Consider the following 57,671-nt stretch of genomic DNA (forward strand, 5'->3'; position numbering starts at 1 on the left):
CCGGTGTCCACGTCCGGCTGGGTACCGTCCGCGTAGACCTGCTGGAAGTCGAAGCAGTCCTCTCCCGTGCCGGCCGTATCGCAGGTCTGCGGCAGGTTGAAGTGCGCGGCGAAGTGGTTCAGGTCCGCCTTCGCCGTCGGGTAGTGGTACGCGTCGACGATCGCGATCGTCTGGCCCGTGCCGTCACCCTTGAGGCCCAGCCGTGCCTGGATCTGCTGCGGGGTGTAGCCGGGGGCGACCTCCTGGGCGTTGTCCTGGCCCGCGCTCAGCCTCTTGGCTGCCGGAGTCTTCGACTGGATCTCGATGGGGACCGAGGCGGTGCCGATCGGCATGCCGAGGTCCTTCAGCGGGCTCGCGCTGTGCATCCGGTCGCCGTTGAACTGACCCGCCTTGGCGGCGGTCTGCGGGGCCGCGGCCGACGTGTCGCCGTTCGGAGGAGTCGGAATCCGGGTGGGCTCGTCCTCGGAGAGCTTGTAGGTGGTCAGGCCGTGCGGGAAGTAGTCGATGTCGTTGACGGCGTCACCGATCGACTGCGCCGCGATGTTCAGAGCCCGCCAGTCGAGCGCGAGACCGATCAGGTCGTCGCCGGGGCCGTCGCCCAGCGCCGCTGTTTTCACCTGGCTCGCCCCCAGGGCGAAGTCCGTCGCGCTCTCGCGGAGGAAGCCGTCGTTGTCCGCGAAGGGAGTGTCGTAGGACCACAGGTTCTGGTAGGCACCGACGAACGCCTCGGTTCCGCCGACGGATCTGGCGAACACTGCGGAGTGGAAGCCGAGGAAGGTGGGTACGTCGTAGGGCTCACCGCCGTTCGCCGGGTACACGAAGTCGTTGAACTCGCGCATCTCGACCAGGCCGGTCTTCTTGGACGCGACGAAGCCCTGCGACGTTCCGGGGCTGTCGTAGTTCTTGATCACCGCGCCGGAGCGCGCATCGAGGATCTGGACCAGGTGGCGGTAGTTCCTGAAATCGCCGGTGTAGGCGAAGGCGACACCGTGCCCGTTGGCGCCCGGGACGTTCGGGTCGGCCAGGGCGGGGTTGGTCGGCACGATCGCGACGGCATCAGAGCCGGTCGGGGTCTCGGTCCAGTTCGGGATGCCGGTGGCGGCGTCCAGGCTGACCGCCGTCGGCGCCGGGTCGGTGGCCTGCGTGGGCAGGCCGATGCCGTGGTGTGTGCCGCCGTACTCGAAGAACAGGTGTCCGGCGCCGTCCGTGGTGACGCTGGAGAAGACCAGGCTCTTGCCCGCCGTACCCTTCGGCCGGTACGTCCACAGCCTCTTGCCCTGCTCGCTGTACGCGGTCAGGCTGCTGCCCGGGACGACGATCTCGGATCCGCCGCGGCCGTCGCCCACGACCGTGAGCGAAGCGGCATAGCCGCCGGTGTGCACGTTCCGGCGTACCTCACCGCTGTGCGTGTCCAGTAGAGCGAAGCCGTGGTCGGTCGCGGCCACCACGGAGTCGCCGGTCGCGTCCTTGCCGGGGTTCGGCAGGAGGCGCAGGGCGTGCACCGAGCTGTCGACGGTGGCCCGCCACAGAACGGTCGGCGTCGCCTTCTTCAGGGTTCTGCCGTCGACGGCGAAGACACCACGGCTCTGGCCGGCGACGACCAGGTCCTTGCTCCCGTCCCGGTTCACGTCCGTGGCGACGGCCGTGTACGGGTCGCCGGCCAGGGGAATGGCGTGCGACGCACCGCTGTGGGGGTTGACCGTGTAGGCGGTGTCGTCATAGCCGACGGTGAGGAGTCCGCCCTGGTATTGGGTGAGCGTGTCGCCGGAGACGGCGCCGTCCTTTCGCCAGTCGAGTTGACCGCTCGCGGCGTTCAGTCCGATGAGCTGGGTGTGCTCGGGACCCGCGGGGGTGGCGGCGGTGGCGGTCGTCGGGTCGGACAGCGAGGCGAACACCTCGCTGCCCTTCGCGTCGGAGGCCAGCTCCATGGTCGGGGCGTTCGGTCCGCCGATCGTGGATGCCGTGGAGTACGACCAGAGGGTGTGGCCCTGAGCGTCCCAGCCGGATATGGTGCTCTGGCCGTCGGACATGTCGGCGTCGATGCCGAGCTCCGCGACAGCGAACCGTGGCCGGCCGTCTTTGGCGTTCAGCAGGACGTGGAAGGCCTCCGGCACGGTGCCCTCACGAGAGGCGAGCACCGCACGCTCACCGCTGTGCGCGTCGATCGCGGTCAGGTCCCAGCGCACCTTGTCGAACGGGTCGTTCTGCTCGACCACCAGAACACGGTCCGCGCCCGGATCCTTCACCAGCATGCGCGGGTAGCCGGGAGTCTTGGTGTGCGCCATGACGCTGCCGTCGGAGGTCTCGAGCACCAGCACGTTGCCGTCCGCCGGGCGCGGGCTTCCCAGGTCCATCGGGGTGTCGGACCACGACGCGGCGATCCGGCCGCTTCCCATCGACGTCAGATCGCCCCAGTACGCCCAGGGCGCGTGCGTCGAGTAGGTCCAGTCGGCGGTTCCGGTGAGCTTGCCGTCACCGGCGTGGCCGAAGCTGTAGGCGGTCAGATTGCTGCGGCTGTCGCCCTGTTCGGGTACCGGATCGCCGCCCCAGTCCGGGCCGACCGTGTTGGCGACGATCAGCTTGCCGTCCTGGACCAGCATGTTGCCGACATAGCCGGGAATCAGCTTGCTCCACGCGGTCTTCCCGGTACGGCCGTCCAGGATGGTGATGAAGGTGCCGTAGTCCACCTTCGAATCGGGCGAAGAGAACGGCCGGAACGGCCAGTCGCCCACCGCGTAGGCGACGGCGACGTCCTGGACGCCGTCGCCGTTGAAGTCACCCGTCACGTACGGCTGCTTGCCGTTGGCCGACATCTGGTACGGGTTGTAGCCGGCATAGAGGTTCGGCAGATACGGGTACGGCTGGAACCAGTTGTCCGGGGTGACCTGCCAGTCCTTGTACAAGGAGGTGGCTCCGCGGCTCCACACCTGCTTGCCCTGGGCGTCGTACCGGGCGACGGTGCCGCCGCTGAAGACGCCCACCCAGTCCTTGGTGCCGCCGAGCGCCAGGCTCTCGGCGAAGCCACGGGCTGTCTCCCACCGACCGGTCCGCTGAAAACCCGGGGCGACGGACGAGGACGGGGTGTCCGTGTGCTCGCCCGGGCCGGCCATCACGCTGGGCTTCGTGCCCGGCAGCACCGGGGCGGCAGCCGCGGGCCCCTCCTGGGCGGCGACCTGCCCGGGCGTGCCGTCGATCCGGGGTTCGTACCGCCTGCTGAGCCTCTCGATCGCGGCGGCGGTCAGCCGGACGCTCTTCGCGCCCTGCTGAGGGACCGCCTGAGCCGACGGTGTGACCAGCAGGCCGGCGGCGAGCCCCAGCACGGTGGCGACCATGCCGGAGCGTATGCCCTTTCCACGCATTCTCAAGTGACCACGCGCCTCTCGGGTGGGAGCAGGGCGGTTGTGTCGAAGAAGCACTGGTGAACCGCCCTGCAGGGGATGCCGGTACTGTTCCAGCGCACCCGGCTCACCGGGAGACGAACGGCTGGCCGATACCGGTCAGCAGCCGGTAGCGGCCAGGCGCCGCCTCGGCCGGGACATACATGAGGAGGCGAACCTGTGCTGGAGTCCCTGGGTCTGGACGATGCGACCGAGCGCACCTACCGCCATCTGCTGGCTTCGCCGCCACTGACCGCGACCGAAATGGCCAGGCATCAGTCCTGCGGCACGGCACAGGCCCGCCGCATGCTCGACGACCTGGTCGCGGCGGGCCTCGCGGTCCCCTCGGCGGGACGACCCACCCGCTACGCCCCGCTGGATCCGCGCATCGGCCTGGCCGCTCTGATCCGCGCCCGCCGTCTGGAGCTGGAGCGCGCGGAGGCCGCGCTGGACGCCTACGGCGCCGAGTTCAACGAGCGCAAACTGAGCTCCGACCCGAGTCGGCTGGTGGAGATCATCGAGGGGCCGACAGCGATCAACGACTGGCTGACCGAGCTGATGGCGGGCGCCGAGCACGAGGTACTGTGCTTCGACACCCCGCCCTATCTGTCGGCTGACGCGAGTGCGTTGCAGTTCGAGGAGGACCTGCTGGCCCGAGGCGTGCGGGCGCGGGCTGTCTATTCGAGCCAGGTGCTGGCCGTCCCCGAGCGCGCGGAACTGCTCCAGCACCTCGTGTCGCTCGGAGAGCAGGCCCGGGTGTTGCCCCATGTGCCGTTGAAGCTGCTGGTCTTCGACCGCCGCGATGCCCTGGTTCCGCTCACCGCGGGCGCGGACGGCCTGCGCACCACGGCCGCCCTGGTCCACCGGTCACCGCTGTGCGACGCACTGGTCGACCTCTTCGAGGCGAGTTGGCAGCAGGCCACGCCCGTCTTCGGCAGCGAGGCCCGGGAGACGGACGACCATCCCGACCTCAGCGAGGCGGAGCGTGCTCTGCTCCACTTGCTCCACGCCGGACTGAAGGACGAGACCATAGCCCGCCAACTCGGCCTCAGCGAACGCACCTTGCGCCGCCGGATCACCGACCTGACCGTCCGCCTCGGGGCGACGAGCCGGTTCCAGGCGGGCGCGCAGGCAGTTCGCCGCGGGTGGCTCTGATCCCCGTCCGGGATGGTTGACAGCGCCGGGAGCGCCCGGTAGAGGGCGGCCAGGGCCTCGCACACGGCGGGTGCCGTGCTGCGGCCACCGCCGCAGACCTACGCGTGCACGGCGAGGTGCATGTCGCCGCCGTGATCTCCCCGCTCGGGAAGATCTTGGGAACCGAGCCCTTTCCGGCAACGACAGTCGGCTATCGGCAGCTTCTTGTCTGGGCCCGCAAGCGGGGTACGGTGCGCCGGGCCGGTGTGGAGGGCACCGGCACCTTCGGCGCGGGCCTGTCCCGCTACCTGCTGGCCCGGCAGATTCAGGTCTTCGAAGTGAACCGGCCCGACCGCTCGGCCCGCCGACTGCTCGGGAAGTCGGACCCGCTCGATGCTCAGGCCGCCGCGCGGGCCGTGCTCAGTGGCCGCGCCCGGGCCCGGGCCAAGTCCGGCGACGGTCCGGTGCACAGCGCCCGGATCTTCAAGCTCGCCAAGGACTCCGCGGTCAAGGCCCGTACCCAGGCGATCAACCAGCTCAAAGCCGTCCTGGTCATCGCCGATCCCGCACTGCGGGAACGACTGTCCAGCCTGGGCAACCGCGAGCTGTTCCGCACCTGCGCACGCCTCGGGCCAGGCGACGGCGAGGACGGCGAGAACGCGGTGGCCCAGGCCACCCACATGACCCTGAGAATGCTCGCCGAGCGCATCGAACAGCTCACCGGGCAGATCGATGAGCTGAACCAACGCCTGACCCAGCTCGTCGAACACCACGCCCCACAGCTGCTCGTACCGGTGGGCATCGGCCCGGACAGCGCAGTCACCCTGCTGATCACCATGGGGGACAACCCCGAGCGGCTGAACACCGAAGCATCCTTTGCTGCCCTTTGCGGAGTCAGCCCAGTCGAGTATTCGTCGGGCCGGCGGAGCACGCACCGGCTCAACCACGGCGGCGACCGCCAGGCAAACGCCGCCCTGCACCGCATCGTGTTCACCCGCCTGCGCCACGACCCGCGCACCCAGGCGTACTACGAACGCCGCACCCAGGAGGGCAAGACCCGGCGTGAGACCATCCGATACCTCAAGCGATATGCCGCCCGAGAGGTCTTCAACCTGGTCAGACCGGTTTCCCGCACCCCCGCGTTATAGGGGCGTCGGTGATACGGCGAGGCCCTGCCGGGGTCCTTCCTGCCGGGACTCTACTCGGAGCCCTGAGACGATCTGGGAGTGCCTGATTTGCGATCGCACCCGCCTACTCGTCCGTAACGATCCGCGTAGCACATGGCGCGCCCCGGCCACGCGCGGATAGGGGCGTGAGTGACGAGGCGGTGGCCGCGCTGTCCCCCCCACACGGCGATCTCGCCGGTCCGGGCGCTGACCTGACCAACCCGGTGGCTGTCGACCGCCTGCGGGACATCCTCTATAGGCGTCGAGGGACGCAGCGTCGCAACAGCGAGTGCGATGTCCTGGGGGAGCCTGTGCGCGAAAAAGGAGTAAAAAGAATATATGCGTCTGCGGGGTGTCTGGCGGGACCGGCTCCCGGAACAGCGGCGCGGTCTGTTGATGACGGCGCTGGCGCTGATCGTGGCCATCGCTGCGGTGGACATCGGTATCGGGACCAGTGTTCATCTGGGCCCGCTGCTGGTCATCGCGCCGACGTTGACCGCCGCCTTCGCCGGTCCGCGGCTTACCGCTCTGGTCGGGGCTCTGGCGGAGGTCGCCTTGGTGATCATCGCGATTTTCCACGGCGGGCTGACCACGACCAACCACGTGGCGCAGCTGATCGCCCTGGCTGTGCTGTCAGCTCTGGTGGTCTTCGTCTGTTATGTGCGGGAGCGGCATGCCCGGGAGCTGAGCCGGTTGCGGTCGGTGGCTGAGACGGCGCAGCGGGTTCTGCTGCGGCCTCCACCTCGCCGGATCGGGCCGTTGCGGGTGGCCTGGCTGTATCTGGCGGCCGAGGACGAGGCCCAGATCGGGGGCGACCTGTTGGCGGTCGCCCGCGCTGATCACCCCTGCACCCGGGTACTCATCGGCGACGTACGAGGCCATGGTCTTGCCTCCGTCGGCGAAGCATCGGTGGCGATGAGTGCGTTCCGTGAGGGCGCTCACCGGTACCCCTCCTTGCCCGAGCTCGCCACCGCCGTCGAAGAGAGCATCTGCCGGAACCTGGAGGAGGTCGCCGACACCGCGCACGATGCCGGCGAGCACTTCATCACCGCCATCATGATCGACATCCCCGATCAGGGCCCACCGGCTGAGATGCTCAACTGCGGCCATCCGCCGCCCCTGCTGATCCGCGGCGGCCAGGTGACTGCCCTGAACTCCCGCCGCCCCGCACCCCCATGGGGCCTGCATGCCCTGTGCGTACTCAACGACCGGACCGACCGGTTCGCCTTGGAACCGGGCGACATGCTGCTGCTCTACACCGACGGTGTGATCGAAGCCCGCTCACCGACCGGAGCCTTCTACCCGCTCGCCGAACGCGTCGCTTCCTTCCCCGCCTCAAGCCCCGACGCCTTGCTGCACCACATTCACCGCGACCTGCTCGCGCACTCCGGCGAGCAGCTCACCGACGACGCCGCTTTCCTGATCATCGAACGTATCCCCTCGCGTCATCTGCACCGGCCGCTCGTCGCGTCCCATGCCGACGGTCGCACTCGTCCACAGCCAGCTGGCCGTCACGGTCTGGCCCGCTGAACACGTTCCGCGCATTCCCTCATCCCGATGCGAGCGGGCGACCGCCATGCTCTTCCGCTGCACAGTCTGCGGCGCCCACCTCGCCTACGCCGGCGGAGGCGGTGCCCCCGGCGCCGAGGAGGGCTGCCGCGGCGATGGCGGCCGAGGTGGTCGCGAGAGCGGCCCGCTGCACGATCTTGTGCATGGTCGTCTCCCTGTCACAAGGGCTGGTCGTGGTGGGGCGGCCAGGGCCTGAAACCCCTTTCTATGCGCTGTATGGGGCCGCCCCCCGACCCCACCACGCGGTCCGCACCGCACTTCCTGCCAGCAACGCCCCGCCATGCGGGGAGCCGTCGAGAGAAGGGCGGACGCCACGGACGCCGTGCTCCTGGAGCTGTTGGAGGAGCATGGGAAGGCGCCTCCGTCAAGGGCGAGACCAAGCGGCTGAACGCATCGAAGGGCGAGGGCAGCACCGGCATGAACCTCTGATCGTGCTTGCGGCGCGAAGAGAGAGCGTCGCACGACACCAATGGCGCGCGAGCTACTCCGTTTCGTTTCGAAGCGCGGGTTGCGGACGGGCGCTGCTCACATGGGTGCGGTGAGCCCAAAGCAAGCGGAATTTTGAGTTCCGGAGACCAAGATCCCGTGCCGTGGTCGCGGGTTGACTGCTCTGTGTGGGTGGCAGGAGCCGGCCACTCGGCCTGGCCGCCGGGCCGTCACCGTGGTGCTGTGACGGTGTCTGCGCGGCCGGGCCGACGGAACTGAAGCACGGTGCGAGGCACACATGGACAGTTTGCTCGGAGCTTGGATCCTTGAGGACTTCTCGCTGACACGACAGGGGACGGTCGTCCGTCCGCTCGGGGAGCGTCCCAGGGGGGTGCTGCACTACGCCGCCGACGGCTGGATGAGCGCACTGCTGACAGTCCATCCCGATGACGCCCCGTTCGTATCCCTGTTCGATGAGGCAGCCGCCGGGACCGTGGCGTACGCCGGGCGCTGGGAGCGCGAGGCGGACGGGTCGGTCGTGCACCACGTTCAGGCCAGTCACTACGCACCCTGGACGGGGACGGACCTGGTACGCGAGGTCCGGTTCGGCCCGGGACGGCTGGAGCTGACGGCTGCCGGGGCCGACGACTCCCAGGTGCGCATTGTCTGGCGACGGGCCGACGCCTGACGACGTAGGGCGGGTCGGTCTCCCGCCACACAGCCGGAGCAGTGACAACGACCGTCCGACTGATCACCCGATCGTCCCGTTCCCCCTTTCCCTTTTCGCTTTCTGAACATGGAGGTGTTGTGCCGTGCGGACAGCCACGCTCAACAGCCGTCTCGTGCTCGTCTTCCCCGACGGCGCCGTAGATGTGGAGAAGGCCAGCGACGGCCTGTTCTCCTCGGACCCGCAGGCGGTCTTCGACCGCTGGGCCGAGTTCCGCGACTGGGCCCAGTCGGCGGCCGCGACCGGCCACGAGCGGATCGCCGTGGTGGAGCAGCAGCTGGGCGCGCCGGTGCCGCGCCCGCGGCAGGTCTTCGCGGTCGGGCTGAACTACGCCGACCACGTGGCGGAGTCGGGGGTCGCCGTACCGGAGCGTCCCGCTGTCTTCACCAAGTACGTCACGTCCCTGACCGGGCCCTACGCCACGGTCGAGCTGCCGAGTGCCCTGGTCGACTGGGAGGTCGAGCTGGTAGCGGTGATCGGTCGTGAGGCGCACCAGGTCGCCGCCTCGGACGCGTGGCAGTACGTCGCCGGCCTCACGCTCGGCCAGGACCTGTCCGAGCGCGGCATCCAGTTGTCGGGACCGGCACCCCAGTTCTCCCTCGGCAAGTCGTTCCCCGGCTTCAGCCCGACCGGGCCGGTGCTGGTCACCCCGGACGAGTTCGACAACCCCGACGACCTCGCGCTCGGCTGCGCGATCGACGGCGAGACCATGCAGGACTCCCGTACCTCCCAGATGATCTTCTCGGTGTCCGAGCAGATCGCCTGGATGTCGTCGATCTGCACACTGCTGCCCGGCGACCTGATCTTCACCGGCACCCCGGCCGGCGTGGGCGGCGCCCGGAACCCGCGCCGGTTCCTGGCCCCCGGCGAGGAACTGTGCAGCTGGATCGACGGCATCGGTGAGCTGCGCAACCCCCTGGTCGCCGGCCCCACCTACCCCGAAGGCACCCAGCCCGTCTGACGCGCGGCCTCACACCTGTCCGCGTACACCACCCGCACACTGAAGCTCTTTGAGGAGACTGCCATGGCCCTGCACCGCGTGGCGCACATCACGATCGGGGTGCCCAATGTGGCCGACACCTCGGCCTACTACGCCGATTTCGGACTGACCGACCTCGGCGACGGCCGGTTCGCCACTGCCGACGGTGGCGAACAGCTCAAGATCATTCACGCGGCGCGGCGCCGCCTGGAGGAACTCACCCTGAGCGCCGACGACCAGGACGACCTCGGGCGGATCGGCTCGGCCCTCGACCGGCTCGAGGTGCCGTTCGTCCGGGACACCCACCGCCTGCGCGCGGTCGACCCGGGCACCGAGGTGACGGTGACCGTCGAGGTGCAGCCGCGCATCGTGCAGCCCGCCGCCGCGCGGATGCCGTACAACGCTCCCGGGCGGATCGAGCGGACCGGCGAGCGTGCCCCCGGCGTGCTGCGTGAGGGTCCGGTGCGCGTCCGCCGCCTCGGACACGTCGTCCTGGGCTCCACCGACCAGGAAGCCTCCCAGCGCTTCTTCACCGAAGGGCTCGGCTTCAAGGTCAGCGACCTGGTACCGGGCGCGGCGTTCCTGCGGTGCTCCACCGACCACCACAACGTCCTCGTCCAGAAGGCCCCCATCTCCTTCCTGCACCACACCTCCTGGCAGGTGGACGACGTGGACGAGGTGGGACGCGGCGCCACCCGGATGCTGGAGGACCACCCCGAGCGCCACGTCTGGGGTCTGGGCCGCCACCAGCTGGGGTCGAACTTCTTCTGGTACCTCCGGGACCCGGCCGGCAACTTCTCCGAGTACTACTCCGACATGGACTGCATCGTCGACGACCAACTGTGGACCCCCGGGACGTGGGAGGACGCCCGCCTCGCCCTGTACAACTGGGGCCCGCCCGTACCGCCGTCCTTCCTCCGCCCCGAGGACCTCGCCGCGATGATGACCGGCGCGCACGACGCCGGCTGAACAGACGAAAAGGAACGCACATCATGAGCACCTCGACCGAGGGTCTCGCCGCGGAGACCTACGACGTGCTGGTCGTCGGCGCTGGTCCGGTCGGGCTGGCCACGGCCGTCCAGCTGGCCACCCGAGGCCGCCGCGTCGGCATCGTCGAACGCTGGCCGCAGCCCTACCCGCTGCCACGCGCGGTCGTCTTCGACCACGAGGCCGGCCGCATCCTGGCATCGCTGGGGTTGGACATGGCCGCTGTCAGCGAACCCGCTGTCGACTACGAGTGGCGCAACGGAGAGGGTCAGCTACTCCTCCGTTTCGACTTCTCGGACGACAACTACTCCGGCTGGCCCAACATGAGCGCGTTCAACCAGCCCACCGTGGAGAAGGCCCTGAACGAGCGCGTCCAGTCGCTGCCGGGGATCGACGTCCTGCGCGGCTGGGAAGCCGTGGCCGTCCAGGCGGGCCCCACGGCGGTGGAAGTCACCGTGGCGGAGAGCGCGGGAGACGAGCCCCTGCTCCGTGACGGGGTGCGCGCGCAGCGTACCCTCCGGGCCGCGTACGTCGTCGGCTGCGACGGCGCCAACAGCTTCATCCGCTCGTGCATGCGCACCTCGGTCACCGACCTCGGCTTCAAGTACGACTGGCTGGTCCTCGACGTCGTGCCCCATGACCGGGACCGCGCATGGACGCCACGGAACCTGCAGCTCTGCGATCCGGCCCGGCCGACCACAGCGGTGGTCGGCGGCCCCGGCCGCCGTCGGTGGGAATTCATGCGCCTGCCCGGCGAGTCCATCGCCGAGCTCCTCCAGGCCGAGACCGCCTGGAAGCTGCTCGAGCCGTGGGACCTGCACCCGGACAACGCCACCCTGGAGCGGCAGACCGTCTACACCTTCCGGGCACGCTGGGCGGACTCCTGGCGCGACGGCCGGCTGCTGCTCGCCGGGGACGCGGCCCACCAGATGCCGCCGTTCGCCGGGCAGGGCCTGTGCTCGGGCCTCCGTGACGCCATCAACCTGAGCTGGAAGCTCGACCTGGTGCTGTCCGGGAAAGCCGACGACAGTCTGCTGGACACATACACCACCGAGCGATGCCAGCATCTGCAGAACGCGATCGAGAAGTCCGTGATGCTGGGGAGGGTCATCTGCGAGCCGGACCCGGTCGCGGCCGCCGAGCGCGACGCCCGCATGATCGCCGATCAGCAGGCAGGCCGCGTACCACAAGGAGATCAGTTCCTGGGGACCTTCACCGGCGGACTGCTGGACCGCGACTGCACCGGCGCCACCGCGGAGCCGACCGGGCAGCTCAGCCGGCAGGGACGGGTGCGGTTCAGGGGCCGTACCGGCATGTTCGACGAAACCGTCGGCATCGGGCTCACCCTGCTCACCACCGGTGATCCGCGTGACGGGCTCGACGAGGACACCCTGGCCTGGTGCGAGCAGGTCGGGCTCCGCCTGCTGAGGATCACCGACGACCCGGCGGCGAACGGCCCCGACGACGTCGTCGATCTCGACCGCACCTACCTGTCCGACCTGGCCCGTTCGGGCATCGAGGCCATGCTGGTGCGCCCCGACTTCTACGTCTTCGGCGGCGCCAAGAGTACGGCCGACCTCCCGCGTCTGGTCACTGCGCTGCGCGGCGGGCTCACGGCGGCCCCCGCCCCGGAGGTCACCGCTTGAGCCACCGGCGCCACAGCCGGTGCCCATGGCCGGACGCGCCGAGCACAGCGACGCGCGGCACGGGGCGGCGCTTCACGCACCGCGCCGCGCCGCCGCGCGGGGTGAGCAACCCCTGCCGGTGAACGGTGCGACCGTGCAGGCCGGCGGCAGGACGCATCCTGCCGCCGGCCTGCACGGCGGCGCTCGTCGTCCTCAGCGGCGGGGTCCGCGGCTGCTCGACTCAGCAGGGAAGATATGGTTCCCTGACCTGGGTTGCAGCTGCGAGCGGCCCGCTCGCCCACCTTCCCCGCGACGGAGGGACGAGAAGCGTGAGGGGACAGTGGCTCCAGTGGTTGCGGCCGGACCCCGGCCGCCTGACCGAGCCCGTCCTGTCACCGGCGGAACTGGCCGTGGCACGCACGGAACTCGGCGCGGGCCCGGTCGAGTGGGCGCTCCAGAGCGCCGACGCCATCGCGGAGGAGGTCCTCAGGAAGGTGCCCGAGCACGGCGGCGGTCCCGCTGCCGCGACCACCCTGCGGCGTGTGACCCAGTCCGCGGTGCTGACGGGCCTGCACCTGATGGCCTCCGACATCGGCCGGCCCCTGCCCACCCTCACCGAGGATGCGCTGGAAGGATGCCGGGAGTTCGCGCGCCGCGGCATCCCGCTGGAGCTCGTCCTGCGGGGGGTGCGGCTCGGGCACGCGCAGCTGGCGCGCGGCCTGGCAGCAGCAGTCGAGGAGCACGTCCCGGCCGACCAGCGCCTGGCCGAGCTGCGCCAGATCGACGACCTGATGTTCACCTACGTCGACGCCCATTCGAGCGTGATGGCCGAGGAGTACATCGCCGAACGGGACCGCTGGCGCGGCAGTGACGAAGCCGCCCGCCGCGCCGTCATCGACGAACTGCTGGCCGCCCGCCCGGTCGACCGGGAAGCCGCCGCCCTGCGTCTGCGCTACGACCTGTCAGGCACGCACGTGGCCGCGGTGCTGTGGGGCGACGACACCGCCACCGCCGCGCCCGCCGCCCAACGGCTGCACCACGCGGCCTCGACCATGGCCCGCGCCCTGGGAGCGGCCAGGACGCTCGTCATCCCGGCTCACGACAACCATGTGTGGGCATGGTTCGCCGTCAGCGGCAAGACCGGCGAAGACCACGTCCGGCACCTGCGCAGCTCCCTGCCCGAGCCGGCAGGAGTGCGTGCGGCTCTCGGCCCGCCCGCACCAGGGCCCCACGGCATGCGCCGCAGCCATCTGGGGGCGTTGCAGGCACAACGGATGGCCTCGCACGCGTCGGGCTCCTGGCTCTGCGACTACCAGGACATCCGCCTGGCGGCCCTCGTCACGGCCGACCCCGAACACGCACGCTGGTTCGTGCAGGAGGTCCTCGGGCCGCTGGCCTCCGAGGGGGCCCGCCTGCGTGAGCTGCGCGAAACTCTGCGCGTCTACCTCGCCGAGGAACGCAGTCCCCGCGCCGCGGCCGAACGCCTGCACGTAGCCCGCAACACCGTCACGTACCGCGTCAAACGCGCGGAGGAACTGCTGCCCGTCACCACCACGGCAATCAGCTCGCTGGAAGTGCGCGTGGCGCTCGAAATCGCGGCCGCCTCGCCCCTCGGCCCATCGGTCAGGAGCTGAGCTCGAGTACAAGGTGCCGTGACGGACGGTCCGCCAGACGGAGTCGAGGGCCGGAGCGGCTGCTTCCGCCGCAAACCTTCACCCCCGTGGTGTGACCGGACCCATTGGCGAACCACGCCGCTTGCCGCACGGACGGCGCAGGCCCGCGCCGAGACCCGTCAGGCATTGATCCGTGCGGCCCGACAGATCCTCGCGGAGACCGGGGACACCAGCGCCAGCATCCAGGCCATCGCCGAGCGCGCGGATGTCGGTTTCGGCTCCTTCACAACCACTTCGAGTCCAAGACGGGGCTCTTCGACGCGGCGGTGACGGACGCGCTGGAGGAGTTCGGCCAGGTCATCGACGAGCGTGTGGAAGGGATCGAGGACCCCGCCGAGCTGGTTGCGGCGGGTTTCCGGCTCTCCGCCCGGATGGCGGACTCCCACCCCGAGCTCATGCGGATCCTGCGCGACCGCGGCCTGGCCCACATCCACTCCGAGAGTGGCCTGTCGCCACGAGCACGTCGCGATCTGGAACGCGGCATCGCCTCGGGCCGCTTCACCGCTGCCGACCCGACCACAGCCCTGTCCGCCCTGGGCGGCACCCTGCTGTCGCTGGTGGCGTTGAGGCCGGGACGCCCCGACCCCGACGGCGACGAGGCCGCCTCCGACCTGGCGGAGATGGTCCTGCGTATGCTCGGGCTCCCGCCGGAGGACGCGCACGAGGTCACTCGGCGCCCGCTGCCCGATCTCGTCTGAGGGTCCGGATTGGCGCGCCGCCGCTGGCCAAGTCGGCTGGGCCCGTGCTACGGCAGCGTTGCCCTGCAGGCCGGGGCGTAGGAGATCCACGAGGTCGTGGACACCGATGACACGTGGCGGCCCAGGCGTGCGACCCGTTGCGGTGTCATTGGCCAAGCTCCACGGCGTGATCGCCAGTCCGACGGGACATAGCGTCGCCACAGCGAGGCTCCGGCCGCCTTGGAATGAGCGCCCGCCCCGCTCGGCGGGATGCACGGCGGTGCGGGAGCCCTCCCATGGGTGCCGGGCGGCATGGGGCCAGCGCCGCCCGAGATGCACCCACGGGCGCTGTTGCTGGACGCGCCAGTCACCCCCGGGAGCTGCTCCAGTGCTCCTCGAGGGCGGCGGCGACCTCGGCCGGCTTCTGGATCGGCGTCCAGTGGCTGCTGTCCAGCCTCAGAAAACGGGTGGCGCGCACGGAAGCGGCCATCTTCTCGCCGAAGTCGACGGGGCAGACTGGGTCGAACGCCCCCCAGAACACCAGGGACGGTCCGGCCAGGTCCGCCAGATCCGGTTCCCACTCCGCACCGACCGTCAATGCGGAGCGGTACAGCTTGAGAATGCTGTCGCGCATGGTCTCGTCCACGCGGCCGGCCGTCTGTTCAGCCAGCTCAGCCGGGACCTGGAGGTTGTCGGTCAGGTCCTTGGCGAACGCGCCGGGGTCGTACTCCTTGGCCCAGCGGTCGCCCGCGACCGGGTCCTGCCACAGCTTGGCCAGCGGATGCCAGACGTACTCGGCGCTGACCGGACCATTGCTGCCGGCCCACGTGCGGATCAGATCCGGCCGTACGGAAGCCACGCGCGCGGTGAGGAGGCAGCCCCAGTCATGGCCGACCAGGTCGACCGGCTCGCCGATTGCCTCCAACCGCTCGATGAGCCAGGAGACGTACTCCTCCTTGGTGCAGTGGAAGCCCTCGGGGCGCGGCGAACCGAAACCGGGCAGGTCCCAAGCCTCCACGTCGCTGCGGGTCAGGTGCTCGCGCACGCCGTCCCACACGTGGTGGGTGTCGGGTACGCCGTGGATCAGAACGGCAGGCATGAATGAACTCCTACAAGGATGGATATTCCTATTGAGAAGCGAAATAACGGCACAGGGCGGGTAAAGAGGTCGAAGCCTCGTGCCGCGGGTCAGGGTCTTCGCTCCCACGTGGACGGGACCGAGTGGCGCGGCACTTCGTGCCTGAGGCGTTTCGATCCACACTGGTCAACGAGTCGGTACAGCTGCTCCGACCGGGGTGACCACCAGTACCGCGCAGCCAGGCGGCGTTCCGGTCATGTCATGGCTGCATCCGGCTGCAGCACAGACACCACTTGGTCATGCAACACGCCGCGAACCCGGCGTGATGCGGTCTGCGGTGCTACGCCGGCGGCAACGAGGCACGCGGTCGCCGCGGCCTCACCCGTGGGGTCCGCCCAGGTGGACGTGGTGTTCTCCGCGGCGAGGGCCAGCATCAGTGCTTCCAGCGCTTGTGCGAGGACGGGCGCGGGGACGTGGTTCGCGAACACGCCTTCGTGCTGGCCACATCGTATGGCCGCGATGGCCTCTTGGCGGGCAGGTGCCAGGGTGGCGCGGATGGCCTCCTCTCCGAGCTGGCGGCGACCGAGGGAGATGAGCATGCGGTACTGGTCGCCCACCGCCCATGCCGCCAGGGCCATCCGCGCCATCGCCTCCAGCGGATCAGCGCCCGGGATGCGTGTCATGGCGAACGCTTGGCGAAGCGCCTGGGCTGCTTCCTGCGCCAACTCGGTGATGAGCGCGTGCCGGTTGGAGAAGTGTCCGTAGAGGGTGCGCCGCGCGAGGCCGGCCGCCACAGCGATGCTGTCGAGACTTGCGTCGGGGTCGTCCCGCAGTTTCCGCCGAGCGGTGGCGAGGATGCGTTGACGGTTCGCGCGAGCGTCGCTGCGCTGCGGTGCGCGGCCAGGGGTGTCGGTCGTCTGCATGGTTCTGTCTCTCCACGGTGGCCGGAAAGCCGTGGGCGCCGGTGTTCCCTCACGCACCGGCGCCCACTCACCCCTGCCCAGGGTGGCTTGTTGTCCCGCTGACGGCGTCAGGGGACGAGGATGAGGCGGATCGGGTCGCCGATCTTGTTCTCCAGTCGGTGGACGGCGTCGGCGGCTTCGATGAGCGGGATGTGGTCGGTGATGGAGGGGGCCAGGTCGAGGCGGCCGGCCGCGGTCAGCTGCACCAGCTCGGAGACGGACTCGGGGAAGCCGCCGTAGTGGCCGCGCACCTGCTTTTGCAGGTAGTTGAAGGTCAGGCCCTCGGTGATGGTCAGTGGCCGGGGTGTGATGCCCACCAGGATCAGGGAGCCGCCCAGGCCGAGGACCGAGGCGGCCTGGTCGCGGACGGCGGGGACGCCGGCGCAGTCGAAGGCGAAGTCGAGGCCGCGTCCGCCGGTGGCTGCGCGGACCTGGTCGGCGAAGTCGGGGGCTGCCGGGTCGAGCGCGAGGTCCGCGCCGAAGGCCAGGGCGCGCGCGCGGGCGCTGGGCAGCGGGTCGACGGCGATGATCGGGGCGGCGCCGACCAGGCGGGCGAGGCGTACGTTGTGCGCGCCGACTCCGCCCACGCCCCAGACGCCGACGGACTGGGCGGCACGGACGCCGGCGGTGGCGACGACGGCGGCGTAGGGGGTGGAGACCGCGTCGGGGATGATCGCGGCCTGGTCGAAGGGGAGGCTGTCGGGGATGGGGATGAGGGTGTCCTCGCGGGCGATCACGTACTCGGCCCAGCCGCCGTCGTAGTCGATGCCGGCGGTGAGCATCTGGGTGCAGGGGCGGTGGCGCACGCATCCTGCGCACGTGCCGCAGGTCTTGCCGGCCTCCAGGGTGACGCGGGTGCCGACGGGCAGGCCGCGCTTGAGGTCGGGGCCGAGGGTGTGGATCACGCCGGAGACCTCGTGGCCGACGGTGACCGTGTCGGAGTCCAGGAAGAGCGGGGACAGGGAGCCGTCGAGGAGGTGGACGTCGGAGAGGCAGACGCCGGCGGCCTTGACCTCGATGAGGACCTCGCCCGGGCCCGGCACGGGGATCGGGACCTCTTCCACGGCGAACTTCTTGCTGTCCAGGTGGAAGCGTCCGGCGAGCATGGTGTCCATGAGTCTGCTTTCTATGAGCGGCACCGCCCGATGATCCGGGACGCTGGGTGCCATGGGGTGCGTGAGGGGCTGGTGGTGGCCGGGAGGCGTACGGCCGGCAGCGGGGGATGCCGCACGCCTCCCGGCGGCTGGGGGAGTGCGCCTTGCGGCGGTCAGGCGAAGACGTCCTGCTGGTAGCGCTCGTCGGCCTCGAGCTGGGCGAGCCACTGCTGGGCGGTGTCGTCGTCGCTGCCGGTCTTTTGGCGGTGGATGGCGGCGAGTGCCTCGCGGACGGCGGGGGCCATGCGGCGGCCGTCACCGCAGACGTAGATGTACGCGCCGTCCTGGATGGCCTGCCACACCGTGTCGGCGGCGTTGGCGATGGCGTTCTGCACGAACCGGGCCGGGTGGCCGGTCACCGCCGAGTAGGCGGTGTGCACCTGGGCGATGCCGGCCTGCTCCCAGTCCTGCATCTCCTGGCGGTAGAAGTAGTCGTGCTCCGGGTGGCGGCAGCCGACGAACACCTGGGACGCGCCCACCTGGGTGCCGTTGGCGTGCTGTGTCGCCCGCTCCTCCAGGAAGCCGCGCAGCGGTGCGATGCCGGTGCCGGGGCCGATGAGGATCAGCGGCGTGGCGGGGTCGGCGGGCGGGGCGAAGGTGGGGGAGGGGACGCGGACGTAGCCGTAGACGACGTCCCCGGGTTCGAGGCCGGCGATGTAGGCGGAGCAGGTGCCGCGGTACTGGCCGTCGCCGGACAGGGCCGGGCCTTCCAGCAGGCCGACGGTCAGGCGTACGTGGCGCGGGTTGGCGGACGGGGCGGAGGAGATGGAGTAGAACCGCGGGCGGATGGGGCCCGTCATCTCCAGGAACACCGCCAGCGGCAGCTCGACGGCCGGGAAGCGCTCCAGCAGGCCCAGGACGGAGATGCGCTTGCCGAGGATCTCCTTGCTGTAGCGCTCCTCGGCCTCCTGGGTGTCGGCGGTGTACGCCAGCAGCTGCGGCCGGGTCCACGGGCACTCGGTGTACTCGGCGAGCGTCTGGATCTGGGAGCGGGTGGCCACGTCCTGCAGTTCCAGGAACTCGGTGAGCAGGATGCCGGCGGTGACCGGGGTGCCGACCGGCAGGTGGGTGCGGCCACCGGCCGGCTGGTCGAGCCGGAGCACCTGGTCGTAGTCGACGCCGAGCCGCCTCAGTGCGCGTTCCACCAGGGCGAGTTCGTTCTTGGCGAAGACGGCCAGGTGGTTGCCGGTGTCGTAGGTGACACCCTCGGGCAGCTCGACGGTGATGGACTTCGCGGACGGGCGCGGCGGCTCGATGGCGAAGTCCCACAGGCCGGTCGCGTCGGCCACGAGCTCCTCGTTGGCGACCACGGTGAGCGGGTAGGCCTGCTCGGAGACGATGGCGGGGCGCACGTCGGACTCGGTGAGCAGCTGGACCTGGTAACGGGGGCCGCTCGCCTGGGAGGTGTCGGCGGCGTACTCCTCGGCCAGAGTGGCCCACAGGGTGTTCATCCACCGCGTGGCCATGCCGTCGAAGTCACCGGCGGCGTCCGCGATGCCGCGCTCGACGATGGGGGTGGCGCCGGCGGCCAGCAGACCTTCCTCGATCCGCTTGGGGAACGCCTGGTAGGTGGCCACCCACTGGGTGTTGCCCGCGCCCAGCAGCGCGTACCGCACATTCGCCAGCGAGCCCTCGGGCAGCCCGGCGGCGAGCAGGTCGTCGAAGCGCTGGGCGTTGTCGGGAGCCTTGCCGTTGTAGCTGGCGGCGACAACGGCGAGCAGGCCCTCGGTGGGCAGGTTGTCACCCAGCTCGTCCAGGCTCACCAGCGTGGTGCCGAACCCGGAGCGCTCGCCGCGGTCGGCGATGGTGCGGGCCAGGTCCTCGCAGGATCCGAGGCTGGAGCCGTAGGCGACGGTCAGGTTCACCCCGACACCGCTGACCGCTGCCGGCGCCTGCGTGTCCCCGGTCTGCACGTCCGCAGCGCCGAAGACGTTCCGCTCGTGCTCCTTGCGGCGGCGCACGACCAGTTCGAAGTCGCCGGGCTTGCGCGTCAGCGCCTCCTTGACGTCCATCTTGTAGTCGGCCGTGTCGGAGAACTTGAACTTCTGCAGCACCAGCGCAAGGACCAGGCGAGCCTCGGTCAGCGCGAACTGCCGGCCGATGCAGGCACGCACACCGTTGCCGAACGGCTTGTAGGCGTGCGGGTGTTGCTTGGCGCGGTTCTCCGGCAGCCACCGGTCGATGTCGAACTCGTCGGGACGGTCCCATGCCTTGGGGTGGGTGTGCAGGGGACCCTCGAGGATGTTGACCCGCGTGCCCTTCTTCAGCTGGTAGCGGCCGCCGATGACGGTGTCCTCATGCGGCGCCTTGCCGATCAAAGGGATGGGGGCCCACAGCCGCAGCGTCTCGTCCAGGATCCGCGGGATCACGTCCATCTGCATGATCGTGTCGTAGTCCGGGACCGTGTCACCGGGCATCAGCCGGTCCACCTCGGCGTAGGCCTGCGCCAACACGTGCGGGTTGCGCATCAGCGAGTAGGTGGCGAACGACAGCAGACCGCTGGTGGTCTCGTGGCCGGCGATCAGGAACGTCAGCACCTGGTCACGGACGTTGTCGTCGGTCAGCGCCTTGCCGGTGTCCGGGTCGGTGGCCTCAAGCATCAGACCCAGCAGGTCCTCCTCACCGCCGCCCTTCCCCTCGCGGCGCTCCTTGATCACGCTCTCGACCAGGTCCTGCATCAGCCGGATGTTCTCGCGGTACTTCCGGTCGTCCGCCTTGCGCAGCTTGGTCATCATCGGCAGCTCCTGCGAGCGCCGCAGCGACTCGATCAGCGTCTCCAGCAGCGCGTTGAGGAAGGGGTGCAGCTCCTCCTTGTCGAAGGAGTCGAACCGGTAGCCGAACCCCGACAGGGCGATCGTGTCCAACGTCAGCCGGGTGTAGTCGTCGGTGATCTTGACCCGCTTCCCCTCCCGGCGCTCCCACTTGCCCGCCAAATTCTGGGCGATCTCCAGCATCTGCCCGAAGTACGCCTTCATGGCCCGCTGGCTGAAGGCCGGCAGCAGGATCCGGTGCGCCCTGCCCCATTCCTCTTCGTGCTGGTGCGCGGTGAACAGGCCCGCGTTCAAGAAGTCCCGGACATGGGCCAGCGGCGTCTTGTCGATCTGCTTGAAGAACCGCGTCTCGTCGCTGACCTCGGCCACCAGGTCCGGGTCATAGACGAAGACCTGCTCGATGCCGGCGATGTCCATGCCGTAGATGCCCTCGGGGAACTGCTTGGACAGTTCGGCGAAGTACTCGAACGGGTTGGTGGCGGGGATCTGCGGCGTGTTGCCGAGCAGGGGGACCCCGCGCGGGGACCGGATGGGGCGAAGGTCGTTCGCGGACTGCGTGGTCATGTCTTGCTCCTCTGCGGAGGGGTGGAGGGGGTGGGCAAGGGCGCGCTGCACGGGTCGATGCCGTGGCGCCGTACGGAAACATACGCCGTATGGAATTTGAACCATACGCGGTACGGAAAGCGGAGTGCAACCCCGGGAGTCCAGGTGGGGCTGTGGTGAAGCTCATTTCCGTACGGTGTATGGCGCTGATACCGTACGAGGTATGGAAAAGAAGGTGAGGCGTCCCCCGCGGGGAACGAGGAAGAGGGACGTGCCTCTGACGGAGGCCGGGATCTACGCCGCCGCCCTGCGGCTCATCGACGAGGACGGGGTCGAGGCGCTCACCATGCGCAAACTCGCCACCGCGCTCGACGCGAACCCGATGTCGCTGTACCACCACGTGCCGAACAAGGAAGCCGTGCTGCGCGGCGTGACGAGAATGGTCGGAGCGCAGTTCCGCACCGTGACACTGGAGGACGCGCCCTGGCAGGAGCGGATCCGTCTGCTTGCCACGGACTTCCGGACCCTGGCGCACCGTCACCCGAAGCTGCTGGCGTACTCGTTCAGCCACCAGCCGGACTTCATCCAGCCCAACGACCCGTTCTGGACCGCCCTCACCGCCATCGTGGAGGCTGCCGGCGTGCCGCAGTCAAAGGTCTCGGAGATCGCCGCGCTGATGGTCGCCGTCGTCGTTGGTGTCCTCAGCGCCGAACTCAACGGCTCGCTCCACCAGTGGGCGAACATCACACCCCCCGGCCCCGACGCCGAGGAAGACGGAGCCGCGGATGCAGATCCTGGGCCTGAGGCTGCCGCGCATCAAGGCCCTGACCAGGACCAAATGTTCCGCCTTGGGATGGACACGCTGATCACGGGCCTCGAAAGCCGACTCACCGGCGATCGTGACGGCCAGGGCACCGACCGCTGACCCAATCATTTTGAGGCGCTGCGCCCCAGGCACTCGCCCCTGAGCCGCGCCCGCAGTCGGGCGATCCCAGGGCTGCGACATGACGGAGCCACCCCCGTGACATCGAGGAAGACCGCCCGGCGGGGTGGTTCTACAAGTTCTGCACGGCAGCCCTATGCCGACGCTGCATGCGAAGTGCGCGTGTTCGTGAACCCTCCTGAGGCGGAAAACCGTCAGCCTCGTCGAACTGCATCACCCGCGCCTCCGTTCACCGAGGCGGGCAGGCCGTCGGCTGCCCCTGCCCGTGAGCGCGAGGTGGCGCCTCGTACCGCGTGAGCCGTACCTGATCTCTCCATCCGTTCTCTTCTCTCTTACGCCATCCCCCACCTGCTGTCCGGAGAGCTGCCCTCATGTCCCAGAACGCCACCGCCGCTGCTCGCGGCGCCGAGACCACACCTGCGAATGCGCCCGACCTGTCGCACCGGCGTCGCTGGTGGATTCTGTTGGTCATTTCCCTGTCGATGCTGATGGGTGTCCTCGACGGCACCATCGTGAACATCGCCCTGCCGTCCGCCCAGCGCGACCTGGGCTTCTCGGACGCCGACCGGCAGTGGGTGGTCACCGCCTACGCGCTGGCCTTCGGCAGCCTGCTGCTGCTCGGCGGCCGGGTCGCGGACCTGGTCGGGCAGAAGGTCACCTTCCTGGTGGGTCTGGCCGGCTTCGCGACCGCTTCCATGGTGGCAGGCGCGGCGAACGGTTTCGCCATGCTCGTCATCGCGCGCGCCGTCCAGGGCCTGTTCGCCGCCCTGCTGGCCCCGTCGGCCCTGTCGGTCCTGATGACCACCTTCACCGATCCGCGCGAGCGGGCGAAGGCTTTCACTGTCGCGGGATCGGTCGCCGGTGCCGGCGGAGCCATTGGCCTGATCCTCGGCGGGGTGCTGACCCAGTACTTGGACTGGCGCTGGACCATGTACGTCAACGTGGTCTTCGCGGTGGTGGCGTTCGTCGGTGGGGCCGCTCTGCTGCACCGCACGCCGCGCGACACGTCCTCCAAGCTCGATGTCCTCGGCACTCTGCTGGTTTCCATCGGCCTGTTCTGCCTGGTCTTCGGGTTCTCGAACGCCGAGACGCACGGCTGGGGTTCGTCGGCGACCTGGGGCATGCTGGTGGTCGGCGCCGTACTGGTTTCCGTCTTTGTGTGGTGGCAGAGCAGGGCGGCGTCTCCGCTGCTGCCCCTGCGAGTCTTGCTGGACCGTAACCGCGGTGCCTCCTTCGCCGCCCTCTTCGTCACCGGCGCGGGCATGTTCGGCGTGTTCCTGTTCCTGACCTACTACCTGCAGCAGAGCCTCGGCTACAGCGCTCTGAACACCGGCTTCGCCTTCCTGCCCCTGATCGTGGCCTCGTCGTCCGCCTCCGCCGTGGCCAACAACGTCCTGGTACCGCGCATAGGGCCGAGGCCGGTGGTCCCGCTGGGCATGGCCATTGCGGCCGCCGGGCTGATCTGGATGACCACACTGGACCTGAACAGCGGATACGTGACGCAGGTACTGCCCCAGCTGGTACTCGTCGGCATCGGGCTGGGCACGGTCATCGCGCCCGCCATGAGCCTGGCGACCTCCGGCGTGGCGGCCGCCGATGCCGGCGTCGCGTCGGCCGCTGTCAACACCCTGCAGCAGATCGGCGGCTCCATTGGCATCGCCTTGCTCAGCACGATGGCCTCCGACGCCGCCACCGGCTACCTCTCCGGCCGCAACCCCAAGGACCCCGGCGCCCTGGCGCAGGCCGGTCTCGATGGCTACGCCACGGCCTACTGGTGGTCGGCGGCCGTCTTCGTGGTCGGCCTGGTCGTCACAGCCCTGCTCTACCGCCGGGGTGTGCCCCAGCAGGGCGAGAACGCCGCACCTGTCGTGCACATGTAGGGGGCAGAAAGTGCCGACGGTATCAAGCATCCCGACGGGATGCCCGGCTGGCCCGCGTGGAGCGTCGGAGATCATCTCGGCATGATGCCGCGCCCAGGGATCGACAGGTCCTACCTGTCGATCTCCTCGCCTGGCGTGCACTTCGGGGACCACGAGAAGGCCCCCGCCCTCGCAAGTGAGTTGCGGTTCGGTCTCTTCGCCTCCCTGCCCGTGCCGGACGTCGAGGGCTCGCTCGCAGAGGCCGCCCACGCGCTCGACGTCGTAGGTGCGGGCGGATTGGTGGTGGAACCAACCACCATGCCCACTACCTCGGTGACCCCGGTTCGAGCCGCTCTGGGAGGAACTCGACCGCCGCAGCGCCGTCGTCCACGTTCACCCCACCTCAGCGCCCCGCGCCGACGAGCTTGCTCTTGGCCGGCCACGACCGATGCTGGAGTTCCTCTTCGACATCGCCCGCACTATGAGCGACCTGCTCCTGCAAGGAGTCCTCGCCCGCCGTCCGCGGATCAGCTGGATCTTGACACACGGCGGAGGTGTGCTGCCGCTGCTCGCCGACCGGATGAAACGCTTCCGCGCGCACGTCGGCGGAGGCGTCGTCGACGCGCCGAGCGCCGTCCAGCAGCTCGGCCTCCTCTGATACGACGTGGCCGGCACGCCCTTTCCGCGCCAGATCCCGGCCTTCGACGCGGCCATCGGCACCGAGCGTCTCCTGCATGGCTGCGCCTATTGCTGGACACCCATCGACGCGGTGCTCGCTCAGGTCGCCACCGTCGACTCCGCGCTGCAGCCGTCCGCCACGTCACTACCTCACTTCACCACCGGCAACGCCCGCAACTTGTGCGGCACCGGTCATGAGCAATTGGGTCTGACGACCGCGGTCGCCACGACAGCACCGCGGTCCGCGCCGGGACGCCGCAACGGTGCACGACGCCGACGAGCACTTCATCACCGCTGCCCTGCTAGACATCCCCGATCAGGGCCCGCAGGCCGAGATGCTTAGCTGCGGCCATCCCCCGCCCCTGCTGATCTGTGGAGACCAGGTGACCGTCCTGTACTCCCGCCGGCCCGCGCCCCCGTTGGGCCTGTGCGCCCTCTGCGTCCGGAAGGACAGCACCGACCCGTTCACCTTGCAACCTGGTGACATGGTGCTGCTCTACACCGACGGCGTGATCGAAGCCCGCTCACCCGCCGGAGCCTTCTACCCGCTCGCCAACGGGTCGCCTTCTTCCCCGCCTCAAGCCCCGACGCGCTGCTGCACCACATTCACCGTGACCTGCTCGAGTACACCGCAGGGCGACTCACCGACGACGACGCTTTCCTGATCACCCAACGCACCCCCTAGCGTCATCTGCACCGGCCGCACCTCATGTCCGGTGCCGAGGGAACTGCTCCCGTGATGAGACCTGTTGGACGCCGGCCGCCATGGCCGAAGCATCCGGTCGCGCGAGAACCCTCAGTGCAAGGGTGAGTCGGCGGTGGGCGTCAGTGCGATCTCGGTGACGCCGACGATCTGGCTGAGGTCGAAGCCCTCCATGTCGGCGCGGAATTCCGGGCTGGCCAGATACGCCAGTAGCCGTTCCTGTACGTCGTCGCCGTCCCGGTAGGAGACGAGGGCGTACAGCTGGGGCGTCTCACTGCCGGGAGCCGCGGGCACCGTCCAGACACCGTGCGTGGTGATCCGGTGCTTCGCCATGCCGGGAATGTGCTTGGACCAGATGTTCTCGTAGGCGACGAGCGCCTTGCGGCTGCACAGCGTGTAGACACGAAGCTGGTACTGGGACATGAACAGTCGATCCTTTTCTGTCTGAGCATGGATGATCAGTGGTCAGCTTTGCGAGAGCAGGTATGCCAGTTCGGCGTCCCAGTCGATGCGCCCCGACTCGGTGCCCCGTGGCACCACGGTCTCCGTGCGCTCCAGGAAGGTCTTGACGTCGTGTACGGGGACCTTGACAAGGGCGGTGCCCGCGCGAGACCCCAGAGCGATGTACATCGCGGGGTCACCACGGTTGGCGGCCGACCAGATCCGGACGTCCCCATGACCTGCGCAACCGTTCAGGCCGTCGGCCAGAAGGTCACGCCCCAGGACCCATTCGACCGGCTCGTCGCTGTGGACGAAAAAGGCGGCACGGACGACGTAGGGATCAGCAGGCTCGTACCGCAGCCGCATGCACAAGGGCTGTGAGTAGGTGCGCGAGACGACGAGCTGCGCGGTCACGGCCCGAACCACGGTCCTCGAAGACTCCATGGGCATTCACTCCAAGGCACCCCCCTTGCCTCGGCTGCGCCCCGGCGCTCGTGGCGACAAGCACGCATCGAATCAGGAGGTGTTCAGCAGGGCCCGGGCGCCGGACAGCATCGGCGGACCGCGCGGGTCGTGGCGTCGCGACAGTTGGGCGACGCGCGCCTGTGGCACGAGGTGGTGCCGCAGGCAGGTTCAGAGGGAGCAGGGAGCAGGCCGCCCGGGCGGCGGGCAGGGGACCGCTGATCCGTGACCAGCGGTCGCATCCCCGCCGCCGACAGGCATCAAGGCGAGAGGTACAGCCTCCGCTCAGGGGCACAGACGGGACCTGTCTTACCGGTCACCGTGGTTCCGGCCGTAGTGGTCCCATCCGTAGGAGTCCCAGCCACCGTGGCTCCGGTCGTAGTGGTCCCAGCCGAAGTAGTCCCGGTCACCGCGGTTCCAGTCATGGTGGTCCCAGCCCCGGCCGTCGCTCTCGTAGCGGTTCCAGTCGTACCGGTAGGACCTGTCGGACTTCCACCCGCGCCCCTCGTCGTCCCAGCGGTAGCAGCGACCGTCGCGGCTGTGCCAGAGGGAGCCGGCGACATGGTCGTCGTGGTGCCAGCCACGGTTTGCGTCCCAGCAGTAGCCCTGCTCGATCAGGTAGCCCACGCCGTGGTCCCAGCGGTAGTCGGCGGGGTTGACCTCGGCCGACCGCTGGACGTGTACGGAGGCGGGAGTCGCGGCCGAAGCGGTGCCCCCGGCACCGACAACGGCGACACCCGCGACCGCCACGGAGGAAACGGCGACAGCAATCCGCTTCGTGAGCTTCTTCATGATCTTTCCTTCCGGTTGGTGCGGTCTGCACCAACGGCTGCTTTTGCAGGCGATGTGAGGCGCCTGGCGTTGTGTGGCGTTGTCCATCCAGCAGTTCCATACGTTGTACGGAATCGCCCTGCCAGGATAACCATACGACGTATGGAAATGGGACGGCGGTGACAGTGACTCGGGTCACTCGGACCACCTGGCCGAAGGGATGTACCTGAACGCTTCTCGGCAACTGGAAGGTGGTTGCCGGGAGTTCGTCTCCTTCCCCCTCACCCCGCTGGCCCGAATACCAGCTCTCCATCACAAGGCATGTAGGCACTCAGCTCTGGCCCCATGCTGGAGAGGAGGGGGGTGCGACAACGGAGGAAGAAGTGGTGGAGATGCGGACCGTTGTCGACCTCACACGCTGCCAGGGATATGCGCAGTGCGTGTTCCTCGCCCCTGAGGTGTTCGAGCTGCACGGGGAGGAGGGGCTGCTGTACGCCACTGCCGTCCCGGACGACCAGGTGGAGCGGGTACGCCAGGCCGCGGCGGCGTGCCCGGTGCAGGCGATCCTTCTCGGGGAAGAGGTGAGCACCGGTGCCCGGTGACCTGAAAGACGGCCGCATCGTCATCGTCGGCGCCTCGCTGGCCGGGCTGAGAGCAGCCGAGGCGCTGCGCGAGGAGGGCTTCACCGCATCCCGAGCAGCTGGACCGGCTGCGCCGCGACCCCGAACTGCTGCCGCTAGCAGTGGAGGAACTGCTGCGCAACGAGCCCCCGGTCCACATGCGCGAGCGCATCCCGCACGCCGACATCGACGTCGCCGGCACCAAGATCCCGCAACACGCGTCCGTCATTCTGGTGCTGGCCTCAGGTAACCGCGACCCCATGCGGTTCCACGAGCCCGACCGGTTCGAACCCACCCGCCCAGGCAACCAACACCTCGGCTTCGGCAGCGGTATCCACCTCTGCTACGGCGGACCCCTGGCCCGGATCGAGGCATACATCGCGCTCAGCGCGCTGCTTCCCCACCTCGGCAGCGCCCGCCTGGTCGAGGAGCCGCCCCCCTACCGCCAGAACGCCATGCTCCGCGGCCCCCGCCACCTGTCCATCCAACTGTGAAGCCGCGTCGTCGGCAGACAGCACATCGTCTTCACGCCGCAGCGGGAAGGGGCCGCCGGGCGAGGTCACGGGCCTCGTCCGCGGAGACGCCAAGCATATGCAGGAGCGTCTCGGCCATCTTTGCGGCTGCATGGTCCCTGTCGGCCTCGGGCTGATGGAACCAGAGCTGCAGGAGTGCCAGCAGGCTGCCGTTCAGCACGGTCAAGGCGATCATCGGGTCGACCACGGTGAAGCGGCCAGAAGTCATGCCCTGCTCCACGTCGTGTCTCGCGCGCGGAGCCAGTCCGCAGCCGGCGCATATGCGGCCGAGCCCGCTGTGGCAGAGAATCCGCATGATCTCCGGGTGTGAGCTGGCCATGCGTGCGCTGAGCCGCATACCGGCGGCGAGGCGCTCGGCGGGGTCGTCGACGCCGTACAGATGTTTGTCGACGGCTCGGGCGAACTCCTCCAGTGCATCGGCCACGGCTGCGTCGAACAGGTCCGGCTTGGACGTGAAGTGGTTGTAGAACGAGCCGAAGCCCACGTCGGCGAGCTCCGCGATGGTCCGGATGCTGGCGCTCGTATCGCCCGAATCGGCCAGGAGCTGCCGCGCGGCGCGGACGAGTGCCTGCCGGGTCTCGGCCCGACGCCGTTCGAATCGATTCCTGGGTGAGGCTGACATCGGCATACACCGCACACAAGGTCACCAGTTCTGATGAATCCATCATCGCGCTGCCGCTGCGAATTGTCCAGCCTGAACCTCGCCGGCCCCCAACTTCGCCGCCCAGGGGCCAGTGATTGCAGCGGCGACAGAGGCCGCCCCACCTTCCCCGTCGCGCTGCATGGCCACATTTGATTGAACGATCAGTTTCGGGGGCCTTGACGATGAAGCGGTCGTATCTGACTATTTCATCAGAAGTGGGCAAAATGATGCAAAGGTGGCGGATGCCGGGCTGCGGGTCACAGGGCAGCGGCGGAGGCCACCCGCTGCACCGCAAGGCTCCCGCTACCCCCGGGGTCTCCGCCTCCTGCCCATCACCGTCCACCACGGCTACAGACCGGGCGGCCGCGCCCACATGCCGGCACTCCCTCACCTCCGAACTGAAGGGGATCAACCACGATGACGCATACCGACCACACGCCACTCGCCAAGCCGGTGAGCCCCGGCGAGATACCGGACTCGGCGATAGCGGTGATCAATGCGGACGGGACGGTGGCGGCCTGGACGCAGGCCGCTGAGCGACTTGTCGGGTACTCGGCCGCGGAAGTGGTGGGCCGATCCGCCGCGCACGTGCTACCGCCCCCTGAGGAGGCCCGAATGGCTTCGCTGTTCGCCGAGCAGCGCCGTGCCCAAAGCGGCTGGTCCGGCACCGCCGCGGTCCGCCACCGCGACGGCCACACGCTCAAGATGTCGCTGCGGGTCTCGCTGTTGTGGGGACAGGACGCCGGCACCCGGTGGCTGGTATCCGTGACCGACATAGGCGCCCTGTCCTCGGAGCCTGCCAACGGACCGGTGCGGGAGTCGCTCCTTGCCCATGCACCGATCGGGATCGTGGTGTATGACCCACAGTTGCGCTGTACCTGGGTGAACGACGCCATGGAGCGCCACGACGGCATTCCCCGTGACCGGCGCTTCGGACGCCGTCTGAAGGACTCGCTGCCCGCCGTGGAGGCCGAAGCGCTCGAGGTGGTGATGCAGCAGGTGCTGCAGAGCGGTACCACCATGGTCCACGAATACCGGGCGTGGCCGCTGTCGGACGGGCGCCGTGAACATGCGTTCTCAGCCTCGTTCTTCTGCCTCCAGGACGCGGACGGCACGGCAATGGGAGTGTGCTCCATGATCGTGGATGTCACCGGGAACCGGCGGGCGCGCGAACGCCTTGCCATCCTCAGCGAGGCGAGTACGCGCATCGGCAGCACCCTCGACGTCATGCAGACCGGGCAGGAACTGGCCGAGCTCGCCGTGCCCCTGCTGGCCGACCACGCCCTCGTCGATCTGGTCGAGTCGGTTCCCTTTGGCCTGGAACCCTCGGCACGGATCGGCACGACGAGCGGCCGCCCGCCGCTGCTGCGGCGTGCGGGTCTGGCCTCCATCGACCTGGGACTCCTGGAGTTGCCGTGGGTCCGGGAAGAGGTGATCCACGCCCACCCGAGCTCATCGTTCGCCGTCGCCCTGCGCACGGGCAGGTCTCACCTGGAGCCGGTGCTCGACACCCAGGCCGGTCCGTGGGTCGACCACGACCCGGTGCGGGCGCAGAAGGTGCGGGACAGCGGCGTCCACTCCTTGATGGTCGTGCCCATCCGTTCGCGGCGCTGCGTGCTGGGACTGGCGCTGTTCGGCCGTTCCACGGAACAGACGCCGTTCCAGGAGGACGACCTGCTCCTCGCCGAGGAGCTCGTCACTCGGACCGCGCTCAGCCTGGACAACGCCCTGCAGTATGCGCGCGAGCGCACCGCGGCCCTCACCCTGCAACGCGACCTGCTGCCCCACCGGGTGCAGGGCAGTGCCGCCGTCGAGGTCGCCTCGCGCTATGTGCCGGCCGACATGGACCACGGCGTGGGCGGTGACTGGTTCGACGTGATCGAGCTGTCCGGCGCCCGGGTGGCCCTCGTCGTCGGCGATGTGGTCGGACACGGCATCAACGCCGCGGCGACCATGGGCAGGCTGCGCACCGCCGTGCGCACGCTCGCGGACCTCGACCTGCCCCCGGACGAACTGCTGACGCACCTCGACGACACGGTCCGGCGGCTGAACGACGAGGACACCGACGACACCGACCAGGCCCCCGCGGTGGTGGGCGCCACCTGTCTGTACGCCGTCTACGACCCGGTCACCCGGCGGTGCACCGTGTCGCGGGCCGGGCATCCGCCGCCCCTGGTCGTCGGCGCACAGGGCCGGGTCACCGTCCCCGACCTGCCCGCCGGAGCCCCGCTCGGCCTCGGTCTCGGCCTGGTTCCCTTCGAGTCCGTGGAACTGGAACTGCCCGAGGGAAGCGTGCTCGCCCTCTACTCCGACGGCCTGGTCGAGTCCCGGGACGAGGACATCGACGCCGGCCTGCGCCGCCTGGGCGCCGCCCTGGCACAGCCGGGCGCATCCCTGGAGGACATGTGCTCGCGAGTGATGGAGACCTTGCGGAGTCACACGCCGGCCGACGATGTCACCTTGCTCCTTGCCCGGACCCGCGCGCTCGAGCCCACCCAGGTCGCCTCCTGGGACCTGCCGAACGAACCGGTCACCGTCACAACAGCCCGGCACCTGGCCGCCCGTCAGCTCAGGGAATGGGGGCTGGAGCCGCTCGTGACGCCCGTGGAGTCGATCGTCAGCGAACTGGTCACCAATGCCATCCGCCACGGCGGCGGACCCAGCCGCCTACGGCTCATCCAGCACCGGGTGCTGACGTGCGAGGTCTTCGACAGCCACACCGGCCAGCCGCGCTCCCGCCGTCCCGGCGATCTCGACGAGCACGGCCGCGGCCTCCACCTGGTCGCCCAGCTCTCGCGCCGGTGGGGCTCCCGCTGCGCAACGGACGGCAAGGTCGTCTGGGCCGAACAGGACCTGCCCGCCAGGGCCGGTGCCCTGTGACCCGTCGGCGAGCCGCGCGCGACAGGGGTCGTCCGCGCGTGTCGGTCTCTCGTAGCCGCAGGGCTCTTACCAGGAAGCCAGCGTTATGGATCACCCAGTGAATGGTGAAGACGCCGACTCGGTAGGCGCCTCCCAAGCAGCTATGAGTTGTCTTTGGTGCCGGTCCCGGCCGGGATGTCCGCCCTGGACGGCCGGCAGTCGCGGTGCTGGACGACCGAGGCGTGGTGGTGGGGCGGACCAGGACAGCAGAGGATCTGACGGGGTTCCACGCCGATGACGTCCACGGCCGCCCCGTGCGGCCCTGCTCTTCGCCGCAGTGGCCGCAGCCGTGGTGATGAGGCGACTTGCCAGGTCCTGAGCGTTGCCTCATCGCACGGTCCACCCGCCCTCGCCTGGCCGGGCGTAGACCACCGCAATCGTCGACCGGCTCACCAGTTCCGGTCGCTGCCGGCTCGGGAGCGTCGAAACTCACTTTGCTGGGGCGGTCGGTCATGTCCCCTGTGGTGGTGTAATCACTGGGCCCGAGGTGATCCGGTGTCGGCGACGGCTGAATTGTGAGCCACTGCCGACGCTTGGGTTCTAAGGTGGATTCGCATGATCATCGCAACGTTTCAGGCTCAGAGTGCCAGAGCCGCGGCGAATGCTTGAGCAGGGGTCTGCCAACTCAGTGTCTTGCGGGGTCGGTTGTTCAGCCGGTGGTCGATGACGCGAAGGTCGTCAGCGGTGTGCAGGGACAGGTTCGTGCGCTTGGGCAGGTACTGCCGGATCAAGCCGTTGGTGTTCTCATTCGTGCCTCGTTCCCAGGGACCGCCTGGGCGTGCGAAGAAGATCCCGTCGGTGAAGTAGGGCGCGAGTTCGTGATGGCGGGCCGTCTCGGAGCCCTGGTCCCAGGTGAGACTCCGACGTGCCTGTTCCGGCAGCGTGCTGAGGGTGGCGATGAGGGCGTCACGCACCTGGCCGGCCGAGTGTCCCTCGGGCAGCGGGACCAGGCGGAGATAGCGGGTGCGTCGGTCGACGAGCGTGGCGACGGCGGATTGGCTGCGTGCGCCCACGACGAGGTCGCCCTCCCAGTCGCCGAGTCGCTCACGCAGCTCGATGAACGATGGCCGGCGGTCGATCAGTACGGCTGGTGCAACGAAACGTGGCATGCGCTGGTCAGGGTGGCGGCGCTTCTTTCTCAGTGGCCGGCCGGTGCGGAGTTTCCTGGTCAGAGTCCTGCTCAAGCCGCCTTTGGCCCCTTGGTAGAGGGCTCGGTAGATGGTCTCGTGGCAGAGGTGCCGCTCGGGATGGTCGGGCCAGCGGGTCCTGAGATGGGCGGCGATCTGCTCCGGGCTCCACTCCATATCGAGCTTGGACTGCACCTCGGCTTTGAACTCGGGATCCGTGGACAGCTTGGAGCGTCTGGGGCGTCCGGCCCGTTCGCGGCCGCGGTGGTGGGCCAGGTCGGCGTCGTATCTGCCGTAGTCGTGCGGACGGCTGTTGCGCCGCAGCTCCCTGCTGACTGTCGACGGTGCCCGTCCGAGCAGGCCGGCTATCTCCCGGATTCCTAGGCCGCGGCCACGCAACGAGGCGATCCTCCGCCGCTCCAGCAGCGACAAGTACCGACCCGAGCGCGAGGCTTCCGGGAGATAGTCCGGTTGCAGGCCACCGTTCTCAGCCCGCCACCGGTAGCCAGTCTTGCGCCCGATGCCGAGTTGCCTGCACGCCTCGACGCTGCCCACCCCGGCCGCCAGAAGGCGCCAGTACTCGGCCTCGAGCTCCAGTCTGCGCCTGGTCAGCCCCCGAGTGGCCCCTGTGCGGCGGCCCCGGAATGTTTTCCCGGCCGATCCGTAGCCGCAATCTGGGTCCGGTCGGCCGGACTTGGCGGGTTCCTCGGGGTGGGATCAGCCGAGACCGAACCAGCCGAGGACGGTCTGGACGAGCAGGATGGTGGATATGCCTGCGACGCCGACGACCACGATGGTGGCGCCGATCCGGTAGCGAGGGCCGTTGGCCGCCGCACCGAGCACGGAACGGCGGTTGGTGAGGACCAGCAGGTAGACCGGCACGATGGGGCTGATCAGGCCCTGCAGGACCTGGGTGCCGATCAGGAGCTGGATGACGTTCACCGGGGTCATCGCCACCGCGGCGCCGAGCACGATCTGGGCGGTGAACAGGCCCAGGAACAGTGGGGCGTCGCGGAAGCTGCGGGAGACGGAGCGTTCCACTCCGGCAGCCTCGCCGACCGCGTAACTGGCCGACAGCGGTACGACTGCGCCGGCCAGGGCGCTGGCGCCGATCAGACCCACGGCGAAGAGGATTTCGGCGTTCTGGCCGGCGACCGGTTTGAGGGCTTCGGCGGCCTGGGCGGCGGAGTCCAGCGGACCGGTGTCGCCAATGGCGGCGACGGTGGCGATGATGATCGTCAGGCTGATGATGCAGGCGAACACCGCCCCGATCACGGCGTCCAGCTTGATCAGCCGGTAGTCCTCGGGCTTCGCGCCGCGGTCTACGACACCTGCGGCGGCGTAGAACTGCATGTACGGGCTGACGGTCGTGCCGATCAGGGCGACCGCGAGCAGGATGAAGCCCTTGTTGGGTTCCATGTGCGGGATCACCAGGTGCTTGCCGACCTCGCCTCAGTGCGGGTGGCCGAGGATCATCGCGATCGGGTAGGCGAAGAACGCCGGCGACATGATGAGGAAGATGCGTTCGGCCCATCGGTAGGAGCCGAACAGTACTAGCGACCACAGCAGGATCGCCGCTGGCGGGATCACTGCCCACTTGGGCACACCGAGCAGTTCGAAGGCGGCGCCGATGCCCGCGAACTCGCTGACGACCAGGCCCGTGTTGGCCAGCAGCAGGCAGAACACCGCCAGGCCGGTCAGGCGCAGGCTGAACTGCTCGCGGATCAGTGCGCCCAGGCCCTTGCCGGTGTGGGCACCGAGCCGGACGGCCATCTCCTGGACCATGACCAGGGCGATGGCGAGCAGCACCATGAAGAACAGCGTGCCGTAGGTGTATTGAGACCCGGCGGAGGCGTAGGTGGCGATGCCGGCGGCGTCGTTGCCGGCGTTCGCGGCGACCAGGCCCGGACCGGCGATCGCGGCGACCACGGCGAGACGGCCCAGGCCCCGCCGCCGCGTGGCGGGTGCGGCGGGTGCGGCCGTTGTAGTGTCCAGATCGCGGGTCACCGCAGGAACCTCCGGAAGTGCAGGCGCCCGCGCTCGGGCAGCAGGTAGTCGAGCAGGCCGTCGGCGAGGATCCGGCCGACGGGCCGGTCGGAGTCGTCCACCACCAGAAGTGAGGTGGCGCGGGAGTCGACCAGCTGGTCGGCGGCCTCGCCGAGGGCGGTGTCGGGGCGGACGGTGACCGGAGGGCCGAACTGGGACCGCCAGGTGACCAGGTCGGCCATCGGGGTGGTGTCCTCGGCGACGGCCAGGTCGAACAGCGCGCCTGCGGGGGCTGAACGGGGTGCGATGGGCCGAGGTCAACGCGGTCACCGGCCAGGTCCTGCTCTCGTTCGACGAACGCAGGGTCGGCCTCGACCGGCTCCTGGACATGGTCAGGGCCGTGGAAGAAGCCCAAGGGGTGCAGGACGAGGAGTTCGCCTGGGCCCAGCCGTCACTCCGGGCGACGACGCTCCCGTTGCGGCCGTGGCGGCCGAGTTGCTGGTCGACTGCGCGGCGGTCGCCGCCGGGGTCGTCCAGCGGGTCTTGCGGCTGCTGCCACGCGCGGTGCCCGCGGCGGTCGCCGCGCTGGAGCTCGAGCGGGAGCTGCGCCGACCGCTGATGCGGCGTGTCGGCCCCGTACAGACCGATCTGCTGCTGTCGCTGGCCGGTGCCACCGTCAACGGGCTCTGCGCCGGCATCGGCATGCCCGCCGTCGACGCGGCGCACCGGCTGCTGCTGCTCGGCGAGGTCCGCGCCCGGCGGCGGGTGTGGGAGCGGCGCGAGAGGGACCTGTGCTCGGGCCCGGAGTGCGTACCGCGCACACGGCCGGCGCGGCACCTGCGCGCCAGGACCCGGCCACCCGGGCCCGTGGAGCAATGGGAGAGACGGCTGGCGCCATCCGCCCCGCTCACCGCCGTCGCGGTCCTCGCGCTCAGGGGCAGTCCCAGGCGGGCGGCGGACGCGCTGCTCGCCACCGTACCCAGGGCCGCCCGCTACGGCCGGGAGGCGTTCGCCGCCATGGTCGGACGCGAACTGGCCCGGCACGCGTCGTACCGCTCGACCCGTCGGCGCGCTGCCTGCTGCCTGCGGCGCGGGTAACACGCTGCACGCCACGCAGCGGGTCATCGCCGAGTTGGAATTTTGTGACCCACCTCAGGGGATGACAGGCAGTCACTCGTTGTGGGTGAGCGGGGGCTCGAGTGGAGATCACCCACGGCATCCGGTACGTGATCCAGGTCCATGTCCGTGACGGGTGACCCACTTGGGTTCGGCCACAGGCAGGCTCGGCTGCTGGTTCCGGAGGTTGACGTCGACGATGTTCCGGAAGCCGGGGGCTACAGCCGCCGCCACGGACAGAGGTGTTGAGGGTGCGAAGCGTGTGCGTCGTCTGCTATGACCCTGCGGGTCCGAGGACATCGCGAGGCGGCGCCTTTGTGCAGGGGCTGTGCGGTTCACCTGATGGGTGACGTCTCTGCGCTACGTGTCCGGGGGACGAATAAATGGTCATCGTGGCGCTGTAGCTGGTTTTTTCCGGCCTGGCCGTCCCCGGTGGGACCGGGCGGATCCCCACCGCCGTCGCTGCCGGGGACGGGTGGCTCGCACCGAACCGTGCATTGTTCGATGCCCTGCCTCTGGCGATTGACTTGCCGCTTCCAGGTAGCCCGCTGTTTGGTCCGTGACTGGTCCGGGAGGGCGGCTCAGGAAGTCGGCGCCAGCGTTATGAATCGGGCAATTGCGACAAATGGGCCGCGCGTGATGAGGTTGAGGTAAATGGGCTCTGGTGGGGAATTCCCAGCTCAGCGCCCACTTCAAGCACCCTAGAAGAATCCAAGTTTCTTGGGCGAGTAGCTACAAAAGATGTTCTTCGTCTGCTGGTGGTACACGCCTGATCTCGCTTCTGACCTGCGACAAAGAGTGGAAACGTCGAGTGCCGGGCTGAGTCGGTCCGCACCTGGTCCGGATCTTGATGTCCACGCGCCGGCAGAGAGGCATCCTTCCTGTGTCGTCGCGTCGCCGGTAGAGGGGGCGCGGTACGTGAAGGACGGGCCGGGGCGTGCCGGGCGGTCCGCTCCCGGAGGGCGGCTGGCACCCAGGACGAGCTGGCTCGCCTGTTCGGCGCGTACGAAGCCGAGGATCGCCCCAGCCACTTCCGCGCCCGCGAGTTGGCGTACCGGCCGCGCAGTTCCGCGAGCAGGCGGCGCTGCCCGTCGAGCCAGGGCGGGTCGGGTTCCTTCAGGCTGGTGGGGTTGCGGACGTGGACGCCGATGAGCCGGGCGCCGATCGCCGCGGCCAGCGGCGCGGTGCAGCACGCGGTCGCTCTCCAGTTCTCCGGCCAGGGCCCCACCGTCACCCGGTGGATCAGGGCAAGGGACGGCTCATCTGAGACTCTGCAGCCCGTCCGGGACACACGTCGGAGATCAACGCCTGCCGTCACGACAAACCCACCGCCCACTTGCGCCCGGCCTCGGCGCCATCGCCGACCTGGGGTTCGTCGGCCTCGACGACAGCGGCCCGGACGCCGACCCGGCGGAGATCACCGGCTACAAGTCCGCCCGCTCACCCGCGGTCGGATTCCAACACCGCGCTTGCCGCGGTCGGGGCGCCGGTCGAGCAGGGCTTCGCGTACCCGAAGAACTGGCGCGCGCTCGGCATGGTCCGCACCGACCCGAAGCGGGCAACCGCGCTGGTGAGGGTCCTGCTCGTCCTGACGAAGCGCGAAGGTTCCCGCTGATCCCTGATCTACACCGAAGTCGTCCGCCCGAGACCAGCCCGAGCACACAGGAACCCGTGCACACCAGACCCGTGAACTGCGACTTCACGATGCACACGCCTCATTCGGAGAACGAAGTCCCCGCTTCACGCGTAGGAGGACCGAGCAGTCCGACTCGGCCCCACCGGTGTACAGGTGGGCCGCCGTCACGGCAGGTGCCCGCCCCGCGGCACGCCGGCAAGCCCTTGTCGGTGGTGAAGAGGATGGCAAGGCCGCCACCACCGTGTTGCTGACGATCAGCGAGGCTGAGTGTGAACTCCTGGCTCCGGACGGTCAGGGGGCGGCGACGCGTTCGCAGCCCGGTCATCACCCTTCCCGTCCGCCTGGCTGCGTTCCTGGCGCAGGACGTCGAGGACGACGGAGCCATCGACGGTCTCGCGGATGATCAGTTGTTCGGCCGGGCGGGTGGGACGGTGCCGGGAGGCAGGTCGGCGCCCGGCGATATGACTACGGGCTGCCGGTGACTTCCTTGGAGACCGCGGTGTGGACATCGTGGATGAGGTCCTGCTGTGCTTCGGTGAGGCCGCGCAGAAGTGGTTCCCCATTGTCGGGAGCCGACCAGCTGCCGCAGATGGCCAGGTTGCCGAATATGTACTCCTCCGGGCCGCCCAGGGCAGCCACGAGTGAGGTGGCGACATGGTTCGGCCGATACGTGCCGGCCAGGCGGGAGACGTCGCTGACGTGGCCGTGGAGGCCGTTGCCGCCCCACGCGGAGCGCTGAATGGTGAAGGCAGCCGGGGCCCCATGCTGCGGGTCCGCGTCCCTCAGCATCTGGTCCGGGACGCCGTCGCGGAACTCTAGCCGGCCGTCGGGACGGATCAGTGCGTAGAGACCAGTCATGCCGTCACCCGGATGCGGCGGTGGGGCCGGGCGGGCGGCCCCACCACAACGCTGCCTTCAGGGCTGGGCGATCTCGACGTGGTGCGGCTCGGCGGCCTGGGCCTTGGGGGAGGACGGTGACGGTCAGCATCCCGTCGGCCAGCGTCGCGGTGATCTCTTCGGCCTTGACGTCTGCAGGCAGCAGCGTCCGGTACTCGAAACGCCCGGTGCGCCGGGTACTGCGGCGCAGGACGCCTTCACGCTCGCGCTCCTTGTACTCCCCGGTGATGCACAGTTCCCCCTCGCCGACCTCGACGTCGATGTCCTCTCGTTTGATCCCGGGCAACCTCGCCTCGACCACATAAGCGTCGTCCGCCTCGTGCAGGTCGGCCATGGGAGACCACCCACGTACGCAGGGAGCAGCGCCAGCGGCCTGCTCCAGGAACCGGTTCATCCGCTCGCAGAGATCATCGAACTCGGCGGCGATCGGCGCGCCCCAGCCCAGAGAGGGGAAAGCTCGTTCCATGAAGCGGCCGGGCCGGTGGTGTGTGGGCAGGGGCATCGCGGTTCATCTCCGCCAAACGACGGCATTCGGTTCACTCCCATGGTGCGGGTATCCGCCACGGCCCGCGAACCTGGCCGCTGGCGACGGGCTCCGGTCCCCCGGCCGCGGTCTCATCTGATCTGCTCAGCAGTGCCTGTAATCCCTTCGGGCGGATCCACTCCACCGCCTTCGCGCCTGACCGGTGGTGTGCTCGTTGTTACCGGCAGGATGGCGGGCATGGGCCACTGGGTGTAGATCCGTCCGCTTCTTGCAGCCGATGTCGTCGACGGCGGCGCCCAGCGATCCTGACCACCGGAGTGCGCTGCGGCCGCCTGGCCGATGGCTTGCCCGCCGCGGAGCCTGTCGCTCGACTCCTCCCAGTTGCGCGAGGCGGGCCCGCGGCCTCCGCCTATGGGCTCCGTCCTCTGGATCGTGGTCGGACTGGCCGGTGTGGCTGAACAGGCGATCACCGGTCGGCTGTGCCACGACCAGGGACGGGCGGACGACGCGGCCGCGGATTTCGCTCTGGACGGGATTGGCCCCTGTGCCGCGGTGGAGTGATCTTCCTGGATGGGTAAGGCACAGGTAGTGGGCATGAATGAGCTGGATGTGCCGTACTGGCCTGCTTGCCTGGATCGCCGGGGTTTGTTTGCCGACGGGTACCGCGGCTGTTCCGTTTCGGGGTCCGATGGTGAGCGGCCGGCCTTCCACGCCTGCACCGGTCTGAAGAGGCGCGCAATGGATCCATGGCTGATGTGGTTGATCATTGCAGCCGTTCTGGCTGTGGCGGAGATCTTCACACTGACTGCCGCGCTCGGCATGCTGAGTGCGGCCGCGCTGGTCACGGCGGGTTCTGCTGCAGTCGGTCTGCCGCTGCCCTTCCAGTTCCTGGTGTTCACCGTCGTTGCCGTGGTCACCGTGCTGTTTTTGCGGCCCGTCGCGCTGCACCGTCTGCGGCAGCCCCAAGCGGCACGGTTCGGTGTCGACGCCCTGGTCGGCAAGTCTGCCTATGTCGTCGCGGAGGTGACGGGACGGGGCGGCAGGGTCCGTATCGACGGCGACGAGTGGACGGCCCGCGCCTACGACGAGACGCTGGTGATCCCTGTCGGAAAGACCGTCGATGTCATGGAGATCAGCGGCGCAACCGCGATTGTCTACCCACGGGACTGAAAGCATGGAAACCTCGGCGTTCTTGTTTGCCGGCCTGATCATCGCTCTGTTCGTGGTCTTCACGGTGGTGCGGGCGGTCCGGATCGTGCCCCAAGCGCGTGCACGTACCGTCGAGCGACTGGGCCGCTATCTCCGGACCCTGAATCCCGGCCTCAACTTCGTCATCCCGTACATCGACCGTGTTCGCCCGCTGATCGACCTGCGGGAACAGGTTGTCTCCTTCAAGCCGCAGCCGGTCATCACCGAGGACAATCTGGTCGTGGAGATCGACACTGTTCTTTATTTCCAGGTGACCGATCCGCGTGCGGCTTTCTACGAGATCGCGAATTTTCTTCAGGCGGTCGAGCAGCTCACCGTCACCACGCTGCGCAACGTCGTGGGGTCCATGGACCTGGAAAAGACGCTCACCTCACGGGACACCATCAACAGCCAGCTGCGCGGCGTGTTGGACGAGGCCACCGGCAAGTGGGGGTTGAGGGTCAATCGGGTGGAGATCAAGGCCATCGACCCTCCGCAGACCATCAAGGACGCGATGCAGAAGCAGATGCGAGCCGAGCGGGACAAACGCGCCGCGATTCTCGGGGCCGAGGGGCAACGTCAGTCACAGATCCTCACGGCCGAGGGCGACAAGCAGGCCGCCGTTCTGCGGGCGGAGGGCAACCGTACCGCTGCGATCCTCCAGGCCGAGGGCCAGTCCCGGGCCATCGACGAGGTGTTCCAGGCCGTACATCGCAACGACCCGGACCCCAAACTGCTCGCCTACCAGTACCTCCAGACGCTGCCCCAACTCGCGCAAGGCTCGGGCAACAACTTCTGGGTCATCCCCAGCGAGATCACCTCCGCACTCCACGGTGTGTCCCGCGCCTTCAGCGAGGTGCTGCCCCAGTCTCCGGCCACTCGCGAGAAACCCACGGACGGCATGGCCGCCCAGGCCGCCGACGACACGGCGCAGGCGGCGGAGGCCGCTGCCGAGGCCCTCGCCGACGCCGCCAGGGCCGATCGTGGCACCCTCGACCCCGGCCTCTCCCAGCCGCCACGCTGACAGCCGGGCACGCCGGCTGGATTTCGCCGGTTCCTGTACGCCACTTCCCAGGACGCAACCCGAGGGGTTGATGCGGGCATGACATTTGGTGAGCCGGATTGCTCCTGGTCGGTCGACGATGCGTCTACCAGGACCTGCCTGCGCTCAACCCGGTGGAAACAACCCCGGCGGCGGGCGATCGGGGCCTCCGCGCGATCCTGCAGGCCGCCCACCCCGGCATGTCGTAGCCGCTCGAGAAGCTCTGATCGACCACACTGCGCCGCGTGAAGGATGCGAAAAGTAGTCCAGGTGGCGAGTTGCCGGGGCTGCCTGGACCTGCCGCGCAGTTGGCTGAATTGGACGAGGAACAGTTGCGCGTCCTCCGCGGGGTGGGTCGCGCCTGGCGTCAGGTGTCGGTGTCTCCCGCGGAATGGCGTCGGGCTCTGCCTGTCGACCCCGACCTGGGCACGTTCCCCCCGGCGGCACAGCTCCGGCCGGCCCGGTTCGGGCGCCTGGTCCCTCTCTCACCCTTGCGGTCGTCTTCGCCGGGCGAGCACATCGACACTGAAGAACCGCCCACCGGTCGGCTGGACCGTGTGAGGGCAGGGGTGCGGCGACTCGTACTGGGTGTGCCGCTGAGGAGCTCCGCCCTGGTGTCCGAGCGGATGCGCAAGCTCGTGGCGCTGCCCGTGCTGTCGGCGGACGCGCTGTCGTCGGTCGCCTGCGGTCCCGAAGCCCTGCTCGCGGTCCTCGTGCTCGCCCTCCAGGCCGCGTGACCGCACCTGACCTGCCCCACCGTGCATCAGACCCGCACCCGCCTCGGAATCGATGACGAAGTCGTCAACAGAAACCTGGATACCCGCGGATTCCATATCGTGAAAAGTCGCTGAGCGGACGAGCGGGCATGGGGTGGATCATGATGCACCGCCGCCCTGGGCCGCGACTATGAGCCTCTTACCACCGGCTCCGAAGCCATGACCCATATCACCTCGGTCGGCAACCTCGCCAAGCGCATAACGGACGAGACCGCTCCCACCCGGAGAGGCGCGGGTCCGCGCCGGACGTCCACGTCATTCGAGCCCCCGAACCTGTCGTGTCATCGCTCAACCGCTGGCACCCGGCCAGTTCCACGGGCAGTGCGCAAACCACCAATGCAGGACAAGGATGGCCATAGTGAGTAAAAGCAGGTAAGGGATTAGATGGGCCACTATCCCGGTAGTGGTGCCAAAGGGGCCCAGCCTCTCATGGCGGCGGGTGCGCAAACGGGCGGCGTGCTTTTGCGGGGTGCGGCCGCCTCCGTCAGGTGAGCGGTCATGTTCAGGCACATGACTATGTTCCGTCCGGAGCGCAGGAGATGCATCTGCAGCGCCCGCACCGCCTTGTGATGATTGCGCACTGTCGTCGGCGCCCGACGAGGATGATCTCAGTGTGGGTGGGTGGCGTGCTGACAGTGGTCGCTTGTCGGCGAGTGAGGACGGTTGCTGAGGCGCTCATACAGTCTCGGATGGTCAGTTTGCACCTGCGGCGGGTTTCGGCGACGGCGCACGGGTGAGAGCGCGGAGATCCGGCAGGCAGCCCCGCCGAACCCGTAACGGGGTGGTTCCGTGCAGAGCGTCACCGGGCGGCTCGCCGTTGGCTGCACCCCGGGGGTAGACGGGCGAATGTCTCCCGCTGTCTCCCGCGCGGTCGGGATCTGGCGGAGCCAATTGACGTCGGCGGCTCCGGTCGGCCATGCAGGGGTGCGTGTGTCACCCAGGCGAGCGTTTCAAAACCCGTCCCGGCTCAGCCCGGGAAGCGTCCCGTCGATCGCAGTTGCCAGCGTCGTTCGGCGTAGGCGAGGTCGTCCCGCCACAGCCTCCCGGCCGCGGCGCGCACCAGGGGACGCAGCAGTGGCGCACAGCGGCGGGCGGCGGCGAAGCCCGGACGGTGCGAAACGGCGATCACCGCCTCGATCACTGCGGTGCGGGGCCGGCCGGTCCCGTCCGCGTCGAGCGGCGTGGCATGGGTCTCCACGACGGAGCCCACACCCTCGCCGTTCGTGATGTGCATGACGACCGTGCGCGGTTCCGGCGCGGTGAACACGGCGCGGACCGGCACCACCAGCCGGCCCGCCACCTTGAAGGACACGTCCACGGTCAGGGCGTCCGGACCGTCGTCCGCCTCGCCGGCCGAGCCACTGGGTGCGTCGACCACCGTCAGGTCGACGAACGAGTAGGGGTGGAACCACGCCCCGTGCCACGGATCGAGCCGGTTGGCCACCACGTCCTCGGGCTCGCAGACGCCCACTGCGGTGTAGACCGCCGTCAAAGCCCGCGCGGGTGGGGGGCGCCGCGGTACGACCGGTGCATCGAGCGGTTCCTCGCCGCCCACCGTGTCCAGCCGCGTCCACACGAGCACCCCGTCGTCGTGCACCGGCAGCGGCGACCAGCCCGCGTGCGGGCTGCCGTCCAGAGCCAGTCCGTGCCAGTGGCACACCAGTGTGCCGCAGCGCACCGGGCTGTCCCCGAGCGGTGCCCCCAGGTGCGGGCAGATCCCTGGTCCGCCGACGAGGCGCCCGTCGGGCCCGCGCCACACCACGACCTCCTGCCCCGCGACCGTCCGTGCCAGCTTGGCGTCCCCCCGCAGGGCGCGGGAAGGACCGAGGACGTACCAGTTCCCGGACGGGCGGGCCTGCGCCCGCTTCAGCGCCCCGGCGATCAGCCCGGGGCGCGCCTGATCCCAGGTGGGCTGCTGACGCTCCCAGGGCACGGCGTGGCGGCGCAGCGACAGCGGCAGGCGACGGCGGTTCACGCGACCTCCTCCGCGCGGCGACCGCCCGCCGTCGGCGAGAGCGGCGCCTGATGCAGGGCGCGGGCGCGAATCTGCGGCCGGTGTCCGTGGCCGGACCGTGCGTGCAGCCGGGCCCTCATCACCCTGGCCAGCCCGTCGGCGGCGACCACCGCCCTGCGCCGCCGCTGCACCACCGACCGCCGGTGCAGCACGGCGTACCCGTCGCGGGCGACAGCGTCCAGGATGCCGCCGTACAGGACGGCCGCGGTGCGGATGCAGGGCCGCGCCACCGGTTCGAGCATGGCGACACCGGGCATGGCCGCCCGGTAGACGCCGCGGGTCAGCGCCTCGAACTCCCTGAGCGCGGCGGTGATCCGGCCATCGGGCCGGCGCGTCGCGCGGCTCCAGGCGAGCAGCTCCCGGTCCACGTCGTGCGCGGCGAGCAGGTCGGCGGGCAGGTAGACGCGCCCACGGTCGAGGTCCTCGCCGACGTCCCGCAGGAAGTTGCTCAGCTGGAAGGCGACACCGAGCGCCGCCGCGTACGGCGCGGCTTCCTCCCGCGGCACCACCGTGCCCAGCACAGGCAGCATCTGCAGCCCGATCACCGCGGCCGAGCCGTGCATGTAGGCGCTCAGGTCGGCGTAGGTGGGGTAGGCCGTCACCACCAGGTCGGAGCGCATCGCGGTCATGAAGTCCCGGAAGTGGGCGTGGTCGATGGCATAGCGGCGCGAGGTGTCGGCGAGGGCGTGCACCACGGGCTCGTCGCTGCGGCCCCGCCGCAGCCCCTGCTCGAGTTCCTTCTGCAACCGGGCCAGCGCCCGGGCCCGCACCTCCGTGGCGGTGCCGGGGGCGGGGGAGTCGACGATGTCGTCGGCCCAGCGGGCGAAGCCGTACAGGGCGTGCACGGCGGACCGGCGCTCGAGCGGCAGTAGCCGTGTGGCGAGGAAGTAGGTCCTGCCGTGGCGGGCGTTGAGGGCGCGGCAGTGGCGGTAGGCAGCACGCAGCGACGGATCGGTGATCCCCACCGCGTCCAGCTCTCGATCGGTCATCCTGTCCTGCCTTCGGTTGCGGGGGCCGCGGGGTCGGCCGGTGGGTCTCCCGGCAGCGGAGATTGCCGTGCGGCGGCTGGCGGGTTCGGCGAGGCGGTCGGCGACTCCTGTACGGCGGTGAGTCCGGTGCGGGGTGCCTCGTACGACGGTGGGGCGGTTGCCGGTGTCGGCCTGAGGGTGGGGGCGGCGGGCTTGGAGCGACGCGAGTTGGAGCCCCGGCGCCGGGGTCCGCCGGTGACGCGGGCCGCGGCCAGCTTCCCCGACAGCAGCACGGTCGGCACGCCGACGCCGGGCGTGGTGCCGCAGCCGGCAAGGACGGCGTTCTCTACGCCGCGCACCAGGTTGCGCGGCCGGAACGGCCCGGTCTGCGCGAAGGTGTGCGCCGCGGAGAAGGGGGTTCCGGCCGCGTGTCCCTGGGCGTGCCAGTCCGCCGGGGTGACCAGGCACTCCTCCTCGATGGCCGATTCGATGCCGTGCAGCCCGCGCCGCCCCAGTTCCCGCAGCAGCGAGTCCCGGTAGCGCGGGCCGAGGTCGCACCAGGCCGCCGCGTCCGGGCCGATGTCGGTGTTGGGGCAGGGCGCGAGGATGTAGTGCAGGTGGCGGCCCGGCGGTGCGAGGCCGGGATCGGTGGCGGTGGGGCGGGTGACGAGCAGCGACGGGTCGCTCATCAGCTGTCCGGCCCGGGTGAGTTCGTCGAACGTGGTGTGCCACGCCGCGCCGAACGAGATCGTGTGGTGGGCCAGGTGGGGCCAGGTGCGGTCCGTGCCGGCGTGGAGCACGACCGCGGAGGGCGAGAGGCGCAGCCCGAGCGGTCTGCGCGGCCGGCGGCCGAGCAGCCGGTAGGCGACGGGCAGGTCCGGGGTGAGGACGACCGCGTCGCAGGGGATGCGATCGGTGCCGGTGGCGACGGCCGTGATCCGGCCGCCCGAGCGCTCCAGGCGGGTCACCGGCTGCCCGAACCGCAGCTCGGCGCCTGCCTCGGTGGCTGCCTGCGCCATCGCCCGCGGGAGGGCGTGCATGCCGCCCCGTGGGAAGTACACCCCGGCGACGGTGTCCATGTAGGCGATGACCGCGTAGGCGGCCAGCGCCCGCGCTGGGGGCACCCCCGCGTACAGCGCCTGGAAGGAAAACACCCGGCGCAGCCGCTCGTCGCTCAGGAAACGGCCGATCCGTGCGTCCAGGCGGCCGAAGCCGCCCAGCGCCGCCAGCCGAGCCAGGTCGGCGTTGAGCAGGCCGAGCGGTGAGTCGAAGTTGGCGTCGATGAACCGGCGCACCTGGGCCCGGTACAGCCGCTGAAGCCACTCGCGCAGTCGACGGTAGCCGGCCGCCTCGGCCGCCCCGGCGAACCGTTCCACCTCCGCGGCCATCGCGTCCGCGCCGGTGTGGACGTCGAGGCTGCTGCCGTCCGCGAAACAGGCCCGGTACGCCGGGTGCAGAGGAAGCAGATCGACCCGCTCGTACAGGCTGTCCCCGACGGCGGCGAACGCCTCGTCGGCCAGGTCGGGCATGGTCAGCACGGTCGGCCCAGTGTCGATCCGGTAGCCGGCCAGGTCGAGGCGTCCGGCCCGGCCGCCGGGCGACTCGTCGCGCTCGACGACGGTGACCCGGCGTCCGGCGCCCAGCAGGTGCAAGGCCGCCGACAGCCCGGCAAGTCCGGCGCCGACGACCACCACGTGGTCCGTGGGACCGGGCAGGGTGCGGGTCACCGGCCACCTCCCGCGCTGCCACGGGCACGCGTCGCGTAACGACCGTGCTCGGGCGGCGGGGGTGCGGCGGCGTCCCTGCCCGGTCGCGCCCCGGCCGTCGCGAGCAGCAGATCGCGCAGCGGGCCGGCGCCCTCCGCCTCGAGCCGGGCGCCGTCGAAGTGCCGCAGCCCCTGCGCGGCGAGCCGGTCGATCTTGGCCTCCACGGTGGCACGCGCCCCGGTCGCGACCAGTACGTCCCGCACCTCCGCCAAGCCGCGCTCGGTCAGCTCCGCGTCACCGAGCCACCGGTCCAGCACGGCCGTAGCGGCGCCGTCGCCGGCGGCCTCGGCGCGTGCGCGGGCGACCGCGACCAAGTACGTCTGCTTGCCCTCACGGATGTCGCCGCCGCACGTCTTGCCGGTCTGGCGCGGGTTGCCGAAGACGTCGTCGAGGTCGTCGCGCAGCTGGAACGCCATGCCGACACAGCGCCCGGCGTCGCACAGCCGGCGCAGCGTCGCCTCGTCCGCGCCCGCCACGGCGGCTCCCAGCGCCAAAGGCCGCTCCACCGAGTACAAGGCGCTCTTCAGACGGGCGGCGCGCAGCACGCGGAGCGGTGACCGCGGAGCAGTGACCGTACCCTCCACGTCCAGGTACTGGCCCGCGACCATCTCCGTGCGCAGGTCGCTCCACAGCCGCCGCACCGCCACTTGAACCCGGGGCGCCAGCGGTGTCTCGGCCACCAGATCGTCGGCCCAGGCCAGTGCCAGGTCTCCGGCGAGGACTGCCGCCGCCTGACCGAACCGCCCGGCACGCTCCTGCCCCACCTGGCCGGCGTACTTCCCGGTCAGCTCCGCGTGCAGTGCGGGCCGGCCGCGCCGCAGCGCGGCCCGGTCCATCACGTCGTCGTGGACGAGCGCACACGTCTGGAGCAGCTCCAGGGCGCCTGCGATCCGCAGGGCAGCGGCCGCGGACGCCGGGTCCCCGCCGGCGCAGGCCCGCGAGGCCCACCACACCAGCTGCGCACGCGTGCGCTTGCCACCCTGGAGAGTGAAGCGCGTGACCCGTTCGGCCAGTTCCTCGGCGAACCGGGGATCCGCCAGCCGTGCGCGGCGCAGACGCTCCGCCAGCACATGGTCAAGCATCCGGCCGACGGCCCCCGGCACGTCTGCGTCCACCGCCCGCACGTCGGCGGGGCCGGGGGAAAGCAGCCCGCTCATCGCCGTCCACGCGCCGGTTCCGTCCTGTCCGTCGCCCGTGGGTGTATGCGGAAATGACGCCCCGGGCGCCGCCGCGACCGGCCGCGGCGGCGCGGTCGCGGCATGGTCCTTCGCATCGGTGGCACGCCTCACGGTTTCCTCCGTCGTTTCCGTGTTCGCCATTGCCGTCACCCGTCTGCTTCGGCGTGGACAGCACAGGCGGATGCGCGAACGCCGCACACGATGGCTGCGAAGCATCAGTGATCCGCCCCCTCCACCGTGCCGTGTCCGGCACTCGGCCGCTCGCCGCCGAGGAGGTGCCCTGCATCCGCCGGGGTACACACTCCGGAAGACCGGTGCAGGGCATCCGGCAGCGGACGCCCGGCCCCAGGCCGCCGACCTGGAGTCCGTCACCGCCCTGCGGTCCCCGCCGCCCTGGGCCGCATCCGTCTCCGGACCGCATCGGAAGGCAACCGAAGAAGAGCGGAAGACCACCGAAGAAGGGAGACGCCATGCCGGACACGGACGTGGCCGTCGTGGGCGCTGGCGCGGCCGGCCTGTCGCTGGCCCACCGACTCGCCGGGCGCGTTCCCGGCCTGCGGACGCCCTCCGTGGTCTTGGTGGACGCGCCGCCCGGCCCGCTGCGGTCGCCGCCGCGGACCTGGTGCTACTGGACGGCGGGACCGGGACGGTTCGATGAGGCGGTGTGCCACGAGTGGCGGCGACTGAGGGTGCGCCCGGGCACCGGCGCCCCGGTCGAGGGGGACATCTCACCGCTGCGGTACCGCATGGTCCGCTCCGAGGATTTCGAGCGCCTCGTATCCCGGGACCTGGCCCTCAGTCGGAACGTGCGGCGCCTGGAAGCGACCGTCGAAGCGGTGGAGGATGTGCCCGGTGGCGCTCACGTACACCTCAGGGACTCCGACGGCCGAGCGCGGATGCTGACGGCCCGCTGGGTGTTCGACTCCCGTCCCCTCGGCAGCCTGCCGGCCGCCCGTACCACCCTGCTGCAGCACTTCCACGGCTGGTTCGTGCGCACCGCCCGCCCGGCCTTCGACCCGGCCGCCGTGGAGCTGATGGACTTCCGTACCCCGCAGCCCGTCCACGGACTGTCGTTCGGCTACGTGCTGCCGACCGGACCGTGCGAGGCGCTCGTGGAGTACACCGAGTTCTCCCCGCGCACCCTCACTCCGGACGGGTACGAGGCTGCCGTACGGCACTACGCCGACGAGGTGCTGCGGCTCGGCGAACGTCAGGTCCTGGCCACTGAGACCGGAGTCATCCCGATGACCGACGCGCCGATCGCCCGGCAGACCGGAGCCTCGGTCTTCCGTATCGGCGCCGCCGGCGGCGCGACCCGGCCCGCCACCGGCTACACCTTCGCCGGGCTGCAGCGCCAGACCAGGGCCGTCGCCGACGCCCTGCGCCGCGGGCGTCGCCCGGTGCCGCCCGCCGCCCATCCGGCCCGCTTCCGCGCGATGGACGCCGTCCTGCTGCGCGCTCTGGACAGCGGCCGGGCCGACGGCCCGGAACTGTTCAGCCGCCTGTTCGCCTGCGTGCCCATGGCACGGCTGCTGCGCTTCCTCGACGGAGGCACCCGCCTGCACGAAGACTTTTCCATCGGGCTGAGTTCGCCCGTCGGACCGATGCTGCGCTCCGCTCTGGAGCTGCCCCTCCTGCCCCGCCGCCCCTTCGACCTGCCCCTGTCACCGCTTCCGCCGACACGTCCCGCCACCTCGCTACGTCACGCCCCGGACGCATCCGACCCGCACTTCCCCCCGACGGAGACCGCATGACGCTGCTGCGCGACGACCACCTTGCCGCCGCCTTCGACCACGCCTCCCGCAGCTACGACACCCTCGTGGCCGCCAACCCCGGCTACCACGCCCACCTGCGCCGCTCCGTGCGCCGGCTGGGTCTGCCCGGACAGGGGCAGGGGCTGCGCCTGCTGGACCTCGGCTGCGGCACCGGCGCCTCCACCGCCGCGCTGCGGTCCGTGCTGCCCGCCGCCCGCATCACCGCCGTGGACGCCTCGGCCGGCATGCTCCGGCGGGCCGCAGCCAAACCGTGGGCGGACGGGGTGACCTTCGTGCACGCCCCGGCCGAGCGGCTCTCCGACGCAGGGGTACGCGGCCCCTTCGACGCGGTGTTCGCGGCCTATCTCTTCCGCAACGTCACCGATCCGGACGCCGTACTCGCCGCCGCCCACGCCCAGTTGCGGCCGGGCGGCCGCATCGGCGTGCACGAGTACACCCTGCGCGGGCGGCGCGCCGACCGCGCGGTGTGGACCCTGGTCTGCCGAGGTGTCGTGCTGCCCGTCGCGACCCTGCTGGGGGACGGACCGCTGTACCGGCATCTGTGGCTCAGCGTCCTGGACTTCGACACCGCCGCGCGTTTCGCGCGGCGGCTCGACGCGGCCGGCTTCGACCACGTCCGCACCCTGCCGCTACCAGGCTGGCAGACGGGCATCACCCACACCTTCGTCGCCCGCCGGCCACACCACCACCGGGAGGACGCATGAGGACCGCGCACCAGGGCGCCGCCCGCCGGGGACGCGACCGGCGGGCACGGATCCTGCCCGCCAGGCCCGGAACCCTGCGGGTGCAGGGCACCCCGCCATCGGTGGCGGTGGTCGGCGCAGGCATCGCCGGCCTGGCCGCCGCCACCGCGCTCGCCGAGCGCGGGGCATCCGTCACCGTGTACGAGAAGCAGCCCTACCTGGGCGGCCGGGTCGGTGGATGGCCGACCCAACTGCGCGACGGCACCACCGTGACCATGAGCCGCGGCTTCCACGCCTTCTTCCGCCAGTACTACAACCTACGCGGACTGCTGCGCCGAACCGACCCCGCGCTGGAACGGCTGACCAGCCTGCCGGACTACCCGCTGCTGCACGTCGGCGGGGCCCGGGACGGCTTCCGGCACGTCCCCCGCACCCCTCCCCTCAGCGCACTGGGCTTCGCGCTACTCAGCCCCTCCTTCAGCCTGAAGGACCTGCCGTCACTCGACCTGGTCGCCGCGCTGCCCTTGTGCGACGTCCGTCTGCCTGACGTATACAGCCGGCTCGACGACGTCAGCGCCCACGACTTCCTGGACGCGGTGCGCTTCCCCGAACGGGCCCGCCACCTGGCCTTCGAGGTCTTCTCCCGCAGCTTCTTCGCCGCCCCGAGGCAACTGTCGGCGGCCGAGCTCGCAGTGATGTTCCACATCTACTTCCTCGGCTCCGCCGAGGGTCTGCTCTTCGACGTCCCCCGCGCCCCCTTCCCGACTGCCCTATGGGACCCACTCGCCGGCTACCTGCGGCGGCACGGCGCCCTCGTGCGCACCGGCATCCGCGTCGAACACATCGAACCCACACGCGACGGGCGCTACCAGATCAGCACCGATAAGGACGAGGCACGACACGACAGTGTCGTCCTCGCCCTGGACGCCGCCGGGCTACGCCACCTCGTCGACCGCTCCGCCCGGCTGGGTGATCCCACCTGGCGCAAGCAAATCGCACGGCTGCGCACCGCCCCGCCGTTCCTGGTCACCCGCCTGTGGCTGGACCGGCCGGTCGCGCCGGACCGGCCGGGCTTCCTCGGCACCGCCGGGTTCGACGCGTTGGACAACATCAGCGTCCTGGAACGCTGGGAAGACCAGGCGGCCCAGTGGGCCACGCGCACGGGAGGATCGGTCGTGGAACTGCATGCCTACGCGCTGCCGAGCACGGTCACCCGGGACGTCCAGGAAAAGCGCCTCATCGCCGACTTGCACCGCGTCTACCCCGAGACCCGTGCCGCAGGGATCGTCGACGCACGCCATGAATGGCGCCAGGACTGCCCCCTGTTCCCGGTGGGCGGCTACCTCGACCGGCCGTCCGTGCGCAGCCCTGACCCGCGTGTGGTGGTAGCCGGCGACCTGGTGCGCAGCGGTCTGCCCGTGGCGCTGATGGAACGCGCGGCGACGACCGGGTTCCTCGCCGCCAACGCCCTGCTGGAGCAGTGGGGCGTCCAGGGTCAGACGCTGTGGACGGTGCCGGATCGCGGCCGCAACGCCGTGCTACGGGGCCTGACGGCGTGGCTGAGCGGATGAGGACAGGGCACCGAGGGCGCGGCATCTCCAGGCACGTCGTGCAGCGCGGAGCTGTCGGTGACATCGTCTTCGACGGCCAATGCCGCGGTGAGCAGCGAGCCGGCCGCGGGGGCGCCGGGCGGAGGTGCCGGCGGGGCCGCCGACGCCGTTGGAGGCGGAGAACACGGCTCTGCGGAAGAAGGTCCGTGAGCTGGAGGAAGAGCGCGAGATCCTGCGGAAGGCGGCGAAGTATTTCGCCGGGGAAGACGCGCTGGTGAACCGCTTCCAGTTCGTTGCCGACCACCACCGCCGCTACGGCGTGAAGCGGCTGTGCACCATCGTGGGCATCGCCCGCTCCAGCCCTGGCCGCACCCGGAAGCCCGGCGGCCAGCCGGGTCGCGCATCTGGGATGCGACCGGCAGCCCGATTGCGCGTTTGTGAATCACGGAGGTGTCTGTGCACATGGCGCACGGGCATCGGACGGTTGCACCGCTGGGAGAACGATGCACCGGGCGGGGCGGTCCCGCAGGATCCGCACAATCCGCGGAATGCGCAGGCGCCGTCGGGGAATGGGCCCGCCGCGCCGCCCGTCCGGGTGGTTATCCTGCGGCCCATCCTGTTGCCGGCCGGCTGCTGCAGGCCAACCCCGCACCGCCAAGGTGGCCGGGGCAATGGCATCTGAACCGTTCCGGGTTTGATCGAGACTCTAGGTTGTGACTGTGACCTGGGGTTTCGTGGTTTCGAGGTAGTAGTTGGTCTCGCATTCGGCGGGTGGGATGTGCCCGATCTCACCGTGCAGTCGGCGATGGCAGTACCAGTCGACCCATTCGGCAGTGGCCAGCTCGACCTCGGAGAGTGTCTTCCAGGGCCGGCGGGGCTTGATCAACTCAGTTTTGAACAGGCCGATCGTTGACTCCATCAGGGCATTGTCGTAGACGTCGCCGACCGATCCGATCGACGCGGCGATGCCTGCCCGGTCGAGATGCTCGGCGAGCGCGAACGATGTGTATTGCGACCCGGCATCGGAGTGATGTATCAACTCGCCTTTCTGATAAGGACGTTGATCTCGGCCGCGTTGCCAGAGGGCCATCTCGAGGGCGTCCAGGACGAGCCGGGTCTCCTTTGAAGTGGCGGCGGACCAGCCGACGATGCGGCGGGAGAAGGTGTCCACGACGAAGGCAACGTAGACGACGCCGGCGAACGTGACGACGTGGGTGAAGTCGGCGACCCAGCAGCGGTTCGGGGCTGGGGCGACGAAGTCGCGGTCCACGAGGTCAGGAGCCCGTTCCGCGCTCGCATCGGGGATCGTGGTGATCACCTACCTTCCGCGGACCGCTCCGGTAATGCTGAGCTCGCGCATGAGGCGCTCGACGGTGCAGCGGGCCACCGCGACATCCTGGCGGTTCAGGTGCCGCCAGATCTTCCTCGCGCCGTAGACACGGTAGTTGGCTTCGTACACCTCTGTGATGAGGATCTTCAGCTCAGCGTCGCGAAGAGTGCGGGCCGCGGGCGTGGCCTGGCGTTTGTGGTGGGCGTAGTAGGTGCACGGGGCGATCTTGCAGTCGTGGTCGGTGAGGACCCGGCAGATCGGCTCGACGCCGCCGAAGCGGTCCTTGTGCTCGTCGATGAACGCCATGAGCGTGTGTGTGGCCGGTCGAGCTCGGCCGCGAAGAAAGACGCCGCGGCTTTGAGGATCTCGTTGGCCCGCTTCAGCTCGGCGTTCTCCTTCTTCAGCCGCTTCAGTTCAGCGGACTCCTCCGTCGTGGTGCCCGGCCTGGCGCCGGCGTCGATCTGGTCCTGCCGTACCCACTTGCGCAGGGTCTCGGTCGTGCCGATGCCCAGCTTCTGGGCGACCGCTTTCATCGCGGCCCACTCGGTGTCGTACTCCGGCCGCACCTCGGCGACCATCCGCACCGCACGACGGCGCAGCTCAAGCGGGTACTGGGAAGGACGTGCCATGACTCGATCCTCTCAAACGATCGAGTCCCTACCGAACCCGGAACGGTTCATCTCCTGGTAGCCGGATAGCATCAGCGTGTCCCTATGTCGGGGCAGCAGGCTCATCAACTTGCGGGTTAATCGGCGCATGTGTGGGTCGAGGGTGTTCTCTGCGTCGCGAGGACCTGGCCCAGGGCGGGCCATTTGATCGCGTCGAACTCGGCTTCGTCCGGTCGAGCCTGGCCACCGTGCGCCTGGCCTTGCTGAAGAACGACGTCACGATTCGCCCCGCCAGGTGCTTCGCGCGCCGCCAGAGATGGGGGTGAGGCTGCCCAGGGCAGGCTCGCCGCTGCCTACGGCTGGCCTTCCGCGGACGTTCCGTCGCCACCCGGCCTCCTTTGAAGTGACCGCTCCCGGGGGTGAGGATCGCACGCGGCACTGACGACGGCCTTGTTCACGTCAGAAGCTTGGGAGCGGGCTTCTTACCCGGCCCTTTCAGGGCTGCTGTCCTCCTCGTGGTCTTCGGCAGTTTGTGGACGTCGGCAGGCCCGTTCTCGCCGCGGGCAGCCTTCGCTCGCGAAACGGATGCGTTCAGGGCGACCAGGAGGTCGAAGATCTCTTCCAGAACTGCTGGCTGTTCGGGCGCCGCTGCCGAGTGTCGGCGGGTCGCTGCGCTCGTGGGCGGGCGGCTCCTGGAGTGATGTCCTTCGGCGCTACTGGTCCGCGACTGGTCCGGCGGGAACTCCCTTGGATGGCAGAAAGTAACTCAAGGATACGAATTGATTACATTCGGTACCTGTCGTGTAGGACTGCCTGGAGGGCAACGATGCCTCCAGGCAACCCGACTTCAGGCTTTAGAAGAAGCCAAGTTTCTGAGGGCTGTAAGAACAAAGAATGTTCTTCGTCTGCTGGTAGTGCTCCAGCATCATCTTGTGTGTCTCGCGGCCGATGCCGGACTGCTTGTAGCCGCCGAACGCCGCGTGCGCGGGGTAGGCGTGGTAGCAGTTGGTCCACACCCGGCCCGCCTGGATGGCGCGGCCCGCGCGGTAGGCGGTGTTGGTGTCGCGGGTCCACACGCCGGCGCCGAGGCCGTACAGCGTGTCGTTGGCGATCTTGATGGCGTCGTCGAAGTCGTCGAAGGAGGCCACCGAGACGACCGGGCCGAAGATCTCCTCCTGGAAGATCCGCATGCGGTTGTCGCCCTCGAAGATGGTCGGCTGGACGTAGTAGCCGCCCTTGAGCTCGCCGTCGTATTCGATGCGCTCGCCGCCGGTGAGGACCTTCGCGCCTTCCTGCCGGCCGATGTCCAGGTAGGAGAGGATCTTCTCCAGCTGGTCGTTGGAGGCCTGGGCGCCGATCATCGTGTCGGTGTCGAGCGGGTGGCCCGGCTTGATCTGCCGGGTGCGTTCCACGGCCGCCTGCAGGAACTCCGCGTAGTGTCCGCGCTGGATCAGCGCCCGCGACGGGCAGGTGCAGACCTCGCCCTGGTTGAGCGCGAACATGGTGAAGCCCTCGAGCGCCTTGTCGCGGAAGTCGTCGTCGTGCGCCCACACGTCGTCGAAGAAGATGTTCGGCGACTTGCCGCCGAGCTCGAGGGTGACGGGCTTGATGTTCTCCGAGGCGTACTGCATGATCAGCCGCCCGGTCGTGGTCTCCCCGGTGAACGCCACCTTCGCCACGCGCGGGCTGGACGCCAGCGGCTTGCCCGCCTCCACGCCGAAGCCGTTGACGATGTTCAGCACGCCGGGCGGCAGCAGGTCCGCGATCAGGCTCACCCAGTAGTGGATGGAGGCCGGTGTCTGCTCGGCCGGCTTCAGGACGACCGCGTTGCCCGCGGCGAGCGCCGGCGCGAGCTTCCACGCCGCCATCAGGATCGGGAAGTTCCACGGGATGATCTGCGCGACGACGCCGAGCGGCTCGTGGAAGTGGTACGCCACCGTGTCGTCGTCGATCTCGCCGAGCGACCCCTCCTGCGCCCGGATCGCTCCCGCGAAGTAACGGAAGTGGTCGATCGCCAGCGGGATGTCGGCCGCCAGTGTCTCGCGGACCGGCTTGCCGTTCTCCCAGCTCTCGGCCACCGCCAGGGGTTCCAGGTGGGCCGCCATGCGGTCGGCGATCTTCAGCAGGATGTCGCTGCGCTCCGCCACCGGCGTACGGCCCCACGCCGGCGCGGCCTCGTGCGCCGCGTCCAGCGCCCGCTCGACGTCCTCCGCGGTACCCCGCGCGATCTCGGTGAACGGCTGTCCGTTGACCGGCGACGGATTCTCGAAGTACTGCCCGCGCAACGGCGGCACGTACTCGCCGCCGATGAAGTGGTCGTAGCGCGCCTGGTAGGAGACGATCGCGCCTTCGGTGCCCGGCGCCGCGTAACGAGTCATGCTGGTCTGCCTCCCGGTGCAGCGCTGCCCGCCGTTGGGCAGCTCTCGGGCGCGAGGCTAGGCGGGCGGACGTTGCAACCACGTTGCGCCGCGGGTCCGCCCCGGCGTCCGGCCGACCGGGGCCGTCAGCTCGGCCTCCAGCGCGGCGAGCCGGGCCCGCACAGGTGCCGTGGGCCGCACCGCGGCCAGCGCCCGCCACACCTCCAGGTCGTCCTCGCCCCACGGTGCATGCGCCCAGTCCGCCAGCAGGTCCGGATCGCGGTGTGCGACGAGTGCCGTCCGCAGCTCGTCGGCGAGACGGTCCCGCAGTCGTACGATCGCCGGCGCCTGCGAACCGGGCAGCAGCGGCCCGGTGTACGCCTCCGCCGCCGCCGTGACCGCCCCCGACCTGAGCCGCCGCTCCACCACGGTGACGTCCGACTCGACCGCGGCCGTCAGCCGGTACGGCCGCGAGCCGAGCAGGCCCGGACCCAGCAACCTGCGCAGCCGGGCCAGTTCCGCACGAAGGGTCACCGGCGTCACCGACTCGTCCGCGTACAGCGCGCACAGCAGCTCGTCGCCGCTCAGCCCCTCGGGATGCCGGGCCAGCAGCACGAGGATCTCGCTGTGCCGGCGGCTGAGCCGGACCCGGCTGCCGTCCAGGACCAACTCGGCCTCGTCCCGGCCCAGTGCGCCGAGCAGCGGCGTGTCCACCGCGCTCCCCGGCGGATCGAGCAGCGCGAGCTGCGTCTCCGCCGCCCGCGCCACCGCCTGCACGAACCCGAGGCTGTGCGGATGCGCCAGCCCGTCGCCGCCGGTGATGTCCACCGCGCCCAGGACCCGCCCGGTGCGCGGATCGTGCACCGGCGCCGCCGCACAGGTCCACGGCTGGACCCGCCGTATGAAGTGCTCCGCGGCGAACACCTGCACCGGCCGGTCCACGGCGACCGCGGTCCCCGGCGCGTTGGTGCCGACCGCGCTCTCCGACCAGCGTGCCCCCGGTACGAAGTTCATCCCGTCCGCCCGGCGCCGGGTCGCCGAATGCCCCTCGACCCACAGCAGCCTGCCGTGCGCGTCGCACACCGCCAGCAGATGCTCGCCGTCGGCGGCGAACGTGCCGAGCAGCTCCCGGAACAGCGGCATCACCCTGGCCAGCGGGTGCTCCGCCCGGTACGCGCCGAGGTCGCCGTCGGTCAGCTCCACGCCGGCGGTGCCGTCCGGGCGGACACCGGCCCGCGCACTGCGCCGCCATGACTCGGCCACCACCGACCGCACCGGACGCGGCACTGTGCCCACCGTGGTGAACGTCTCGTGCGCCCGGCGCAGCGCACGGACCCGCTCGGCGGGGTCGGCCCCCGGCTCCAGGGCCACCCACGGATCGGTCAACTCGGCCTCCCCGGACGGTGAAACAGTGACGTTCGTCCCGCGACCATCGTCTTGCGGCTAGGCGAAGTTGACCAGCCTCAGGTAGCGGACCCAGTCCCAGTACGGGCCTGGATCGGTGTGATCGGTGCCGGGCACCTGGTAGTGGCCGATGATGTGCTCCCTGTCCTTCGGGATGCCGTACTTGTCGCAGATCGCCGCCGTGAGCTTCGCCGACTCCTCGTAGAGCGCGTTGGTGAAATAGGCCGGCTGGTCCACCCACCCTTCGTGCTCGATGCCGATGCTGCGGGTGTTGTAGTCCCAGTCGCCCGCGTGCCAGGCGATGTCGGCCTCGTGCACGCACTGCGCGACGTGCCCGTCCGCCGAGCGGACCAGATAGTGCGCGGA

General features: G+C 70.0%; 41 protein-coding genes and 7 pseudogenes (2 of these 48 only partly in view). 24 read left to right on the forward strand and 24 right to left on the reverse strand.

Annotated elements, in window-relative coordinates; all coding sequences use genetic code 11:
• A protein-coding gene (locus FB563_RS29725; RefSeq protein ID WP_055704129.1) for a hypothetical protein crosses the window boundary here: on the reverse strand, positions 1-3,332 show its 5' portion. 814 nt of this gene lie to the left of the window's left edge; the window shows 3,332 of its 4,146 coding nt (coding positions 1-3,332); the start codon lies at positions 3,330-3,332; the stop codon falls past the left edge of the window.
• A 225-nt stretch (positions 3,333-3,557) separates the two neighbouring features.
• Here FB563_RS29725 and FB563_RS29730 point away from each other — a divergent pair, with 225 nt between their 5' ends.
• The 3 genes from FB563_RS29730 to FB563_RS29740 all read left to right on the forward strand — a co-directional run bounded on the left by FB563_RS29730 (position 3,558) and on the right by FB563_RS29740 (position 7,207).
• Positions 3,558-4,532: a helix-turn-helix domain-containing protein gene (locus FB563_RS29730; protein WP_055704128.1), complete on the forward strand. Its 975-nt coding sequence runs from the start codon at positions 3,558-3,560 to the stop codon at positions 4,530-4,532.
• Between the two features lie 104 nt (positions 4,533-4,636).
• A complete protein-coding gene (locus tag FB563_RS29735; RefSeq protein ID WP_079048534.1) occupies positions 4,637-5,659 on the forward strand; it encodes an IS110 family RNA-guided transposase in 1,023 nt (340 codons plus the stop codon).
• A 357-nt stretch (positions 5,660-6,016) separates the two neighbouring features.
• On the forward strand, positions 6,017-7,207 hold the full coding sequence (locus tag FB563_RS29740) for a PP2C family protein-serine/threonine phosphatase (protein WP_055704127.1): 1,191 nt from the start codon (positions 6,017-6,019) through the stop codon (positions 7,205-7,207).
• A gap of 19 nt (positions 7,208-7,226) precedes the next feature.
• On the opposite strand, the gene FB563_RS43135 is transcribed toward FB563_RS29740, so the two are convergent.
• Entirely contained in the window at positions 7,227-7,391 is a 165-nt protein-coding gene (locus FB563_RS43135; RefSeq protein ID WP_159045438.1) for a hypothetical protein, read from the reverse strand.
• A gap of 579 nt (positions 7,392-7,970) precedes the next feature.
• Between FB563_RS43135 and FB563_RS29745 the strand changes: the two genes are divergently transcribed.
• The 6 genes and pseudogenes from FB563_RS29745 (at position 7,971) to FB563_RS29770 (ending at position 14,361) form a co-directional block, all read left to right on the forward strand.
• Positions 7,971-8,360 carry a lipocalin-like domain-containing protein gene (locus tag FB563_RS29745; protein ID WP_055704126.1) on the forward strand — a complete coding sequence of 130 codons (390 nt, stop codon included), beginning with the start codon at positions 7,971-7,973 and terminating at the stop codon, positions 8,358-8,360.
• Positions 8,361-8,484: 124 nt separating this feature from the next.
• Positions 8,485-9,360: a fumarylacetoacetate hydrolase family protein gene (locus FB563_RS29750; protein WP_055704125.1), complete on the forward strand. Its 876-nt coding sequence runs from the start codon at positions 8,485-8,487 to the stop codon at positions 9,358-9,360.
• Between the two features lie 63 nt (positions 9,361-9,423).
• The gene (locus FB563_RS29755) at positions 9,424-10,347 is read left to right on the forward strand and encodes a VOC family protein (protein ID WP_055704124.1); all 924 of its coding nucleotides are present in this window, start codon (positions 9,424-9,426) and stop codon (positions 10,345-10,347) included.
• Between the two features lie 23 nt (positions 10,348-10,370).
• Complete coding sequence (gene mhpA / locus FB563_RS29760; RefSeq protein ID WP_055704123.1) at positions 10,371-12,011, forward strand: bifunctional 3-(3-hydroxy-phenyl)propionate/3-hydroxycinnamic acid hydroxylase MhpA; 1,641 nt, start codon at positions 10,371-10,373, stop codon at positions 12,009-12,011.
• A gap of 308 nt (positions 12,012-12,319) precedes the next feature.
• Positions 12,320-13,624 carry a PucR family transcriptional regulator gene (locus FB563_RS29765; protein ID WP_142218991.1) on the forward strand — a complete coding sequence of 435 codons (1,305 nt, stop codon included), beginning with the start codon at positions 12,320-12,322 and terminating at the stop codon, positions 13,622-13,624.
• Between the two features lie 168 nt (positions 13,625-13,792).
• Positions 13,793-14,361 (forward strand): annotated as a pseudogene (locus FB563_RS29770) (TetR/AcrR family transcriptional regulator).
• Between the two features lie 346 nt (positions 14,362-14,707).
• On the opposite strand, the gene FB563_RS29775 reads toward FB563_RS29770, so the two are convergent.
• The 4 genes from FB563_RS29775 to FB563_RS29790 all read right to left on the reverse strand — a co-directional run bounded on the left by FB563_RS29775 (position 14,708) and on the right by FB563_RS29790 (position 20,869).
• Positions 14,708-15,439: an alpha/beta fold hydrolase gene (locus tag FB563_RS29775; RefSeq protein WP_079048533.1), complete on the reverse strand. Its 732-nt coding sequence runs from the start codon at positions 15,437-15,439 to the stop codon at positions 14,708-14,710.
• A 233-nt stretch (positions 15,440-15,672) separates the two neighbouring features.
• Positions 15,673-16,341, reverse strand: coding sequence for a TetR/AcrR family transcriptional regulator (locus FB563_RS29780; protein WP_142218992.1), 669 nt, complete (start codon positions 16,339-16,341; stop codon positions 15,673-15,675).
• Positions 16,342-16,448: 107 nt separating this feature from the next.
• Entirely contained in the window at positions 16,449-17,495 is a 1,047-nt protein-coding gene (locus tag FB563_RS29785; protein WP_055706980.1) for a zinc-binding dehydrogenase, read from the reverse strand.
• 152 nt (positions 17,496-17,647) lie between these two features.
• Positions 17,648-20,869 carry a bifunctional cytochrome P450/NADPH--P450 reductase gene (locus tag FB563_RS29790; protein WP_142218993.1) on the reverse strand — a complete coding sequence of 1,074 codons (3,222 nt, stop codon included), beginning with the start codon at positions 20,867-20,869 and terminating at the stop codon, positions 17,648-17,650.
• A 250-nt stretch (positions 20,870-21,119) separates the two neighbouring features.
• On the opposite strand from FB563_RS29790, the gene FB563_RS29795 reads away from it, so the two are divergent.
• Together FB563_RS29795 and FB563_RS29800 are read left to right on the forward strand one after the other, a co-directional pair.
• Positions 21,120-21,773: a TetR/AcrR family transcriptional regulator gene (locus FB563_RS29795; RefSeq protein WP_234357741.1), complete on the forward strand. Its 654-nt coding sequence runs from the start codon at positions 21,120-21,122 to the stop codon at positions 21,771-21,773.
• A gap of 389 nt (positions 21,774-22,162) precedes the next feature.
• Positions 22,163-23,671 carry an MFS transporter gene (locus FB563_RS29800; protein WP_055706094.1) on the forward strand — a complete coding sequence of 503 codons (1,509 nt, stop codon included), beginning with the start codon at positions 22,163-22,165 and terminating at the stop codon, positions 23,669-23,671.
• Between the two features lie 382 nt (positions 23,672-24,053).
• Here FB563_RS29800 and FB563_RS45255 read toward each other — a convergent pair whose 3' ends face one another.
• On the reverse strand, positions 24,054-24,386 hold the full coding sequence (locus tag FB563_RS45255) for a hypothetical protein (protein WP_324615840.1): 333 nt from the start codon (positions 24,384-24,386) through the stop codon (positions 24,054-24,056).
• A 205-nt stretch (positions 24,387-24,591) separates the two neighbouring features.
• Between FB563_RS45255 and FB563_RS29810 the strand changes: the two genes are divergently transcribed.
• The gene (locus FB563_RS29810) at positions 24,592-24,993 is read left to right on the forward strand and encodes a PP2C family protein-serine/threonine phosphatase (RefSeq protein ID WP_055706092.1); all 402 of its coding nucleotides are present in this window, start codon (positions 24,592-24,594) and stop codon (positions 24,991-24,993) included.
• A gap of 131 nt (positions 24,994-25,124) precedes the next feature.
• Here the strand turns inward: FB563_RS29810 and FB563_RS29815 are convergent, their stop codons facing one another.
• From FB563_RS29815 to FB563_RS29825, 3 genes are all read right to left on the reverse strand, one after another.
• Positions 25,125-25,454, reverse strand: coding sequence for an NIPSNAP family protein (locus FB563_RS29815; protein WP_055706091.1), 330 nt, complete (start codon positions 25,452-25,454; stop codon positions 25,125-25,127).
• Positions 25,455-25,496: 42 nt separating this feature from the next.
• A complete protein-coding gene (locus FB563_RS29820) occupies positions 25,497-25,886 on the reverse strand; it encodes an SsgA family sporulation/cell division regulator (RefSeq protein WP_234357740.1) in 390 nt (129 codons plus the stop codon).
• 357 nt (positions 25,887-26,243) lie between these two features.
• Positions 26,244-26,726 carry a hypothetical protein gene (locus FB563_RS29825; RefSeq protein WP_055706089.1) on the reverse strand — a complete coding sequence of 161 codons (483 nt, stop codon included), beginning with the start codon at positions 26,724-26,726 and terminating at the stop codon, positions 26,244-26,246.
• A 371-nt stretch (positions 26,727-27,097) separates the two neighbouring features.
• Between FB563_RS29825 and FB563_RS29830 the strand changes: the two genes are divergently transcribed.
• Positions 27,098-27,307 (forward strand): ferredoxin, encoded by a 210-nt coding sequence (locus tag FB563_RS29830; protein WP_030176846.1) that lies wholly within the window; start codon positions 27,098-27,100, stop codon positions 27,305-27,307.
• An 89-nt stretch (positions 27,308-27,396) separates the two neighbouring features.
• Positions 27,397-27,819, forward strand: a pseudogene (locus tag FB563_RS29835) (cytochrome P450); the annotation flags it as partial.
• A gap of 31 nt (positions 27,820-27,850) precedes the next feature.
• On the opposite strand, the gene FB563_RS29840 reads toward FB563_RS29835, so the two are convergent.
• Entirely contained in the window at positions 27,851-28,486 is a 636-nt protein-coding gene (locus tag FB563_RS29840; RefSeq protein ID WP_055706088.1) for a TetR/AcrR family transcriptional regulator, read from the reverse strand.
• 432 nt (positions 28,487-28,918) lie between these two features.
• On the opposite strand from FB563_RS29840, the gene FB563_RS29845 reads away from it, so the two are divergent.
• The gene (locus tag FB563_RS29845; protein ID WP_055706087.1) at positions 28,919-31,381 is read left to right on the forward strand and encodes a SpoIIE family protein phosphatase; all 2,463 of its coding nucleotides are present in this window, start codon (positions 28,919-28,921) and stop codon (positions 31,379-31,381) included.
• A 617-nt stretch (positions 31,382-31,998) separates the two neighbouring features.
• Here the strand turns inward: FB563_RS29845 and FB563_RS29850 are convergent.
• The 3 genes and pseudogenes from FB563_RS29850 to FB563_RS29860 all read right to left on the reverse strand — a co-directional run bounded on the left by FB563_RS29850 (position 31,999) and on the right by FB563_RS29860 (position 34,775).
• Positions 31,999-33,159, reverse strand: a complete 1,161-nt coding sequence (locus FB563_RS29850; RefSeq protein ID WP_055706086.1) for an IS30 family transposase — start codon at positions 33,157-33,159, stop codon at positions 31,999-32,001.
• A gap of 105 nt (positions 33,160-33,264) precedes the next feature.
• A pseudogene (locus FB563_RS44225) lies at positions 33,265-34,554 on the reverse strand (NRAMP family divalent metal transporter).
• A complete protein-coding gene (locus FB563_RS29860; protein WP_055706085.1) occupies positions 34,551-34,775 on the reverse strand; it encodes a CBS domain-containing protein in 225 nt (74 codons plus the stop codon). Before FB563_RS29860 ends, FB563_RS44225 begins: the two are co-directional and overlap by 4 nt.
• A gap of 241 nt (positions 34,776-35,016) precedes the next feature.
• Here FB563_RS29860 and FB563_RS29865 point away from each other — a divergent pair, with 241 nt between their 5' ends.
• On the forward strand, positions 35,017-35,631 hold the full coding sequence (locus tag FB563_RS29865; RefSeq protein ID WP_055706084.1) for a hypothetical protein: 615 nt from the start codon (positions 35,017-35,019) through the stop codon (positions 35,629-35,631).
• Positions 35,632-37,750: 2,119 nt separating this feature from the next.
• On the opposite strand, the gene FB563_RS29875 is transcribed toward FB563_RS29865, so the two are convergent.
• Positions 37,751-38,143: a hypothetical protein gene (locus FB563_RS29875; protein ID WP_055706082.1), complete on the reverse strand. Its 393-nt coding sequence runs from the start codon at positions 38,141-38,143 to the stop codon at positions 37,751-37,753.
• 4 nt (positions 38,144-38,147) lie between these two features.
• Positions 38,148-38,516, reverse strand: coding sequence for an Hsp20/alpha crystallin family protein (locus tag FB563_RS29880; protein WP_324615839.1), 369 nt, complete (start codon positions 38,514-38,516; stop codon positions 38,148-38,150).
• 888 nt (positions 38,517-39,404) lie between these two features.
• On the opposite strand from FB563_RS29880, the gene FB563_RS29885 reads away from it, so the two are divergent.
• From FB563_RS29885 to FB563_RS44235, 4 genes and pseudogenes are all read left to right on the forward strand, one after another.
• Positions 39,405-39,836 (forward strand): NfeD family protein, encoded by a 432-nt coding sequence (locus tag FB563_RS29885; protein WP_055706098.1) that lies wholly within the window; start codon positions 39,405-39,407, stop codon positions 39,834-39,836.
• A 4-nt stretch (positions 39,837-39,840) separates the two neighbouring features.
• Entirely contained in the window at positions 39,841-40,878 is a 1,038-nt protein-coding gene (locus FB563_RS29890) for an SPFH domain-containing protein (protein ID WP_055706080.1), read from the forward strand.
• Between the two features lie 296 nt (positions 40,879-41,174).
• Positions 41,175-41,618 (forward strand): annotated as a pseudogene (locus FB563_RS45535) (amino acid permease); the annotation flags it as partial.
• Between the two features lie 57 nt (positions 41,619-41,675).
• Positions 41,676-41,903 (forward strand): annotated as a pseudogene (locus FB563_RS44235) (IS5/IS1182 family transposase); the annotation flags it as partial.
• Positions 41,904-42,639: 736 nt separating this feature from the next.
• Here FB563_RS44235 and FB563_RS29900 read toward each other — a convergent pair.
• Genes FB563_RS29900 through FB563_RS29915 form a run of 4 tightly spaced genes read right to left on the reverse strand, consistent with a single transcriptional unit; the run spans position 42,640 to position 47,577 of the window.
• Positions 42,640-43,647 carry a Rieske (2Fe-2S) protein gene (locus tag FB563_RS29900; protein ID WP_055706079.1) on the reverse strand — a complete coding sequence of 336 codons (1,008 nt, stop codon included), beginning with the start codon at positions 43,645-43,647 and terminating at the stop codon, positions 42,640-42,642.
• Positions 43,644-44,675: a phytoene/squalene synthase family protein gene (locus tag FB563_RS29905; RefSeq protein ID WP_055706078.1), complete on the reverse strand. Its 1,032-nt coding sequence runs from the start codon at positions 44,673-44,675 to the stop codon at positions 43,644-43,646. The genes FB563_RS29900 and FB563_RS29905 overlap by 4 nt, the downstream gene beginning before the upstream one ends.
• Positions 44,672-46,381, reverse strand: coding sequence for a phytoene desaturase (locus FB563_RS29910; RefSeq protein ID WP_055706077.1), 1,710 nt, complete (start codon positions 46,379-46,381; stop codon positions 44,672-44,674). The genes FB563_RS29905 and FB563_RS29910 overlap by 4 nt, the downstream gene beginning before the upstream one ends.
• Positions 46,378-47,577 carry a polyprenyl synthetase family protein gene (locus FB563_RS29915; protein WP_234357739.1) on the reverse strand — a complete coding sequence of 400 codons (1,200 nt, stop codon included), beginning with the start codon at positions 47,575-47,577 and terminating at the stop codon, positions 46,378-46,380. Before FB563_RS29915 ends, FB563_RS29910 begins: the two co-directional genes overlap by 4 nt.
• A gap of 491 nt (positions 47,578-48,068) precedes the next feature.
• Here FB563_RS29915 and FB563_RS29920 point away from each other — a divergent pair, with 491 nt between their 5' ends.
• The 4 genes and pseudogenes from FB563_RS29920 to FB563_RS44240 form a co-directional block, all read left to right on the forward strand.
• Positions 48,069-49,352: a lycopene cyclase family protein gene (locus FB563_RS29920; RefSeq protein ID WP_079048755.1), complete on the forward strand. Its 1,284-nt coding sequence runs from the start codon at positions 48,069-48,071 to the stop codon at positions 49,350-49,352.
• The gene (locus FB563_RS29925; RefSeq protein WP_055706075.1) at positions 49,349-50,077 is read left to right on the forward strand and encodes a methyltransferase domain-containing protein; all 729 of its coding nucleotides are present in this window, start codon (positions 49,349-49,351) and stop codon (positions 50,075-50,077) included. The genes FB563_RS29920 and FB563_RS29925 overlap by 4 nt, the downstream gene beginning before the upstream one ends.
• Positions 50,074-51,627 carry an FAD-dependent oxidoreductase gene (locus FB563_RS29930; RefSeq protein WP_199832804.1) on the forward strand — a complete coding sequence of 518 codons (1,554 nt, stop codon included), beginning with the start codon at positions 50,074-50,076 and terminating at the stop codon, positions 51,625-51,627. Before FB563_RS29925 ends, FB563_RS29930 begins: the two co-directional genes overlap by 4 nt.
• Positions 51,628-51,817: 190 nt before the next feature.
• A pseudogene (locus FB563_RS44240) lies at positions 51,818-51,967 on the forward strand (IS3-like element IS3502 family transposase); the annotation flags it as partial.
• Positions 51,968-52,312: 345 nt separating this feature from the next.
• Here FB563_RS44240 and FB563_RS29940 read toward each other — a convergent pair.
• The 4 genes and pseudogenes from FB563_RS29940 to FB563_RS29955 form a co-directional block, all read right to left on the reverse strand.
• Positions 52,313-53,565: pseudogene (locus FB563_RS29940) on the reverse strand (IS3 family transposase).
• 833 nt (positions 53,566-54,398) lie between these two features.
• The gene (gene exaC / locus FB563_RS29945; RefSeq protein WP_055706073.1) at positions 54,399-55,922 is read right to left on the reverse strand and encodes an acetaldehyde dehydrogenase ExaC; all 1,524 of its coding nucleotides are present in this window, start codon (positions 55,920-55,922) and stop codon (positions 54,399-54,401) included.
• A 57-nt stretch (positions 55,923-55,979) separates the two neighbouring features.
• Positions 55,980-57,287: a GAF domain-containing protein gene (locus FB563_RS29950; RefSeq protein ID WP_055706072.1), complete on the reverse strand. Its 1,308-nt coding sequence runs from the start codon at positions 57,285-57,287 to the stop codon at positions 55,980-55,982.
• Positions 57,288-57,344: 57 nt separating this feature from the next.
• Positions 57,345-57,671, reverse strand: the 3' portion of a protein-coding gene (locus tag FB563_RS29955; protein WP_055706096.1) for an N-acetylmuramoyl-L-alanine amidase. Its footprint extends 231 nt past the window's final position; the window shows 327 of its 558 coding nt (coding positions 232-558); its start codon lies beyond the right edge, outside the window; it ends in the stop codon at positions 57,345-57,347.

It is taken from the genome of Streptomyces puniciscabiei (genome assembly GCF_006715785.1).
Taxonomy (GTDB): domain Bacteria; phylum Actinomycetota; class Actinomycetes; order Streptomycetales; family Streptomycetaceae; genus Streptomyces; species Streptomyces puniciscabiei.

Excerpts from the sequence above, each read along its gene's own strand:
- FB563_RS29740 (WP_055704127.1), top strand. The coding sequence starts at position 6,017 with ATGCGTCTGCGGGGTGTCTGGCGGGACCGGCTCCCGGAACAGCGGCGC.
- FB563_RS43135 (WP_159045438.1), bottom strand. The coding sequence starts at position 7,391 with ATGCACAAGATCGTGCAGCGGGCCGCTCTCGCGACCACCTCGGCCGCC.
- FB563_RS29745 (WP_055704126.1), top strand. The coding sequence starts at position 7,971 with ATGGACAGTTTGCTCGGAGCTTGGATCCTTGAGGACTTCTCGCTGACA.
- FB563_RS29755 (WP_055704124.1), top strand. The coding sequence starts at position 9,424 with ATGGCCCTGCACCGCGTGGCGCACATCACGATCGGGGTGCCCAATGTG.
- mhpA (WP_055704123.1), top strand. The coding sequence starts at position 10,371 with ATGAGCACCTCGACCGAGGGTCTCGCCGCGGAGACCTACGACGTGCTG.
- FB563_RS29775 (WP_079048533.1), bottom strand. The coding sequence starts at position 15,439 with ATGCCTGCCGTTCTGATCCACGGCGTACCCGACACCCACCACGTGTGG.
- FB563_RS29780 (WP_142218992.1), bottom strand. The coding sequence starts at position 16,341 with ATGCAGACGACCGACACCCCTGGCCGCGCACCGCAGCGCAGCGACGCT.
- FB563_RS29785 (WP_055706980.1), bottom strand. The coding sequence starts at position 17,495 with ATGGACACCATGCTCGCCGGACGCTTCCACCTGGACAGCAAGAAGTTC.
- FB563_RS29790 (WP_142218993.1), bottom strand. The coding sequence starts at position 20,869 with ATGACCACGCAGTCCGCGAACGACCTTCGCCCCATCCGGTCCCCGCGC.
- FB563_RS29800 (WP_055706094.1), top strand. The coding sequence starts at position 22,163 with ATGTCCCAGAACGCCACCGCCGCTGCTCGCGGCGCCGAGACCACACCT.
- FB563_RS45255 (WP_324615840.1), bottom strand. The coding sequence starts at position 24,386 with ATGCAGGAGACGCTCGGTGCCGATGGCCGCGTCGAAGGCCGGGATCTG.
- FB563_RS29815 (WP_055706091.1), bottom strand. The coding sequence starts at position 25,454 with ATGTCCCAGTACCAGCTTCGTGTCTACACGCTGTGCAGCCGCAAGGCG.
- FB563_RS29825 (WP_055706089.1), bottom strand. The coding sequence starts at position 26,726 with ATGAAGAAGCTCACGAAGCGGATTGCTGTCGCCGTTTCCTCCGTGGCG.
- FB563_RS29830 (WP_030176846.1), top strand. The coding sequence starts at position 27,098 with ATGCGGACCGTTGTCGACCTCACACGCTGCCAGGGATATGCGCAGTGC.
- FB563_RS29840 (WP_055706088.1), bottom strand. The coding sequence starts at position 28,486 with ATGCCGATGTCAGCCTCACCCAGGAATCGATTCGAACGGCGTCGGGCC.
- FB563_RS29845 (WP_055706087.1), top strand. The coding sequence starts at position 28,919 with ATGACGCATACCGACCACACGCCACTCGCCAAGCCGGTGAGCCCCGGC.
- FB563_RS29860 (WP_055706085.1), bottom strand. The coding sequence starts at position 34,775 with ATGGCCGACCTGGTCACCTGGCGGTCCCAGTTCGGCCCTCCGGTCACC.
- FB563_RS29875 (WP_055706082.1), bottom strand. The coding sequence starts at position 38,143 with ATGACTGGTCTCTACGCACTGATCCGTCCCGACGGCCGGCTAGAGTTC.
- FB563_RS29880 (WP_324615839.1), bottom strand. The coding sequence starts at position 38,516 with ATGGCCGACCTGCACGAGGCGGACGACGCTTATGTGGTCGAGGCGAGG.
- FB563_RS29885 (WP_055706098.1), top strand. The coding sequence starts at position 39,405 with ATGGATCCATGGCTGATGTGGTTGATCATTGCAGCCGTTCTGGCTGTG.
- FB563_RS29890 (WP_055706080.1), top strand. The coding sequence starts at position 39,841 with ATGGAAACCTCGGCGTTCTTGTTTGCCGGCCTGATCATCGCTCTGTTC.
- FB563_RS29905 (WP_055706078.1), bottom strand. The coding sequence starts at position 44,675 with ATGACCGATCGAGAGCTGGACGCGGTGGGGATCACCGATCCGTCGCTG.
- FB563_RS29915 (WP_234357739.1), bottom strand. The coding sequence starts at position 47,577 with ATGAGCGGGCTGCTTTCCCCCGGCCCCGCCGACGTGCGGGCGGTGGAC.
- FB563_RS29920 (WP_079048755.1), top strand. The coding sequence starts at position 48,069 with ATGCCGGACACGGACGTGGCCGTCGTGGGCGCTGGCGCGGCCGGCCTG.
- FB563_RS29925 (WP_055706075.1), top strand. The coding sequence starts at position 49,349 with ATGACGCTGCTGCGCGACGACCACCTTGCCGCCGCCTTCGACCACGCC.
- FB563_RS29930 (WP_199832804.1), top strand. The coding sequence starts at position 50,074 with ATGAGGACCGCGCACCAGGGCGCCGCCCGCCGGGGACGCGACCGGCGG.
- exaC (WP_055706073.1), bottom strand. The coding sequence starts at position 55,922 with ATGACTCGTTACGCGGCGCCGGGCACCGAAGGCGCGATCGTCTCCTAC.